58 protein-coding genes (1 of these 58 cut by a window edge) are annotated in these 55,705 nt (G+C 67.4%); 26 read left to right on the top strand and 32 right to left on the bottom strand.

The window, feature by feature from the left end:
- Positions 1–274 carry the final stretch of a DUF475 domain-containing protein gene (locus NM1_RS14375; protein ID WP_068019624.1) on the top strand. The gene continues 854 nt to the left of window position 1, outside the view, so the window shows 274 of its 1,128 coding nt (coding positions 855–1,128); its start codon lies beyond the left edge, outside the window; the stop codon is at positions 272–274.
- Here the strand turns inward: NM1_RS14375 and NM1_RS14370 are convergent.
- Positions 255–767, bottom strand: coding sequence for a mycothiol transferase (locus NM1_RS14370; RefSeq protein ID WP_068019621.1), 513 nt, complete (start codon positions 765–767; stop codon positions 255–257). The two genes, NM1_RS14375 and NM1_RS14370, sit on opposite strands and share 20 nt — an antisense overlap.
- A 168-nt stretch (positions 768–935) precedes the next feature.
- Here NM1_RS14370 and NM1_RS14365 point away from each other — a divergent pair, with 168 nt between their 5' ends.
- Both NM1_RS14365 and lipB read left to right on the top strand, forming a co-directional pair.
- Complete coding sequence (locus tag NM1_RS14365) at positions 936–1,283, top strand: DoxX family protein (RefSeq protein WP_068019619.1); 348 nt, start codon at positions 936–938, stop codon at positions 1,281–1,283.
- Positions 1,284–1,354: 71 nt separating this feature from the next.
- On the top strand, positions 1,355–1,990 hold the full coding sequence (gene lipB, locus NM1_RS14360) for a lipoyl(octanoyl) transferase LipB (RefSeq protein WP_068019616.1): 636 nt from the start codon (positions 1,355–1,357) through the stop codon (positions 1,988–1,990).
- Between the two features lie 14 nt (positions 1,991–2,004).
- On the opposite strand, the gene NM1_RS14355 is transcribed toward lipB, so the two are convergent.
- Positions 2,005–4,575, bottom strand: a complete 2,571-nt coding sequence (locus NM1_RS14355; protein ID WP_068019792.1) for an MFS transporter — start codon at positions 4,573–4,575, stop codon at positions 2,005–2,007.
- A 164-nt stretch (positions 4,576–4,739) separates the two neighbouring features.
- Entirely contained in the window at positions 4,740–5,579 is an 840-nt protein-coding gene (locus tag NM1_RS14350) for a DUF72 domain-containing protein (RefSeq protein WP_068019615.1), read from the bottom strand.
- A gap of 159 nt (positions 5,580–5,738) precedes the next feature.
- Here NM1_RS14350 and NM1_RS14345 point away from each other — a divergent pair, with 159 nt between their 5' ends.
- Positions 5,739–7,781 carry a CocE/NonD family hydrolase gene (locus NM1_RS14345; RefSeq protein ID WP_068019613.1) on the top strand — a complete coding sequence of 681 codons (2,043 nt, stop codon included), beginning with the start codon at positions 5,739–5,741 and terminating at the stop codon, positions 7,779–7,781.
- A gap of 5 nt (positions 7,782–7,786) precedes the next feature.
- Here the strand turns inward: NM1_RS14345 and NM1_RS14340 are convergent, their stop codons facing one another.
- Positions 7,787–9,286 carry a hypothetical protein gene (locus NM1_RS14340; RefSeq protein WP_068019611.1) on the bottom strand — a complete coding sequence of 500 codons (1,500 nt, stop codon included), beginning with the start codon at positions 9,284–9,286 and terminating at the stop codon, positions 7,787–7,789.
- 235 nt (positions 9,287–9,521) lie between these two features.
- Between NM1_RS14340 and NM1_RS14335 the strand changes: the two genes are divergently transcribed.
- The 3 genes from NM1_RS14335 to NM1_RS14325 all read left to right on the top strand — a co-directional run bounded on the left by NM1_RS14335 (position 9,522) and on the right by NM1_RS14325 (position 12,042).
- Positions 9,522–10,031: a hypothetical protein gene (locus tag NM1_RS14335; protein ID WP_068019610.1), complete on the top strand. Its 510-nt coding sequence runs from the start codon at positions 9,522–9,524 to the stop codon at positions 10,029–10,031.
- 93 nt (positions 10,032–10,124) lie between these two features.
- On the top strand, positions 10,125–11,291 hold the full coding sequence (locus NM1_RS14330) for a thiolase family protein (RefSeq protein WP_068019605.1): 1,167 nt from the start codon (positions 10,125–10,127) through the stop codon (positions 11,289–11,291).
- Between the two features lie 4 nt (positions 11,292–11,295).
- A complete protein-coding gene (locus tag NM1_RS14325) occupies positions 11,296–12,042 on the top strand; it encodes an SDR family NAD(P)-dependent oxidoreductase (RefSeq protein WP_068019604.1) in 747 nt (248 codons plus the stop codon).
- Between the two features lie 10 nt (positions 12,043–12,052).
- Here the strand turns inward: NM1_RS14325 and NM1_RS14320 are convergent, their stop codons facing one another.
- The 5 genes from NM1_RS14320 to NM1_RS14300 form a co-directional block, all read right to left on the bottom strand.
- On the bottom strand, positions 12,053–12,994 hold the full coding sequence (locus NM1_RS14320; protein ID WP_068019600.1) for an AraC family transcriptional regulator: 942 nt from the start codon (positions 12,992–12,994) through the stop codon (positions 12,053–12,055).
- 285 nt (positions 12,995–13,279) lie between these two features.
- Complete coding sequence (locus tag NM1_RS14315; protein WP_147289070.1) at positions 13,280–14,317, bottom strand: hypothetical protein; 1,038 nt, start codon at positions 14,315–14,317, stop codon at positions 13,280–13,282.
- A 166-nt stretch (positions 14,318–14,483) separates the two neighbouring features.
- Positions 14,484–14,765: a hypothetical protein gene (locus NM1_RS14310; RefSeq protein ID WP_147289069.1), complete on the bottom strand. Its 282-nt coding sequence runs from the start codon at positions 14,763–14,765 to the stop codon at positions 14,484–14,486.
- Positions 14,766–14,878: 113 nt separating this feature from the next.
- Positions 14,879–16,747 (bottom strand): long-chain-fatty-acid--AMP ligase FadD32, encoded by a 1,869-nt coding sequence (fadD32, locus tag NM1_RS14305; protein ID WP_068019594.1) that lies wholly within the window; start codon positions 16,745–16,747, stop codon positions 14,879–14,881.
- Positions 16,748–16,851: 104 nt separating this feature from the next.
- Positions 16,852–18,093, bottom strand: coding sequence for a KasA/KasB family beta-ketoacyl-ACP synthase (locus tag NM1_RS14300; RefSeq protein WP_068019592.1), 1,242 nt, complete (start codon positions 18,091–18,093; stop codon positions 16,852–16,854).
- A 344-nt stretch (positions 18,094–18,437) separates the two neighbouring features.
- Here NM1_RS14300 and NM1_RS14295 point away from each other — a divergent pair, with 344 nt between their 5' ends.
- Both NM1_RS14295 and NM1_RS42220 read left to right on the top strand, forming a co-directional pair.
- A complete protein-coding gene (locus NM1_RS14295) occupies positions 18,438–19,433 on the top strand; it encodes an acyl-ACP desaturase (protein WP_068019588.1) in 996 nt (331 codons plus the stop codon).
- A 337-nt stretch (positions 19,434–19,770) separates the two neighbouring features.
- Entirely contained in the window at positions 19,771–19,932 is a 162-nt protein-coding gene (locus NM1_RS42220) for a hypothetical protein (protein ID WP_157123912.1), read from the top strand.
- A 263-nt stretch (positions 19,933–20,195) separates the two neighbouring features.
- Here NM1_RS42220 and NM1_RS14290 read toward each other — a convergent pair whose 3' ends face one another.
- Positions 20,196–20,921 carry a VIT1/CCC1 transporter family protein gene (locus NM1_RS14290; RefSeq protein WP_068019587.1) on the bottom strand — a complete coding sequence of 242 codons (726 nt, stop codon included), beginning with the start codon at positions 20,919–20,921 and terminating at the stop codon, positions 20,196–20,198.
- 368 nt (positions 20,922–21,289) lie between these two features.
- The gene (locus tag NM1_RS43955) at positions 21,290–21,883 is read right to left on the bottom strand and encodes a hypothetical protein (RefSeq protein WP_246011551.1); all 594 of its coding nucleotides are present in this window, start codon (positions 21,881–21,883) and stop codon (positions 21,290–21,292) included.
- A gap of 165 nt (positions 21,884–22,048) precedes the next feature.
- Here NM1_RS43955 and NM1_RS43950 point away from each other — a divergent pair, with 165 nt between their 5' ends.
- Together NM1_RS43950 and NM1_RS14280 are read left to right on the top strand one after the other, a co-directional pair.
- On the top strand, positions 22,049–22,558 hold the full coding sequence (locus tag NM1_RS43950; protein ID WP_246011550.1) for an excalibur calcium-binding domain-containing protein: 510 nt from the start codon (positions 22,049–22,051) through the stop codon (positions 22,556–22,558).
- Between the two features lie 54 nt (positions 22,559–22,612).
- Positions 22,613–22,993 carry a nucleotide pyrophosphohydrolase gene (locus NM1_RS14280; protein WP_068019578.1) on the top strand — a complete coding sequence of 127 codons (381 nt, stop codon included), beginning with the start codon at positions 22,613–22,615 and terminating at the stop codon, positions 22,991–22,993.
- A gap of 67 nt (positions 22,994–23,060) precedes the next feature.
- Here the strand turns inward: NM1_RS14280 and NM1_RS14275 are convergent, their stop codons facing one another.
- Positions 23,061–23,960 carry a M48 family metalloprotease gene (locus NM1_RS14275; RefSeq protein ID WP_169814258.1) on the bottom strand — a complete coding sequence of 300 codons (900 nt, stop codon included), beginning with the start codon at positions 23,958–23,960 and terminating at the stop codon, positions 23,061–23,063.
- Between the two features lie 483 nt (positions 23,961–24,443).
- On the opposite strand from NM1_RS14275, the gene NM1_RS14270 reads away from it, so the two are divergent.
- Complete coding sequence (locus NM1_RS14270) at positions 24,444–25,298, top strand: inositol monophosphatase family protein (protein WP_246011549.1); 855 nt, start codon at positions 24,444–24,446, stop codon at positions 25,296–25,298.
- Between the two features lie 48 nt (positions 25,299–25,346).
- On the opposite strand, the gene NM1_RS14265 is transcribed toward NM1_RS14270, so the two are convergent.
- Together NM1_RS14265 and NM1_RS14260 are read right to left on the bottom strand one after the other, a co-directional pair.
- A complete protein-coding gene (locus NM1_RS14265) occupies positions 25,347–25,736 on the bottom strand; it encodes a hypothetical protein (protein WP_147289068.1) in 390 nt (129 codons plus the stop codon).
- Positions 25,737–25,742: 6 nt separating this feature from the next.
- Complete coding sequence (locus NM1_RS14260; RefSeq protein ID WP_068019567.1) at positions 25,743–27,458, bottom strand: AbeC-like domain-containing protein; 1,716 nt, start codon at positions 27,456–27,458, stop codon at positions 25,743–25,745.
- Between the two features lie 469 nt (positions 27,459–27,927).
- Here NM1_RS14260 and NM1_RS14255 point away from each other — a divergent pair, with 469 nt between their 5' ends.
- Positions 27,928–28,428, top strand: coding sequence for a DUF4352 domain-containing protein (locus NM1_RS14255; RefSeq protein ID WP_084519609.1), 501 nt, complete (start codon positions 27,928–27,930; stop codon positions 28,426–28,428).
- A gap of 103 nt (positions 28,429–28,531) precedes the next feature.
- Here NM1_RS14255 and NM1_RS14250 read toward each other — a convergent pair whose 3' ends face one another.
- Genes NM1_RS14250 through NM1_RS14240 form a run of 3 tightly spaced genes read right to left on the bottom strand, consistent with a single transcriptional unit; the run spans position 28,532 to position 30,228 of the window.
- Positions 28,532–29,239, bottom strand: a complete 708-nt coding sequence (locus tag NM1_RS14250; protein ID WP_246011548.1) for an aquaporin — start codon at positions 29,237–29,239, stop codon at positions 28,532–28,534.
- A 3-nt stretch (positions 29,240–29,242) separates the two neighbouring features.
- Positions 29,243–29,749, bottom strand: coding sequence for a DMT family transporter (locus tag NM1_RS14245; RefSeq protein ID WP_068019560.1), 507 nt, complete (start codon positions 29,747–29,749; stop codon positions 29,243–29,245).
- On the bottom strand, positions 29,746–30,228 hold the full coding sequence (locus NM1_RS14240) for a DMT family transporter (RefSeq protein WP_068019559.1): 483 nt from the start codon (positions 30,226–30,228) through the stop codon (positions 29,746–29,748). Before NM1_RS14240 ends, NM1_RS14245 begins: the two co-directional genes overlap by 4 nt.
- Before the next feature lie 213 nt (positions 30,229–30,441).
- Here NM1_RS14240 and NM1_RS14235 point away from each other — a divergent pair, with 213 nt between their 5' ends.
- Together NM1_RS14235 and NM1_RS14230 are read left to right on the top strand one after the other, a co-directional pair.
- On the top strand, positions 30,442–31,359 hold the full coding sequence (locus NM1_RS14235; protein ID WP_068019556.1) for a helix-turn-helix domain-containing protein: 918 nt from the start codon (positions 30,442–30,444) through the stop codon (positions 31,357–31,359).
- A gap of 3 nt (positions 31,360–31,362) precedes the next feature.
- Entirely contained in the window at positions 31,363–31,896 is a 534-nt protein-coding gene (locus tag NM1_RS14230) for a dihydrofolate reductase family protein (protein WP_068019553.1), read from the top strand.
- Between the two features lie 16 nt (positions 31,897–31,912).
- On the opposite strand, the gene NM1_RS43030 is transcribed toward NM1_RS14230, so the two are convergent.
- Positions 31,913–32,218 (bottom strand): YciI family protein, encoded by a 306-nt coding sequence (locus NM1_RS43030; protein WP_068019550.1) that lies wholly within the window; start codon positions 32,216–32,218, stop codon positions 31,913–31,915.
- A 294-nt stretch (positions 32,219–32,512) separates the two neighbouring features.
- Here NM1_RS43030 and NM1_RS14220 point away from each other — a divergent pair, with 294 nt between their 5' ends.
- Positions 32,513–33,478: an alpha/beta hydrolase gene (locus tag NM1_RS14220; RefSeq protein WP_246011547.1), complete on the top strand. Its 966-nt coding sequence runs from the start codon at positions 32,513–32,515 to the stop codon at positions 33,476–33,478.
- A 72-nt stretch (positions 33,479–33,550) separates the two neighbouring features.
- On the opposite strand, the gene NM1_RS14215 is transcribed toward NM1_RS14220, so the two are convergent.
- From NM1_RS14215 to NM1_RS14200, 4 genes are all read right to left on the bottom strand, one after another.
- Positions 33,551–34,372, bottom strand: a complete 822-nt coding sequence (locus NM1_RS14215; protein ID WP_068019548.1) for a YceI family protein — start codon at positions 34,370–34,372, stop codon at positions 33,551–33,553.
- On the bottom strand, positions 34,369–36,981 hold the full coding sequence (locus NM1_RS14210; RefSeq protein WP_068019545.1) for an MFS transporter: 2,613 nt from the start codon (positions 36,979–36,981) through the stop codon (positions 34,369–34,371). The genes NM1_RS14215 and NM1_RS14210 overlap by 4 nt, the downstream gene beginning before the upstream one ends.
- Positions 36,978–37,484, bottom strand: coding sequence for a MarR family winged helix-turn-helix transcriptional regulator (locus tag NM1_RS14205; RefSeq protein WP_068019543.1), 507 nt, complete (start codon positions 37,482–37,484; stop codon positions 36,978–36,980). The genes NM1_RS14210 and NM1_RS14205 overlap by 4 nt, the downstream gene beginning before the upstream one ends.
- Before the next feature lie 368 nt (positions 37,485–37,852).
- Entirely contained in the window at positions 37,853–38,350 is a 498-nt protein-coding gene (locus tag NM1_RS14200; protein WP_068019542.1) for a CGNR zinc finger domain-containing protein, read from the bottom strand.
- Positions 38,351–38,375: 25 nt separating this feature from the next.
- Here NM1_RS14200 and NM1_RS14195 point away from each other — a divergent pair, with 25 nt between their 5' ends.
- From NM1_RS14195 to NM1_RS14185, 3 genes are all read left to right on the top strand, one after another.
- The gene (locus tag NM1_RS14195; protein ID WP_246011546.1) at positions 38,376–38,660 is read left to right on the top strand and encodes a hypothetical protein; all 285 of its coding nucleotides are present in this window, start codon (positions 38,376–38,378) and stop codon (positions 38,658–38,660) included.
- A 43-nt stretch (positions 38,661–38,703) separates the two neighbouring features.
- Complete coding sequence (locus NM1_RS14190) at positions 38,704–39,765, top strand: aminotransferase class V-fold PLP-dependent enzyme (RefSeq protein ID WP_068019539.1); 1,062 nt, start codon at positions 38,704–38,706, stop codon at positions 39,763–39,765.
- Between the two features lie 61 nt (positions 39,766–39,826).
- Positions 39,827–40,207 (top strand): hypothetical protein, encoded by a 381-nt coding sequence (locus tag NM1_RS14185; protein WP_068019536.1) that lies wholly within the window; start codon positions 39,827–39,829, stop codon positions 40,205–40,207.
- A gap of 12 nt (positions 40,208–40,219) precedes the next feature.
- Here NM1_RS14185 and NM1_RS14180 read toward each other — a convergent pair whose 3' ends face one another.
- Entirely contained in the window at positions 40,220–41,104 is an 885-nt protein-coding gene (locus NM1_RS14180; protein WP_068019785.1) for an alpha/beta fold hydrolase, read from the bottom strand.
- Between the two features lie 95 nt (positions 41,105–41,199).
- On the opposite strand from NM1_RS14180, the gene NM1_RS14175 reads away from it, so the two are divergent.
- Positions 41,200–41,796 carry a TetR/AcrR family transcriptional regulator gene (locus tag NM1_RS14175; RefSeq protein ID WP_068019783.1) on the top strand — a complete coding sequence of 199 codons (597 nt, stop codon included), beginning with the start codon at positions 41,200–41,202 and terminating at the stop codon, positions 41,794–41,796.
- Between the two features lie 53 nt (positions 41,797–41,849).
- Positions 41,850–42,215, top strand: a complete 366-nt coding sequence (locus tag NM1_RS14170) for an ACT domain-containing protein (protein WP_068019533.1) — start codon at positions 41,850–41,852, stop codon at positions 42,213–42,215.
- A 17-nt stretch (positions 42,216–42,232) separates the two neighbouring features.
- On the opposite strand, the gene NM1_RS14165 is transcribed toward NM1_RS14170, so the two are convergent.
- The 4 genes from NM1_RS14165 to NM1_RS14150 all read right to left on the bottom strand — a co-directional run bounded on the left by NM1_RS14165 (position 42,233) and on the right by NM1_RS14150 (position 44,510).
- Entirely contained in the window at positions 42,233–42,499 is a 267-nt protein-coding gene (locus NM1_RS14165; protein ID WP_068019531.1) for an Ada metal-binding domain-containing protein, read from the bottom strand.
- A gap of 249 nt (positions 42,500–42,748) precedes the next feature.
- On the bottom strand, positions 42,749–43,468 hold the full coding sequence (locus NM1_RS14160; protein WP_068019528.1) for a 2OG-Fe(II) oxygenase: 720 nt from the start codon (positions 43,466–43,468) through the stop codon (positions 42,749–42,751).
- Complete coding sequence (locus tag NM1_RS14155; protein ID WP_068019524.1) at positions 43,465–43,959, bottom strand: methylated-DNA--[protein]-cysteine S-methyltransferase; 495 nt, start codon at positions 43,957–43,959, stop codon at positions 43,465–43,467. Before NM1_RS14155 ends, NM1_RS14160 begins: the two co-directional genes overlap by 4 nt.
- A 158-nt stretch (positions 43,960–44,117) precedes the next feature.
- Complete coding sequence (locus NM1_RS14150) at positions 44,118–44,510, bottom strand: YybH family protein (RefSeq protein ID WP_068019522.1); 393 nt, start codon at positions 44,508–44,510, stop codon at positions 44,118–44,120.
- A gap of 59 nt (positions 44,511–44,569) precedes the next feature.
- Here NM1_RS14150 and NM1_RS14145 point away from each other — a divergent pair, with 59 nt between their 5' ends.
- Positions 44,570–45,304 carry a short chain dehydrogenase gene (locus NM1_RS14145; RefSeq protein WP_342773736.1) on the top strand — a complete coding sequence of 245 codons (735 nt, stop codon included), beginning with the start codon at positions 44,570–44,572 and terminating at the stop codon, positions 45,302–45,304.
- Position 45,305: 1 nt separating this feature from the next.
- Here NM1_RS14145 and NM1_RS14140 read toward each other — a convergent pair whose 3' ends face one another.
- Complete coding sequence (locus NM1_RS14140; protein ID WP_068019509.1) at positions 45,306–46,766, bottom strand: flavin-containing monooxygenase; 1,461 nt, start codon at positions 46,764–46,766, stop codon at positions 45,306–45,308.
- Here NM1_RS14140 and NM1_RS14135 point away from each other — a divergent pair.
- Positions 46,758–47,861, top strand: coding sequence for an AraC family transcriptional regulator (locus NM1_RS14135; RefSeq protein WP_246011545.1), 1,104 nt, complete (start codon positions 46,758–46,760; stop codon positions 47,859–47,861). The two genes, NM1_RS14140 and NM1_RS14135, sit on opposite strands and share 9 nt — an antisense overlap.
- A 21-nt stretch (positions 47,862–47,882) precedes the next feature.
- On the opposite strand, the gene NM1_RS14130 is transcribed toward NM1_RS14135, so the two are convergent.
- Positions 47,883–48,899: a glycoside hydrolase family 113 protein gene (locus NM1_RS14130; protein ID WP_068019506.1), complete on the bottom strand. Its 1,017-nt coding sequence runs from the start codon at positions 48,897–48,899 to the stop codon at positions 47,883–47,885.
- Positions 48,900–48,990: 91 nt separating this feature from the next.
- On the opposite strand from NM1_RS14130, the gene NM1_RS14125 reads away from it, so the two are divergent.
- The gene (locus NM1_RS14125; protein ID WP_068019503.1) at positions 48,991–49,590 is read left to right on the top strand and encodes a TetR/AcrR family transcriptional regulator; all 600 of its coding nucleotides are present in this window, start codon (positions 48,991–48,993) and stop codon (positions 49,588–49,590) included.
- Between the two features lie 186 nt (positions 49,591–49,776).
- On the opposite strand, the gene NM1_RS14120 is transcribed toward NM1_RS14125, so the two are convergent.
- On the bottom strand, positions 49,777–50,253 hold the full coding sequence (locus tag NM1_RS14120) for a nuclear transport factor 2 family protein (RefSeq protein ID WP_068019501.1): 477 nt from the start codon (positions 50,251–50,253) through the stop codon (positions 49,777–49,779).
- 73 nt (positions 50,254–50,326) lie between these two features.
- The gene (locus tag NM1_RS14115) at positions 50,327–51,097 is read right to left on the bottom strand and encodes an SDR family NAD(P)-dependent oxidoreductase (protein WP_068019499.1); all 771 of its coding nucleotides are present in this window, start codon (positions 51,095–51,097) and stop codon (positions 50,327–50,329) included.
- Between the two features lie 118 nt (positions 51,098–51,215).
- On the opposite strand from NM1_RS14115, the gene NM1_RS14110 reads away from it, so the two are divergent.
- A complete protein-coding gene (locus tag NM1_RS14110; protein ID WP_068019497.1) occupies positions 51,216–51,827 on the top strand; it encodes a TetR/AcrR family transcriptional regulator in 612 nt (203 codons plus the stop codon).
- Between the two features lie 66 nt (positions 51,828–51,893).
- Here the strand turns inward: NM1_RS14110 and NM1_RS14105 are convergent, their stop codons facing one another.
- Positions 51,894–54,464 (bottom strand): ATP-dependent Clp protease ATP-binding subunit, encoded by a 2,571-nt coding sequence (locus NM1_RS14105; protein WP_068019492.1) that lies wholly within the window; start codon positions 54,462–54,464, stop codon positions 51,894–51,896.
- Between the two features lie 489 nt (positions 54,465–54,953).
- On the opposite strand from NM1_RS14105, the gene NM1_RS14100 reads away from it, so the two are divergent.
- Positions 54,954–55,705, top strand: a 752-nt coding sequence (locus tag NM1_RS14100; protein ID WP_174556874.1) for a cbb3-type cytochrome c oxidase subunit I, incomplete at its 3' end; no start/stop codon positions are given.

The following is a 55,705-nucleotide window of genomic DNA, read 5'->3' as shown; positions in this document are numbered from 1 at the left end:
CCGCTCGATCACCGTGTATCTCGTCCGCCAGGGCACCCTGTCGGAGTACCGGTACCTCGAGCACGGCGCGCACTGGGCCATCGGCGCGCTCGCCGTCGTGCTGCTGTACTCGACCGGGCATCACCTCAACGAGGTCGTCACCGGCATGATCGGTGTCACGATCATCGCGGCCGCGTTCATCAGCAGCGTCGTGTACAACCGGCGCCACCGCAGCACCGACGGCGACGCGGAGGAGCACGACGACCTGACGACCGCTAGCGCGTCCGCTCGATGACACCGCGCAGGTAGGCCGCCTGACCCGCGTGCTGCAGGTCGTCGGAGATCACGCTGACCAGCCGCACACCGAGGGTGACCGGCGGATCCCACGCGGAATCGACCACGCGGTCCAGGTCGGCGTCGGTGAGCCCGCGCACGTATCGCAGCGTCTGCTCGTGGACGGCGTCGTAGTAGCCGGTCAGCAACTCGGCCGGGGCCTGGATGCGTGCGACGTCGGACGGGCTGTCGCCGTATCCGGTGGCACGCTTGCCGATCGGTAGCGCGAACCGGTCGTACCAGCCCTGCGCCGTCCACACCTGGTCGGACCCGGCCACGTCGGCGATATGGTCGTCCTGCACTCGGGTCAGGTGCCAGACCAGCCAGGCGATGGAGTTCGCCGCGGGCTCGATGCGGTGGGTCAGCGCCTGATCGTCCAGGCCGTCGACCGCCTCGTGCACCACCTCTCGGATCCGCTCGTATGCGTCTATCAGCACATCGGCACTCGTCGCCATCTACTTCTCCCTTCCCCGCAGAACCCTTTCGCCCGACCGTACTCGCGGGCACCGACAACCCTCCGGGCGCCGGGAGCGCGGCGATGTCACACTCGCGGGCGCTGCGGCGTCAGTCGAGCGAACCGGAACGAACCGGCCGCCGAAACCGCTGAGACAAGAGGCATTCCGATGACCATCGCCTACTACATCGTCACCGTCCTGGCCGCCCTGTGGGTCGCCTTCTCCTCCTACGCGCTGCTCACCAGGAAGCAGTTCGTCGTCGAACCGCTGGAGCACTACGGCGTGCCCCGGTCGTGGTGGACCCCGCTCGGGATCGCCAAGGGCGCCGGCGCGCTCGGGCTTGTCGTCGGATTCGTCCTCCCGGTCATCGGGGTGGCGGCCGCCGTCTGCCTGGTCCTCTACTTCCTCGGCGCCACCGCCACGGCCCTGCGCGCCCGCTCCTACAAGACCGTGGCGGGGCCGCTGGCGTACCTGGTTCCGGTGGTCGCCACGCTGGTCCTGCAGCTGGCGGCGTAGCGAGCAGCATGGACGAAACCCAACCGCCCACGCCCGGCCGACACCCGGCCGGGCGTGGGTATTGTCGGATCATGAGGTCCAGGCCGCTGACGCTGATGCAGGACGAGCTCGTCGAGTACGACAAGGCGATGGAGCGCATGGCCGAGATGGTCGAGCAGCGGCACCGCGACGAGCGTCCCGATACGCTGTGGCTGCTGAGTCATCCGCAGGTGTACACCATCGGCCGCCGGACACCGCTCGAGCATCTGCCCGATCCCGCGCACCACATTCCGGTCGTCGAGACCACGCGGGGCGGCCAGCTCACCTATCACGGTCCCGGCCAGCTCGTCGGGTATCTGATCGTCCGGCTGCAGCCCGGCGAGGGCGTGGTCGACTACATCCGTGAGGTCGAGCACCGCCTGGTCGAGGCCCTCGCCACGCTGGGCGTCCCCGCCGAACGCCGCGACACCCCGACCGGTTCCGAATTGCTCACCGGCGTCTGGACTTCCGCGACCGGGCGCAAGATCGTCTCCATCGGCATGCGCCAGAGCCGCGGCATCACCAGCCACGGCTTCGCCCTCAACGTCGACGGCGACCTCGAGCCCTGGCACTGGGCGGTGGCCTGCGGACTCCCCTCGGTCGACATGACCTCGGTGCGGCGCGAAACCGGTACTGCGACAATGGATCAGGTCCGTCCAGTGGTAGCGAAGGCATTCGAAGCCGACTAATCTACCCGGACCCACTACAACTCGGTCGGCTCCTCATAACCCAGCCGAACATCGTGCGTCAGCTCCCCGCCGTCCACCACGACCCGGCTCGTCGCCGGTGGATAACCCCGCGCGACCACCGTGTACTCCCCCTCCGGCAGGTCGGTGACCACGTACTGGCCGTGGGCGTCGGTGCGGGCGGAGGCAACCGGGTTGCCGTGCCCGTCGAGCACCAGGACCTGCGCGTCCGGCACGGCGTGGCCGTCGGCCCACGCCAGACCGGCCAGCACGCCCGTCGATCCGAGTTCGATGTCGTGACGTAGCAGGCCGCTGTCGGGGACGGTCAAAGTCGTTGCGGCAGGCCGCATGTGGTCGGAGACGGCGACCAGGGTGTAGGTCCCCGGCACCACCCCGTGACAGGCGTAGGCTCCCTCGGCGTCGGTGACCGCCGACCCGACGACCTCCCCGTGCGAGTCTGTCAGCGTGACGGTGACGCCGTGCAGGGGTTCGCCGCGGCCGCCCACCCGCACCACACCGGACACCTCACCGGTCCCGAGCAGCGAGATATCCAGTGCCTGCGGCCATTCCCCGACCGTGACGTTCACCGCCGAGGGCTGGTAACCGGTCGCCGAGACGATGAGCACATAGGCCCCGGGGTTCGGTGCATCGATGCGATAGCCGCCGTCGGGGCCGCCGGTGGCGCGCGAAACCTGGTGCCCGCGTTGATCGATCAGCGTCAGGGCGGCATCGGCGACGGGATGGCCGTCCTCACGGTGGATGCGCCCGTCCAGTGAATGCGCTTCGCCGTCACCGTATTCCGCCGACAGCAGCACCGCGGTGCCGGTCGCCGCCGCCGAATACGCTGCGCCGCCCACGGTTTCGGGCATCCTGACAGGTTCCGGCCGCGCGTGCCGGACGTGACTCCCCCCGGCCGCGAGCACGGGTTCCGGCTCGGTCAGCGCCTGCGCGGACCCCGCCCACAGCTCCGCCTCATCCCAGGCGCCGTCCTCGAGCGGCTCGGCTTCCACCTCCGAAGGATCCTGCAGCGGAATCTCTTTCATGAACATCAGCACCACGCAGGCCAGCAGCGAGACCGCGGCTCCGACGTAGAACACCCCGCTCAGCGAGTCGGTGAAGCCGACCAGGATCGGATCCCTCAGCTCCGGCGGCAGCGCGGCGATACCGGCCGTGTTGCTCTGCAGTTCGGTCATCGCGCCGGTATCGAACCCGGGCGGCAACTGCCCGCCGAAGGCGTCGAGAATCTTGTTCGGCAGCAGGTTGAACAGGATCGTCAGGAACACCGTGACGCCCAGCGTGCCGCCCATCTGCCGGAAGAACGTCGCCGACGCCGTGGACACCCCCATATCCGACCGCGGCCCGGCGGCCTGCGCCGCGATGATCAGCGTCTGCATGCACCCGCCGAGGCCGATACCGATCACCCCGCTGTAGGCCAGCGGCTGCCACAGCGGGCTGTCGAACTGGACCTGCGCGAACAGCGCCGAACCACCCGCGATGACGAACGTGCCCACCACCGGCAGGATCTTGTAGCGGCCGGTGGCCTTGGTGACCGCGCCCGCGATCGAGGAGCCGATCATGATGCCCAGTACCAGCGGCAGCATCAGCAGCCCGGACTTGGTCGGCGAATATTCGCGCACCACCTGCAGATACAGCGGCACCATCGAGATCGCGCCGAACATCGCGATGCCCACGATGAACCCGCCGACGATCGTGATCGAGAAGGTCGAACTCCTGAACAGCCGCAGCGGGATCAGCGCCGCGTCCTTCATCAGGAACTCGATGACGACGAACAGCACCAGCCCGATCCCGCAGAGGCCGTAGCACAGCAGCGCGCGATCCGATTGCCATCCCCAGCCGCGGCCCTGCTCGGCGACGATCAGCAGCGGCACCACGCAGATCGCCAGCGCGATCGTGCCCAGCCAGTCGATGCGGTGGCGCTGCCGCTCGTGCGGCACGTTGAGCACCTTCGCGACCACCAGCAGCGCGACCACCCCGATCGGCACGTTCACCAGGAACACCCAGCGCCAGCCCTCCAGGCCCCACAGGTGGTCGTAGTCGGAGAAGAATCCGCCGAGCACCGGGCCGAGCACCGTCGAGATGCCGAACACCATCATGAAATAGCCCTGGTAGCGCACCTGCTGCCGCGGCGGCACGATATCGCCGATGATGGTGAACGCCAACGACATCAGGCCACCGGCTCCCAGCCCCTGGAAGGCGCGGAACCCGGCCAGCTGATACATCGAGGTGGCGAAGGTGCACGCCGCCGACCCGATCACGAACAGCCCGATCGCGAGGAGGTAGAACGGCTTGCGCCCGTAGATGTCGGCCAGCTTGCCGTACAGCGGCGTGCTGATGGTGGCGGTGATCAGATACGCCGTCGTCGCCCAGGCCTGCTGGTCGAAACCGTTCAGACTGTTGGCGATCCGCACGATCGCCACGGTCACGATGTTCTGATCCAACGCGGCCAGGAATATGCCCAGGAGCATGCCGGACAGAATCGTGAGTATCTGCCGGTGCGACAGTGACGCGCCCGCACCCGCCGCCGGGTCCGGCCGCACCGCCGGTTCCCGGGTGGTCGAAGTCGTCATGTTCAAGCCCTAATTCGGTTCGCAGTGAGCAATGAGTGTTTCGATACTGCGGTCGAGCAGGTGGAGCAGAACGATCGAGACGCGGCCGGGATCCCCTTCTCCCACACCAGCGGACGTGATTAGCACGCACAACTAGTTGCCGGGGCCAACTATACAACTGACTCTCAGAACAAGGTCATCGGCTCGGTCGGCACCGGTTCCGGGAGCGGCTCGACCTCCGGTAGCCGCGCGCGGATCTCGTCATGGAACCGACGAGCCAATACCAGTGATTCGGCGTTGTCGGGCGTATGGATGAAAACGGTCGGCGAGCGGCCCTCGCGCAGCCAGTCGGCGACGATGTCCAGCCAGGGCCGCCAGCCCGCGACGGTGGCGGCGCTGTCGTCGCGCCCGTGGTACCGCACGATCGGGTATTCGGTGAGGGCGCGGGTCCGCCGCGGCAGGCGCGGCTTCTTCGTCCACGCCTCGCGTTCGCCCGGACTGGTCGGTCGGGCCGCGAACAGGGTGCCGGTGTCGAACGGGATCCACTCGGCGCCCGGACGGGCCAGCACGTGCTCCAATTGCGCCGTGGCCCGGTCGTCCTCGAAGAACGCGCGGTGTCGCACCTCCACGGCGTAGCGGTACTCGTCCGGCAGCTGCCGCAGCAGTCCGGCCAGCGCGCCGAGGTCCGCCGGCCCGAACGAGGGCGGCAGCTGCACCCACAGCGCATGGGCGCGCGGCCCGAGCGGCTCGATAGCAGACAGGAATTCGCGCAGCTGCTGCTCGGCGCCCGCCAGCCGGCGTTCGTGGGTAATAGTTTTCGGCAGCTTCACCACGAACCGGAAGCCGGGATCGGTCTGCGCCGCCCAGGATCGGACCGTGTGCGGTGCGGGCGTGGCGTAGAAGGTGGTGTTGCCCTCCACCGCATTGCACCAGTCCGCATAGGACCGCAGCCGTTCCCGCGGATTCGGCTGCCGGTCCGCCCAGGCCGTGTGCGTCCACTGCGCACATCCCACGTGAAGCCGCATGTGCTCGACGCTAACGCACGCACTACCGCAGTGCATTCGACCAACCATCACGCGATCCGGCCGTGCACTCGGACCAAGATTCGCGAAAGGAACATACATACACGGCTGTATGTATAGTCTGGCGCCGGTGCCGCCGTGAGCCGAAACGGAGGGGTTGCAATGATTCTCGACGGACGCGCGCTGTTCCGCGCCGCCACCCGACTGCTGGTGGTGCCCGCCGTCCTGGCGGCGGCATTACCTGCCGCCCCGGCATCGGCCACACCCGGATCCGGTGCGGACCCGGCGCGGTGGACCGCGATTCACGATGGGCCGCAACAGTATCCGGATGTGCACATCGACTGGGACGTGCCGATCACGATGAGCGACGGCACGGTGCTGAAGGCCAATGTCTACCGGCCCGCCGATGCCCGGGGCCCGATCACCACCCCCACACCGGTCGTCCTGAACCTGACGCCCTACACCAAGCTGGGCACGATGATCCTGGACTCGGTGCAGTCCATCCCGGTGCTCTCCGACGCGGTGATCCGCTTCTTCCGCGACCTGGACCTGACCGGCACTCCGCTGGAGGGCATCACCGACATCACCCGGGTCGTCGGCGGCGGCGCGGGGCGCGGAGTGGGCGTGGACCGCAACCTGATTCGCTCCGGGTACACGCAAGTCGTGGTCGACGTCCGCGGAACCGGTTTCTCCCAGGGGGTTTGGGAGCCATGGGGTCCACGCGAGCAGTTGGACACTCCCGAGGTGATCGACTGGGCGGCGCGTCAGCCGTGGTCGAACGGCAGGGTCGGCATGACCGGGGTGTCCTACTCCGGCATCAACCAACTGCAGGGCGCCGCACAGCGGCCGCCCGGTCTCGAGGCGATCTTCCCGATCGTGCCGGGCAACGATCTGATCCGCGACGCCTATGCGCCCGGCGGCGCACCGATCTCGGTGCTCCTGCCGTATTTGTTCGGCGTCAACATGGCCAAGCTGCTGCCGGATGTGATGTCGCTGCTGCAGGGGCGTTTCGACACCAAGTGGCTGTCCGATCGGATCGCCGACCCGATGTCGATGCTCGCCGAGGGGTGGAGCGCGCTGACCGCGCCGACACAGCAGGACCTCGCGACTCACGCGCGGTCCCTCCTGGACCCCGAAAGCCCGCTGCGCCAGGCGTGGTTCGGACATCCGGAGCGAATCACGGTGCCCACCATGGTGGTCGGCGGCTGGCACGACGCCTTCGCCAATGCCGGACCGCGCATCTACAACTCGATTCCGTTGCCGCCCGGGCAGAAACAACTGGTCTACGGCGACAGCATGCATCTGTCGGTCGGATTCGACATGCGTGGCAAGGCGGGCGAACCGCCCCGGGTCGACGTACTCCAGCGCGCCTGGTTCGACCGCTGGCTCAAGGATATCGACAACGGTATCGACGGCTACGGACCGCTCACGCTGTGGCAGCAGGGCGGCGGATGGACCACCAGCGACCAATTCCCCAGGGCGGGAACCGAACACCGGCGCCTGTACCTGTCGGCGGCACCCAGCGGGACGACGAGCACCAGCGTGCACGACGGCAGCCTCACCGCGGAGCCGACCCCGGATGTCACCCGCCTGACCGTGGCTCCCGGCCTGATGAGTCTCTGCTCCCGCGACGGTGGGCAGGGCGGCCTGGTCGACCCCTTCGAGATCTTCGTCGGATGCACCGAGGACGACCGCATCCACGAACGCGACGGGCTCACCTTCACCGGCCCACCCGTGGCCGGGCCCACGCAGATATCCGGACCGATCGCGGTGCATCTGAACACGGTGCACGACACCGCGGACGGGCTCTGGGTCGCGACCGTCAACGACGTTGCGCCCGACGGCCGTTCGACCGTGCTGAGCACCGGTCAGCTCACCTCTTCGCTGCGCGCCCTCGACGAGGAGAAGAGCACGCGATCGGCCAACGGCGACTACAGCGATCCGTTCCCGGTGCTCTCGGTCGATGCCCGGCGCCCGGTCCGGCCCGGCGAGCCGACGCCGCTGGAGATCGGCCTGATCCCGATCGACGCGGTGCTGCGGCCCGGGCATCGGTTGCGCGTCGACGTCTACGCCAGCAACTTTCCCAAGGCGCTGCCGCTCGGGCCCGTACTGCACGACAGCCGCCTGGCACCGCAGCACCTGCAGCTGGACCCCGCCGAACCGAGCTACGTGAACATCCCGCTCGGGGGTGATCCGGGCTGGTGACCCGCTCAGCCCTGCTGGAAGAACAGCACCTGATCGCCGTAGTCGACCAGCGGCCGCGCCTGGCCCGCCTGCCGGATACCGCTGGCGGGCAGGTGGGTGAGCTTGGCGAACATCGGGGTGTTGCCGAAGGCCGAACGCACCTGGGTCTCGGAGGCGTAGTCGGCGCCGTAGTCGGCGAGGGTCGCGAAATCCAGTGGCGCCAGCGGGGTCTCGAGGGGCGGCTGTCCGACGGGACGGCCGAGCGCGGCGTACTGGGTCGCGGCGCCGTCGACATACCAGCACAGCTCGTAGGACATGTTCTCGGTGGTATTGACCGCGATCACCGGCCAGCGCTGCGAAAGAGCGAGCGCCAGTGGGTGTCTGCCGACCGGCGTGAGCTCCCAGTGCCGGCTCATCACCGAAATCCAGCTGCCACCGGCCCGTTCGACCAGCACCACGTCGTCACCGAGCCGTTCGGCCAGGTTCAGCTCGGGATCGGGCATGTGCCAATGGGTTTCGTGCACGCCCTGGAAGACGGTGCTGTCCACGGCCACGGCGCCGTCGGCCTCGTAGGCCGCGATCACCGCCGCGCGCACCTGGGCCAGGGCGTCGGGGGCGGCGCAGCGCACGCTCAGCGCACCGAACGCACTCCCGATCTCCACGGGCTTGGACGGCGGGTCCGCCAGCGCACCCGCGGCCAGCGGCTTCAGCCCGACCAGGCCCAGCTTCCAGTTGATCTCCTCGATCGTGGTCAGGTCGCCGGAGGTCTGGTAGAGGATCTGCTGCTGGGTCAGATATCCCGCGCGCTCGAGCGTCTGACATTCCAGTTTCGTCAGCGCGGCGCGGGTCTTGCTGGTGAAGTCGACGTCGTCGACGCGGGTCTCGCGCAGGCGGGTGGTCATCGCCTGCGTGGTCCAAGCGGAGTAGCGCTCGCGGTACATGGCCAGCGCCTGCTTGCGCGGGCGGCCTATCATCAGCGTGCGCAGCAGCATGTTCAGACTGGCGAGATAGCGACCGGCCTGGTCGGGCTCGGTGGCGAACAGCCCGGCGCGGATGCGCACCGCCTCCGAACTCGCGGCGACCGCCGACTCCGGGTCGAGCCGGCACAGCCACACCCCGCACTTGGACAGCCCGTCGGCGCAGACCCCGGCCGCCATCGGATAGCGCTGCGCCACCCGGTGATACGCGTCGCAGGCCTGGCGAATGGTGGAGGTGGCGAGTTCGCGGTGCCCGATCGTGCGGGCCGCCTGCTCGAACAGCCGCAGCGCCTCCTGCACCTGCCCGGCGAACTGGGCGCTGACGTGCCCCTGGGTCAGCCAGCGCAGCCGGATCAGCACGGCCTCCTGCGCGGGCTCCAGCGCCGCGGGCGCGCGGTCGCGCCCGTCACCCTGCTCCTTGGTGGCCAGAAAAGCCCTGGACAGCTCGCACAGCGAGGCCGCCAGCCGCAGCTCGGCCTCGGCCGATCGCTCCGCAGTGGCGGTCCGTCTGTCGTCGGCCACCTGCTGCTCGATGGTGGTCAACTCCATCGCATTCCCAACTCCCGCGTCACCTTCCACACACGGTCGTGGATCGGCCGCATCGTGCCGTGCCGAGTCTGCCACATATCGTCGTCCGATATGCGCCGACCGTGCGGACAGCGCAGGACAGAAGGGCCGCCTCCGACCGTGCCCCGGAAACCCAGGGCGTCTCGCGAAGTTTCACCGGCGGCCATGTAGTCGATATATAAGTAGTCTCGGAAGACGAAAGATTGTGTGGGGGAACATGTCACTGGTTTCGAGAATCGTCACGAACCGGTATGCCGAAGGCACCGAGGCACCGGCCTCGTCGCCCGGGGTGGAGCAGCGGCAGTGGGCCCGGGCGGTGCAACCGTACGCTCGGACGTCCGGTTCGCCCCCGGCGCAGCGCGGCGACTCCTATCGCGAGCGCCTGCTCAAGTACTTCCCGATGGAGACCAGCGGGCCCTATCTGGCGGCCTCGGCGGCTATCACCGGCATGACCGAGGCACACACACCCGCACGCACGATATGGCTGCTGGTGATCTTCACCGCATTCGGGGTGGGCACGATTCCCCTACTCCTGAAGCAGTATCCGGCCGCGCTGTACCGGAATCGCTGGCTCCCCATCGGGTTCGGGCTCGGGGCGTACGTCATCTGGGTCTACTCGCTGGGCGCGCTGCCGGAGGAGCTGGGCCTGTTCAGCCCGATCGGTGCGGTCGTGCTCCCGATCCTGTACGGGTTCGGTGCGAATTTCAGCCCATCTCCGCCGAGGTGATCGCAGGTGGTCGTGGCCCCGGCCCTTCGATCGAGCGAGAATCCGTGTTAACTTAATCGGGTATCTCGTATTACTGATCTGATCGGAGTGGCTATGACCTCGGCAGTCGTCGTCGACGTGGTCCGGACCCCGTCCGGCAAGGGCAAGGCCGGTGGCGGCCTGTCGCAGGTGCATCCGGCAACGCTGCTGGCCGGGGTGCTGGCCGAGCTGGTGTCGCGCAACGATCTGGACCCGGCGCTGGTCGACGACGTGGTCACCGGCTGCGTCACCCAGAGCGGGGAGCAGGCGTTCAACATCGGCCGCACCGCGGTGCTGGCCGCCGGATTCCCGGAGTCGGTGCCCGCGACCACCGTCGACCGGCAGTGCGGATCCAGCCAGCAGGCAGCGCATTTCGCCGCCCAGGGCGTGATCGCCGGTGCCTACGACATCGCGATCGCCTGCGGCGTGGAGTCGATGAGCCGGGTGCCGATGTTCTCCAATGCCCAAGGCGCGGACGCCAATCGGGGCCCGATCGCGCACCGGTACCCCGATGGCCTTGTCCAGCAGGGCATTGCGGCCGAGGTCATCTCGGCGCGCTGGAAGCTGGATCGAAACACGTTGGACGAGTTCGCTGCTCGCTCGCATCGGCTGGCCGCCGAGACCGCGGCGGCGGGCGGTTTCGCGAAAGAGCTTGTGGCAGCGGGAGAATTGACCGCCGACGAGACCATCCGATCGTCCACCACCGTCGAGAAGCTGGCCGGGCTGCGGCCCGCCTTCGCCGACGCCGAGTTCGAGGCCCGCTTCCCGGAGATCGAATGGTCCATCACCCCGGGCAATTCGTCGCCGCTGACCGACGGCGCCTCCGCGGCGTTGATCATGAGCGAGGAGAAGGCGAACCTGCTCGGGCTGCGGCCGCGGGCACGGTTCCATTCGTTCGCGGTGACCGGTGACGATCCGCTGCTGATGCTCACCGCCGTCATCCCCGCGACTCGGAAGGTGTTGGCGCGCGGTGGATTGTCGATCGACGACATCGATGCCTACGAGGTGAACGAGGCCTTCGCACCGGTGCCGCTGGTGTGGGCGCACGAACTCGGCGCCGACCCGGCCAGGCTGAACCCGCGCGGCGGCGCCATCGCCCTGGGCCATCCGCTGGGCGCCTCCGGCACCCGCATCCTCGCCACGCTGGTCAACCACCTCGAGCAGTCGGGCGGTCGCTACGGCCTGATGACCATGTGCGAGGCGGGCGGGCTGGCCAACGCCACCGTCATCGAGCGGCTCTGAGCGCATGAGCGACAGCAAACGCAGCGCCCTGGTCACCGGCGGCTCGCGCGGGATCGGCGCGGAGATCGCGCGGCGACTCGCCGGTGAGGGATACGCGGTGACCATCGCCGCCCGCACCGCCGAGACCCTCGAGCAGACCGCGCAGCGGCTGCGGGCGGAGACCGGCGCGGAGGTCCATCCGGTGGCGGCTAACATGGCCGACCCCGGTCAGGTCACCGCGCTGGTCGACGCGCACGCCGATCGGTGCGGCGGAATGGATCTGCTGGTGCTCAGCGCCGGCACCGGCACCGCGAGCCCCGTCGCGGACATGACGCCCAAGGCCCGCGAGCGCATGCTCGACGTCAACTTCCGCGCCCCGCTCACCCTCATCCAGGCGGCGCTGCCGCTGCTGCGCGCCAGCGCCGCCGCCGATCCGCAGCGCGGCGCGAAAATCGTTGCGATCTCCTCGATTACGGGCGTAGCGGGCGAACCGGGCCTCTCGGCCTACGGCGCCACCAAGGCGGCGCTGATCTCGCTGTGCGAGACCGTCTCGCTCGAGGAATCGGCCCGCGGCGTCAGCGCCACCGCCCTGTCCCCCGGTTACGTCGACACCGATATGAGCGCCTGGAAACACGGCGAACTCGACCCGTCGGCGATGCTGCCGACCGCCGACATAGCCGAACTGGTGCTTGCCATTTCGCGCCTGTCGGCCCGGGCGGTGGTGCCCAACATCGTGGTCTCCCGCGCCGGGGATCAGCTCTGGCGCGCCTGAGCCCGCATCCCTAGGCGCTGGCGCCGAACAGCTTTTCGCGCGTTTGTGCCGGGGTCTGCCCGTAGTGTTCCCGGTAGGCTTCCCGGAATCTGCGCGTGCTGGGGAACCCTTCCTCGAAGGCAATTCTGTCCATGTCGACGGGCAGCGTTGTGGACAAGCGCCGATGCGCTCGTTCGATGCGGACCGTGCGCAGCATCGCGCCGGGCGCGGGATACCCGGCACCCCGCAGCACTTTGTAGAGTGTCCGCCCGCCGATGCCCAACATCGCGGCGATGGCTTCCGGCGTCACGCCGGGGTCGTGCGCGTGCTCCTCGATGAGAAGTCGTGCGCGTTCGGCGTCCAATGCCCGCCTGCCTGATGTGATGGCCGGGGTCGGATTGAGCGCCCCGTCGAGCAGCGTGAGCGCACTGGAGAATGCGACGCTGAAATCTGCTGCCGTCCAGCCCTCGGCCTCGACGAGTAGTCGAACCTGGGCCTCCAGCGCGCGCACCAGGGGCCGCTTTTCGTCCAGTGCGAGCGGGGCAGCCGCGGCGCGGGCGTGATCGATCGCTCGCTCGGGGACGGTCATGATCAGCGCCCTGATGGTCTCGTCGTGCGTCATGAACAGCGGTCGGTCCCAATGAAAGAAGCCGATCCTTCCGGGTTGAAATATCTCCCGGTAATCACCCTGTTCGAACTTGAAACGCCCCTGCAAGGGGACCAGGACCCGATAGCTGTGTTCACCGTCGGCCCGCACATTGCGGAGCGAGCGCCGGTAATCGAGTGCGGCGGACTCGAATTCGACGATCTGGAACTGGCCGACGTTCTGAGCGAACGCGCCCGAGTGGAATTGTTCGGCGCGGAAAGACAACCCGACCGACCCCTGCCTGCGCATGAGGTAGTCGTCCCACGACGCGGTCGGGTCGTCATCATCGGTCGAGAACGTCTCGTTCCGGTATTCCGCATCGGTCACACCGACGCCCCCTTTCACACACCCGGGCCGCACAGCCATGAAACCGGCCACGAGATTACTCGCAGCGGGCGGCGGGCGGAAAATGACCGGGAATGGGCAAGAAAACGGTCGAGACCCGGCGGCGGCGCGACATAGTCTGCGAGACACCACCAGGAGCTGGCGGAACCTTCATCGTCGCGGGCGGTCCGCATCGATGACGACGGGGATGCGAGGGTCATCAGGAGGGGAGGTCCTCGCACCCCGATCTAAAGTCGAAACATCAATCAGAGCTTGCCGTTTCGCTCGCTACTCGACGGCCGCCTCCAGCGGCTTCGCCCGCTCGAACCAGGCCGCGACCTCCTGCTCGCTCAGCACGTCCTCGACATCGAGGGAGGCGGGCATGCGCGGGGAGAACCGGCCGGCCGGGAAGTGGTGCGGGAACGGCCGCGGGTCGAGGACCAGCACGCGGTGCCCGTCGACCACGGGGATGTCGGACGGGTTGCCCTCGTACCAGACCCGGCTCCCGTCCAGCGCATGGAACAGGAAGATCCCCTCGGACGGGACCATCCCCTCCGTATCCAGGCACGCGGCCACCGCCTCGGCCGAGGGCGGGTCGCCGGGGATGTGACCGGCGCCGATGAGTGCGTTGCCGAGCAGGGTGTCGAGCTGGAAGTTGTCACCGATACCCGTCGTGCGCACCCGGTAGCCGGTCGCCGATTCGCGGTGCAGGACGACGAGCGGTTCGTCGTCCAGGACCACCAGCAGGTAGGCGAGGCATTTGTCCCACCTGTCGGCAGTCTCGTGGAGGGCGTCGAGCTGCTCGATCAGGTAGTCGCGCTGCTCCTGGTTGAGGGCTCCGCGAACCTGCGGATGCTGCAGCACCGCCACTCCTGCCCGCATCCAGTTGTCGAGCTCCCACCACGACAGCGTGATCTCCGGCCCGAAGACCTCGAACAGTTCCCGGATGACCTCGCCGTCGGGGTCGGGCAGTTCGTCGCCCAGCGCCTCGGCCAGGGTCTCCCGCCAGGTTTCGGCGAATATCTTTGCGTTGCTGAGGTTTTCGGCGACATTGCGGACGACGGCGAAGCCGCACGCGACGGCGTCCGCCCCCTGCTCCACACACGCGCCGATCAGGACGGCGATATTCGACCGGCCACCGAGCGGCACGTCGTCGAGGAGGTCGGCGAGCCGCGGGCCGCCCTGCGCCAGTTCGTCACGGGTCGCATCGCCGTAGGCGCTGGACAAGCCGGCGTGCGCCTCCTCCATGGCCGAGATGTCCTCGTCCTGCACGGCGCGTTCGAATTCGGTCAGAGCGTCCAGAAATTGCATAGTCCCCGGGGTCACGCGGACGCACGCTACCCACGCGCCATCCGGCCGTCCACCGCGCGCCACCCAGCAAGGGGAAGATCGAGACTCACTCCCGGGGCGTAGGGGCCCAGGCCACGGCGCAGCGAGCCCGGAACTCGAGAATCGGACTGCGCAGCGCGGCCGACTCTCGAAGTACGGCAAACTATCTCGTGGCTCGGCGGCGGGCCGGACGCCGCAGCATACCGATCCCGTACGCCCGGCTCCGGGAACTGTCGGGGACGATATGCCCGGCGGTTACCAGAATGTCGTAGGCCGCCTTCTTGTTCGGGCAGCAGTCGGTGGCACATCCGGCGTGTACCTGCATAACCCGGTGTGCGAGTTCCACCGACAGCGGGCCGACCGGCACCGAATGTGCGGTCACCGCAATGATTTCGACGATCGTGCGCTCCATGGCAAGGCCCTTCGCGTGCACCAGACGATCCACGATGTAGCTCCACGGTAGCCCACCACGACCGCCGCCACGCCGGACATACACAGGACAATCCGGTGCCCGGACACCATTTGCTGGGCAGACCGTCCAGTCTGCTCAGTCGCCTCCTATTCCTCTACCGCGTCCGGGAATGCCTGCTGCCGCCGCCCGCCGCGCAGCGTCCCCTCCAGATATGCCGCCTTGCAGGCCCGGCGGGCGATCTTCCCGCTGGATGTGCGCGGAATCGATCCGGCGGGCACCAGCAGCAGATCCCGCACCGTCACGCCGTGCCGCTTGGCGATGGCCGCGCGGACGGTCTCGGCGATCGGCTCGGGCTCGATCTTCGCCGCGCCGCTGCCCCTTTCGGCCACGATCACCAAATGCTCTGAGCCGGAAGCGCCTTCGTCGGCCCGCTCCGGTATTTCGTTGGCGCCCACCGAGAACGCCGCGACGAATCCGGGACGCAGGGCGGTCGACGACTCCTGCGCCGACATCTCCAGATCCTGCGGGTAGTGGTTGCGGCCGTCGACGATCACCAGGTCCTTCACCCGCCCGGTGATGTACAGCTCGTCGTCGTAGTAGACCCCGAAATCACCGGTGCGCATCCACTTCGCCTCCGGCGCAGTGCCTTCCGCATGGCTGGCGGCCTGGCGGGCGGTGAGCCGGTTCTGGAAGGTCGCCTCGGTCTCCTCCGCGCGCCCCCAGTACCCGATGCCCATGTTCTCCCCGTGCAGCCAGATCTCGCCGACTTCGCCGTCGGGGCGCTCGGCGCCGGTCTCCGGATCCACGATCACCGCCCACTGCGAGCGCGCCACATAGCCGCACGACACCTGGGCCACCGCGTCTTCGGCGTTCTCGTCCACCTCGACCATGCGCCCGGCATTGAGTTCGCCGCGGTCGACGTAGACCACCTTCGCCTCGTCGTCGCGCCGGGTGGCCGAGACGAACAGCGTCGCCTCCGCCATCCCGTAGCAGGGCTTGATCGCGGTTTTCGGCAGTCCGTACGGCGTGAACGCGTCGTTGAACTTCTGCATCGACGTGACCGACACCGGCTCGCTGCCGTTGATCAGCCCGATCACGTTCGACAGGTCGAGGGTCTCCCCCGCCTTCGGCCGACCCCGCACCGCCGCGTGCTCGAACGCGAAATTCGGTGCGGCGGCATAGGTTCCGGCACCGTCGGAGTGCGCGGCAAGCTCCTTGATCCACCGATACGGCCGGCGCACGAACGCGCTCGGCGACATGATGGTGATGAACTTGCCGCCGATCGCGGGCAGGATCACGCACAGCAGCCCCATGTCGTGGAACAGCGGCAGCCACGTCACCCCGCGCGTGTCCCACTCGATACCGAGCGCGTCGATCATCTGCAGCAGGTTGGTGCCGACGGCGCGGTGGGTGATCTCCACGCCCGCCGGCGTCCGGGTGGACCCGGACGTGTACTGCAGATAGGCCACGCTATCGATATTGATGTCGGGCTCTTTCCAGCCCGCGCCGACACTGTCGGGGATCGCGTCGACGGCGATCACACGGGGCCGCTGCGCCGCCGGGAGCGCGCGGAAGAACTCCCGCACACCGGCCGCCGCCGAACTCGCCGTGAGAATCGCCGTGGGCTGACAGTCCCCGAGCACCGCGTGCAGGCGGTCGGTGTGCCCCGGTTCGTCCGGATCGAACAGCGGCACAGCGATATTGCCCGCGTACACGGCGGCGAACATGCCGACCACATAGTCCAGGCCCTGGGGTGCCAGGATCGCCACCCGATCGTGCGGACGGGTCACCTGTTGCAACCGCGCCGCCACCGCACGCAACCGAACACCGAACTGGCGCCAGGTGAGTTCGTGATACTCACCGTCGCGCTCGCGCGAGTAGTCGATATAGCGGTAGGCGAGCTCGTCCCCGTTCGCCGCGCTGTGCTTGTCGACGAAATCGATCAGGGTCGCATCACCCAGGATCTTGATGTTGCCTTGCTCGTCCAGATAGTCATCGAAGGTCTCGCCGATCATTCCCTATCCTTTTCACGCACGAACCAGAGGCCGTGCCATGACACCGAACACACAGAGATCGACACCGAAGCACGAAGGTTAGCAGGCGCCTCGGCCACGGTAGCTCAGTATCGTCCGAAAGCCAGCGACACGTTGTGCCCGCCGAAGCCGAAGGAGTTCTTCACCGCGTAGTCGATACGGCCCGAGCGGGCCTGACCGCTGACGACGTCGAGGTCGACCTCGGGGTCGAGCTTTTCCAGGTTGAGCGTCGGCGGCACGACACTGTCGCGGATGGACAGCACCGTGAGCACCGACTCCAGCGCACCGACCGCGCCGATCGAGTGCCCCAGCGCGGATTTCGGGGCATAGACGGACGCGTGATTGCCCACCGCCGCGTTGATCGCCTTCGCCTCGGCGGTGTCGCCGATCGGCGTGGCGGTCGCGTGCGCATTCACATGTGTCACATCGCTTTTCGACAAACCCCCGGTCTCTATCGCGCGCGCCATGGCCCGCGCCGCGCCCTTGCCCTCCAGATCGGGCGCCACGAGGTGGAACGCGTCGGAGGTGACACCGGCGCCCATCAGCCGGGCGTGGATGGTGGCGCCGCGGGCCTTGGCGTGTTCCTCGGTCTCGATCACCATCATCGCGCCCGCCTCGCCGAAGACGAACCCGTCGCGGTCGACGTCGAACGGGCGGGAGGCGCGCTTGGGATCGTCGTTGCGGGTGCTCATCGCGCGCATCATGGTGAACGCGGCGATCGGCACGGCCTGAATGGATCCCTCCACACCGCCGGTCACGACCATGTCGGCATCGCCCATCACGATCATCTTCCAGGCGTTCGCGATCGCCTCCGATCCGGACGAACACGCCGAAACCGGCGTCGAAACACCGGCTTGCGCACCGAGTTCCACGCCGACGACCGCGGCGGCCCCGTTCGGCATGATCATCTGCATGGCCAGCGGCGACACCCGGCGGTAGCCGGCGTTGTTCATCTTCTTGGTGAAGTCGATGAGGATTTCCGCGCCACCGAGGCCCGTACCGATCGACACGCCGAGCCGCTCCCGGTCGACCTCCGGGCTCCCGGCATTGCGCCACGCCTCGCGGCCCAGCACCAGCGCCATCTGCTCGACGTAGGACAGCCGACGCGTCTCGTCGCGGGCGAGGTTCTCGCCCGGCTTGACCTTCAGGTGCCCGCCGATGCGCACCGGCAGCTCGAACTGGTCGATGAATTCGTCCTCGAGGACGTCGATACCGCTCTCCCCGTTGAGTAGTCCCTTCCAGGTCGAATCGACATCGCCGGCGATCGAGGTGGTGGCGGCCAGGCTGGTGACGACGACGTCGGGATACCTGCGACTGGAACTCGTCATTCTCGGCTCACTTTCGGTGACAACACTGCGGTCGGGGGCACGGCGGTGGAGCAACGCTGTGGCGAATACAAGCGGAAATGACAGCACGGCGCGGAACGGCCGGTACACCAACCGGTTCCGCCCCGCCGGCCGAGCCACCATACATCTCTTCAGCAGGAGTTCGATCCTCTTTAATGCGACGCGCCCTCCTGCCTCGAGTGCCCGGCCGAGGCGGGTCTAGATTATCGAGGCGAAGCCGACCGGAAGGGCCGCGTGACACGCAGCAATCCGGTCGCTACTGAACTGTACCGGTTTCTCTCCGCAGCGTCTCACCCGCCGATCCACTTCGAAGGAAGGGCATCATCGTGGCCAGGAACCTGACCCAGCTCGAACTGCTGCTCGAGCTCGAGCCGGTCGCCGAGCAGAACGTCGATCGGCACCTCTCGATGGCCAAGACCTGGCATCCGCACGACTATGTGCCGTGGGACGACGGGCGGAATTTCGCGGCGATGGGCGGGCTGGATTGGGAGCCCGGCCAGTCGCAGCTGAACGAGGTCGCACGGGCGGCGATGATCACCAATCTGCTCACCGAGGACAACCTGCCCTCGTACCACCGCGAAATCTCCGAGAACTTCTCGCAGGACGGCGCCTGGGGCACCTGGGTGGGCCGCTGGACCGCGGAGGAGAACCGGCACGGAATCGTCATCCGCGACTATCTCGTCGTGACCCGCAGCGTGGACCCGGTGGCGCTGGAGAACGCCCGGATGGTGCACATGACCAACGGCTACAACGCGATGAAACTGGTCCGTGAGGCGGGCGGCACCGCCGAACACCTGGCGGACACCGGATTGCTGCACTCGGTCGCCTATGTGACCTTCCAGGAGTTGGCCACCCGCGTTTCACACCGCAATACCGGCCGCGTCTGTAACGATCCCGTGGCCGACCGCATGCTGCAGCGGATCGCGCTGGACGAGAACCTGCACATGATCTTCTACCGCAACCTGTGCGGCGCCGCCCTGGACCTGGTCCCGGATCAGGCGCTCGAGGCGATCAGCGGCATCGTGCGGCACTTCCAGATGCCCGGCGCCGGAATGCCCGACTGGCGGCGCAACGGCGTGCTGATGGCCAAGCACGGCATCTACGATCTGCGCCAGCACCTGGAGGAAGTGTTGATGCCCGTGTTGCGGAAGTGGAATGTGTTCGAACGCAACGACTTCACCGCCCGGGGCGACCGAATCCGCAACGAGCTCGGGGAGTTCCTGGAGAAGCTGCAGGGGGACTGCGTGCGGTTCGAGGAGCAGCGCGACCGGGCACTGGCGCGGGAAGCGAAGAAGCGGGAGTTGGTGGGAGCCAAGGGGTGAGCGTAAACGTGTGCGCTCACAACCGGACTCACCTCCTCCGCTCTTGATCCGCAGCGCCCCCTCCCGGCGTTCGCTGAACCCTCGTCCGGATCGACCGTGCCCCTGGAATTTCCGCCGCTCGAGGCCCGTTTTTCCTGCTCCTGGGCGCACTTCCGAAGCGGTAGCGCGAGGGTGAATTACACGCTCGAGTTAGCTGGCGCGCGCGGCTGTCCGGGCCAGTTGGACCGGCGCACCGGCGTAAGCCACTGCCCCTCCTAGCATTTCGAAACGGTCTCAGCCGCAAATAGCGCCGCAGAACACATTGCCAGGAAATAGCCGTTCGGTGCACACTTGTCGTATGACTGCTTTACCCCGCGCTACTCATCCCACGGCCGGTGATTCCGTGGCTCTGATCGGCGCACCCAAGGACACTGTGCACTTCGAGTTCCGCGTCGCCGATCCCCAGCGCCAGCTGAAGGTTCGAGAGGCCCTCGAGCGCATCCAGCTCGAAAGCCACTGAACTCACCCCGGTCGGCACCCGCATCTCGTCGCTGAGCAGACTCGGTTCCCGGACAGGCTACGGGCCACCGGGATCCGGGTCGGTGGCGGGCTGACATACCCGCTCTCCTGATCTACTACCGGCCCGGCGCATAAGCGTTCGGGCCGGATCCTTTTCTCAGGAGTCTCTGTCCGGGGTCTCAGGATCCTGTGCCGATCTGGCCCACCCCCGCCATCCCGGCATGCTCACGGCCGGGATCTATTCCCCCGCAACGCCCCGCCCGCCTACACGGCGATCCCCACCAGATGCCCGATCGCGTAAGTGGTAGCCATAGCAAGCGCCCCGCCCAGCAGCACCCGAAGCGTCGCCCGCGTGGCCGGTGCATCCCCGAGTTTCGCGCCCACCGCGCCCGTAATCGCCAGTGCCACCAGCACGGCCGCCACGGTCACCGGCACGCGGACGCTCGGCGGCGTCAAGATCGCCAGCAGCGGCAGCATCGCCCCCAGCGTGAACGACAGCGCCGACGAGAACGCCGCATGCCACGGATTGGTCAGCTCCGCCGGGTCGATCCCCAATTCGGCCTCGGCATGCGCGGTGAAGGCGTCCTTTTCGGTCAGCTCCACCGCGACCTTCCACGCCGTCTCCTCCGACAACCCCTTCGCCTCATAGATCGCCGCCAGCTCGGCCAACTCCTCCTCCGGCATCTCGGCCAACTCCCGCCGCTCCACAGCCAGCACCGCCCGCTCGCTGTCCCGCTGCGTACTCACCGACACGTACTCCCCCAGCGCCATAGACACCGCGCCCGCCGCCAGCCCCGCCACACCGGCAGTCAGAATCGCCGCGGAACTCGTCGTCGCCGCGGCCACCCCGACCACGATCCCCGCCACCGACACAATCCCGTCATTGGCCCCCAGCACCCCGGCCCGCAACCAATTCAACCGCGAAGCCAACCCGGCCCCGTGCGGCTCCGGGTGTTCCTCCAGCGCAACACTGCCCACATCACTCTGCACATAGCCACGCTAGCGATTTCTCACCCGCGCGACCAGCAATGCAAGGCTGCCCGAAGTGAGGTAATGCATTGCACACCAAGGGTTTCCATACCTCAGTCCACAGCACTCGAGCTGTGGCGTATCCCACAGCGGGGGCCGAGATATGCCGCCGCCCACTCCATTCCGACGAACCAAGCTCCGGTCGCATCACCACATGCCGGTACGCCCACCGCCAGTCCGAGACCCGTAACCAAGCGAGCACCAAGACTTCCCGCACCCCTGGCTTGTTCCCGCACCCGCTACAACGCTTGTAGAGGGTGCGTGAACGGGCAGGGGGTGCGAGAAGCTGGAACCCACTGCGCGGGCTGGCGCTGTATCTCTCGCAATAGTCAGCCGCGAGCCCGGGCCGCGGCCACGAAGTCCGAGTGCGCTCTGACATGTACGTCCGCCGTATCGCCGATCGGCTCGAAATAGATCACCGTCTTGGCCCGGATGTACGCCAGCATCGCCACCACCGTCGCAAACGGAAACCATCCGGGAAAGATCGCAATCACCAGGCCGGTCAGCCGATATCCCAACTGTATCGACACGAACAGCAGGAACAGCAACCCGACGCCCGCCATCAGAATGAGATTCCCAAGCCCCCGAAACAACTCGGAATTCCGCACACACCGCCGACAGATCGGCCACTCCCCCTCCACCACCACCTTCGGCGCCGCCGCCCCGGTGATCCCCCTGAGCATCCACCACACCTGCTTCCGCGCAGTCTCCTGCACCCACCCGTAATCCGTTCGGCGGAACTGGATATCCCGGCTACGCCTCTCGACCGCGGGCAATCCGTGCACGCCACAAACGTCCGGCAGCTCGCCGTCGAGCTGAAGCACGAATCCCCCGTCCCCGCATTCCGTGCCCTCGAAATCCTCCCGAAGGCGCACCGGCAGCGAAACCACGTCATCACGCGCGATACGGGACGGTTCAGTCATCAAGATCCTTGGATTACAGCTCACCGGGCGCGCCGAGCTTACCGACAGTCCGAGTCCGACACCATCGGATGCTCTCCGGGCCGAGTCACCATCGGGAGTACTTCCCGCTGCCGTCGCCCGGGTCCTGCTGTTGCGCCACGTCCAACCGCCCTGTACCAACAGCGGGTGCGTTCGATCCACCCTCGACGAAATTCCCCCCGGCCAGTGGCGCCCCTCCAAGCCCCCGGCAAGAAGCTCCCATTGTCCTACCCGCGCGCGGCCCTGATACTCGCCACCATCGGAATCGGCCTGCTCACCGCCTGCAGCAACACCGTCAGCCCCCAGGCCCTCCCCGCAAGCGACGCGATCTCTGCCGCCCCCACATCCGCCGCGCCCACACCCACCACCGAAGCACCCCCAACCGCCGACGCACCGGTAAGTACCAACGCAGAGGCGGTAGGCCCGCCCCCACCGCCTCCCCCTGCCCCGGTCGCACCCCCTGCCCCACCTGCCCCGCAGACCACCGCACCGCCCGCCCCCAAACCACCCGCACCGGCCCCCACATCCGCCCCGAACGTCTACTACAAGTCCTGCAAGGAAGCCAAGGCCGCGGGTGCAACCCCACTCCACAAGGGCCAGCCGGGGTACCGAGTAGGACTGGACGGCGATAACGATGGGGTTGCGTGCGAGAAGTAAGCCGAACTCGATCGACAACGAACAGCGGCGCTTGCACCTGCTACAACGAAAGCCATGGAAATCGACCGACTCCAGGCCCTGATTGCGGATTTCGCAGCCCAACGAGAGTGGCAGAAGTTCCACACACCGAAGAACCTCGTAATGGCGCTGACCGGCGAGGTAGGCGAGCTTTCCGAACTATTTCAGTGGCTGACCGCCGAGGAGAGCATGGTGATCCATACTCCCGAGCGTCGCGCACGAGTAGCAGATGAGATCGCCGACGTGTTCATCTACCTGCTGCGGCTCGCAGATGTGTTGGACATAGATCTGGTCGCGGCAACGGAGTCGAAGCTGCAAACGAATGCGCAGCGCTATCCCGCCGAGGCAGTCCGCGGCCGCGCGGTGAAGTACTCGGACCTCGATAGCAGCCACGGATCTCCCAACGACGGGTCATGAAGCCACAGGGGGGCCCAGCATATTCTCGGAGTCGCGCACACCGGCCCGCCATCGCCGAATCGCCCGATCAAAGCCCCGGATCGAGTTGGTCTTCGGCCTGTTCCTCCGTCTCGCCCATCCGGGATTCGATGGCCGCCATGCGGGCCGAGATCGGTGGGTGGGAGGCGAGGGAGTGCAGCATCGGGTGGTAGTCCAGGAGGACGGAGTCTTCTTGGAACATCCACTGCCACATGACATCCCGGAGGGCGACGCCGTAGCCGAGGTCGACTGCGACCGCGTCGGCTTCGGATTCGCCGCGGCGGGACATTGCTGCTTCCGCGAATGGTTCGATGGCGATCAGCACGCCCAGGCCGATGGTGGCTGGCAATCCGACAACGAATGTCAGTCCGAAAACTACTGCGCCGAAGAAGGTCACCATCAGGATCAGCTCGGTGAGTTCGCGTAGCCGGCATGCGAAATCCGGTGCGCTGTCGCGGAGTTGGTCCGACAACCATCCGATAAGCGGCATCACCGTGGCGTATACCGACCAGCGCAGTGCGCGGGCGGACAATTCACGCGGAAGCGAGTACCAGGCGGCGAGCATGCGCGCGCCCTGCCTGCCCGACAGGTGGTGGCCGAGTTCGTGGGCGAGTACTGCGGCCAGCTGTCGAGGTTCGAGCCGGGCGAGCGCCCACCCGGTGATCCCGACGACGCGGCCCGGGGCCGCAAAGGCATTCAGCTCCTCGGCATCCTGCACCCACAGTGAATAGGAGGAGCCGTCCACCCCGGCGGCCTCGGTCACCTCGGTCCACGCGTCCGCGAGCTTGGTCTCCTCGGTGAGGTCCGGGCGACGGCCACGTAGGCCGAGCCGCGACACGGCGCTCTCGTCGAACGGCAGGGTGACGACCACACCGGTCAGCAGCCAGATCGCCACCAGGATCGCTGCGGGCCACGGGCCGAAAAATACGCCGGGAGCGCCTATGATCACGCCGCTCAACGCAATCGTGGGTAACGAGACCAACAGTGTCGTCAGCCCGGCGACCAACCGTCGGCGACCATCGACCGCTACACCGCGCGGGCGGTACCGGACAACCTTCATCTTCGGCGGCGGCACATGCGGCTTCTCGGCAGGTGCGGTGGTCAGTGGCGTCGGTCGCGAGGGCGGGCGGCGCTGCTGTTTCGACTTTCGGCGGCGGGACGATGGGGCCTGCCTCCGTCGCCTGCCCCTGGACCGGCCGCTCCCCCGAGCTGCCATCGGCAATTCTCATCGTTCGCTGTGGTGCTGGAATTCCAAAGTACACAACGGAAGTCGCCGTGGCATGACCTCGAGTTCCGGGGCCCGGCCCCCGAATTTGTTGCCGTCCCGGTGCCGCGCATCCGTGGTAATACACCTTGCGATCAGTTTCGCCGCATTCCCTCGAATGCTCGCGGACCGTGTCCACGGATTACCCTGCGCCGCAGCCTGCCGCGTATGTCCGATACGTTTGCCAAGATCTTCGGAAACGCCTGTTCGACTGAAGAAGGAGGTGTCTACCGGATGACGAGCGACCTCACCGACCTGCTCGCTGTCGCGCGGGCCGCGGTGGCGGAGGGGAGCGAACTGCTCGCCACGGCGGAGCGTGGGGCTGTGCATGTGAAGTCGGATCGGGATTTCGTTACCGATCTCGATCGGCGGATCGAGGATCACGTCCGGGAGTTCCTGGGGCGGGAGACACCTGAGTGCGGCTTTCTTGGTGAGGAGTCTGAGGATCAGCCTGCGGACCCCACGGTCGGGCGGGTGTGGACCCTGGATCCCATCGACGGGACCTCGAATTTCATTCACGGACTTCCGCTCTGTGCTGTGTCGCTCGCACTGCTGCGTGACGGTGTCCCGGTGATCGGCGTAATTGCCGCGCCATTCCTCGACCTCGAGTACTTCGCTGCCACTGATAGCGGTGCCTTCTGTAATGATCGCCCTATCCACGCCAGTAAGAACGAAAAGCTCAGCACGGCAGTGGTTTCTATCGGTGACTACGCCACCGGCGCCGACGCGGAGGCCAAAAACCAACGCCGCCTTGCCATTACTGCTCAGCTGGCGGCTGATGTCGAGCGCGTGCGAATGTTCGGCTCCGCCGCGCTGGACCTCGTATGGGTGGCCGACGGTCGAACCGATGGATGCATAAGCCTGTCCAACAAGCCTTGGGATACCGCCGGCGGAGTCGCCATTGCGCGCGAAAGCGGCGCTGTGGTGGTCGATCTCACCGGAGCACCGCATGGCTTCCACTCCACGAGCACGATAGCGATCGCCCCAGCACTCGCCATCGAACTGTTAGGGCTGGTCACCTGAACGAAGCACGACAGCGATCGCACCGGCCGCACCTCGACCCGGGATCGGCTACCCCGCCAGCCCCCGCACCTCCCCCATCAGCTGCACGATCCGGGTGATCGTGTCCAGATCTCGCAGTCCCTCCGGGATCCTCCGATACAACCGCTCCCAACGGCTACCGGCACGCTCTATGTCAGGCTCGTCCTTGTCCAGTGCCTCGATGACATCGTCCACATCTCCGGGCTCGGCATCTGCTCCCGAGCTCTCCGCGAGTTCGGTCCGCAGTCGACCGAGCTCAGTCAGAAGTTCCTGCAGCGCAACGACAATCCGTTCCTGATCGGCGCCGCCCACGTTCACGGGCCCCTGCACCGATCCGGTGTTCCCCGAACCCCCGATGTTCCCGGCGACCACATTCCCGCCGCTGATGGAAACCCCTGCATCCGTTCGCTTCTCAGGCATCACACCTCACTTCTGCACCGCTGCGGTACCTGCCCGCACGACTCCGACATTTCCGGCCCCGCCCACGTTCCCCGCAATCACGTTGCAGTTGTTCAGAACTGTGGAGTTGTCGATCTGCTGCACGATGCTGTCGAACGCATCCGTGCCCACGCCCTTGGACCGCAGGAACCGGTGAACCGCGTCGAACACCCTGCGCTCCATGATCTTCAGGTAGCGGTCGGCGTCGGATTCCTCGAGAAAGTTGGTGAGGCTGTCGCCCGCGGCGAGTTCACGGAGACTCGCGGCGGAGCCGAAGATTCGGCTCGCTTCGACGGGAGTGCGCCAGCGGCGGCCGACGCCGCGGAGGTCGCGGCCCCAGCGTGCCAGGTCGGCGATGCGGGCGGGAACGGTAATAGGCAGGAGTGTCAACTCGCACAGCGCCTTCCAGAAAGCCCGCAGTTCCTGTGCTCGTGGCCGATCGTCGATGGTGCGGAAGCGCTCGGCTACAGGGGGTAGCACGTGACCGATCCATTCCAGGTACAGCGTCCGGTGGTCGCAGCCCACGTGCAGGTACCCGGCGACGGCCAGTTGGCGTTCCCATGCCTCCAGCCGGTAGCAGCGGAAATACCGCAGCCATTCCGGCGAGCTGTCGATCAGCCCGACCCAATCCTTCACCGACAGAGTCGGATTCCTGCCGGAGTTGAGTTGCTCCAACAGCGGGGCGGCGGCCGGGTAGTGAACCATGTGACCGGCCGACAGCGTTGCCCAGTGCACGGTCTCGAGGGAGCTGAACCGAAATCCCGGGCTAAGTGTCGGATTCGCCGACAGGGTCTGCATGTCGGTGGAGATGTAGTCCTGAAGCTCAGCGGGCGTGAACAGCGGCTCGGAATCCTCTTGTGCCGCACCATCTCCCGCGTGCAGTTCGAGAGGGATCGCCCAGGTTTGCACCCGTACACCCGCGCCGACAAACGGGTTCTGCCCGCGGTACACCACGACCTCACTCGACCCGGCCGCCTGGGTTCGCCGCGAATCATCGGCGGCTATCCGCTCCAACCGCTCAGCGAAGGGGCCACACGCCCACGCCACGAACTTCCGCGGCGGGATCTTCGGATCGTAGACGCCGTAGGTGAACCAGGCGCCCGCCGTGCGTATGCGCAGCAGACCGTAGACCACCAGAACCGTAAACATGATGAACGCCAACAGAATCGGACCGATCGGAAACCCTACGGAACCGGTTTCACCCAACTCGCCTTCATCGAACTGTGCACGCGTCGACGAGTCGCCCAACGCGTACGCGAGGAGCACGATCGGCGCCGCGACGATGAGCGACAGCACGGCGTCGACGAGCACCCACAGCGCGGCCGTCACCCACCATCGCTGCCATGGGCGGGCCAGACGCACGAGCTGCCCGTAGGTCGATCTGCTCAGCCGATCGGTCAACAATCCGCTGAGCCGCCAGGCCAGCCCGGCCACCGTCCAGCCCACCACGAAGATCAGACTCACGGCCGCCGTAATGAGCAGCAGCAGAAGGAGAATCGCGCTCGCAATACGACGGCGAGCCTGCGCCCCGACCGCCTCCCGCAGCACCGCCGCAGCCCGTACTCCGGGCGATGGCGGTGTCGCCCGCTTCGGCTCCGCCAGATACTCCTCCACGAGAACGTCCGCGAGCTCATCATCGAGATGCACCGCGGCCGACAACTGCCGCGTCGCCTCATCCGCAGGATCGATCACCGGAATGGCCATAGCACTCCCCCGCACGCGTATCGAACCCTGATCCGCACCTGCCACCCCCCGATTCCGAGGCGAAACTGCTGGCCGCGAAAGCGTAGCAAGGTCGACTGCCGCCCGGGGGCGGTTCGGCTGGCGCCGGAGTTCTCACAACCCACCGCCGATCAAGGACGGCAAGGGTCCAACGTCACAAGACCGATCGGACGCCTGCCACGCAAATCGGTTCTGGAAGCCACCATCTTGCCCCGATCGGCAATTTCGCAGTAACCCATGCGTGCAGGATGGTCGATCTACCGAGTACTCGCAGTGCCTATTCGGGGAGTGGCAGTGCGGGAACACACTCATCGGACCGATACGAACAGGAGGGGTGGTTTCGATGTCGAATATGCCACCTCAAAATCTCCCGCCCGCACCCTATGGTTCGCAGCCGTATGGACCGTACCCACCTCGACCTCCCGCGCCGAAGCGACGCAAGTGGCCGTGGGTGTTGGGCGGCATCTTCGCGTTCTTCGTGCTTCTGTTCGGCGGTTGCAGCCTATTGATCATGGGCGCGGCCAATGAAGTCGCCGATCAACAGGAAGTCCGCACGAGTGCCCAGCCCGCCGGACAGGAGGTTCGTGATGGCAAGTTCGGCTTCGTCATCACCACCGTCCAGCCGCCGGTCGCATCCGTGGGAGACAACGAGTACCTGAAGAAGGATGCACAGGGCGAATACGTCCTCGTGCACGTCGATGTCACCAACACGGTCGACGTACCGCAAACCTACTTCGGTGAGAACCAGAAACTGGTCGACAGCCAAGGCCGTCTGTACACGAACGACACCATGGCCGAATTGAACCTGAACAAGGGCGTGGCTACCGAGATCAATCCGGGCAACAAGATCTCGGTCGTACTCGCCTTCGACGTGCCCAAAGGAACAGTCCCGGCCGCCGTCGAGTTCCATGATTCGATGTTCTCGGGCGGCGTCCGCGTCGCCATCCCATAGCAACCGCTCGCCGAGCGCGTATCTCCCGCAGATGCGCGCTGCAGGCGCCGGGAACCGCAGTCCCAGTCGACTCGTTGCGAGCGGTGCGTGAGATTCCTGCAGGCTACCCACCCCGCTCGAACACCGTAACCAACCCGAGTCCGATTGCCGCACCGACGAATTGCGCCAGGATGAAACCGGGCACCGATCCCGCGGCTATACCGGTGTAGGTGTCGGACAAGCTGCGGGCGATGGTGACTGCGGGGTTGGCGAAGGAGGTGGAGCTGGTGAACCATTGGGCCGCACCGATGTAGGCACCGACCACCACGGCGGCGGTTCCGAAACGACGGCTACAGAGTGGAGCGGAGACCACCAGTATCAATCCGGCCGTCGCCACCATTTCACCGACGAACAGCCCTGCGGCCGAGCGAATCTCGGACGCCTGCTGGACCGCGGGCATTCCGAACATGACGTTGGCCACGACGGCGCCCGCGACTCCCCCGACGATCTGAGCATTCAGATAACCCACCAGTTCGACCGCCGAGAGCCCGGTATCCGCCCGCCGACCACGGACCCAATCGACCACCGACACAACCGGATTGAGGTGCGCGCCCGAGACCGGCCCGAACACCATGATCAGCACGGACAACCCGAGCGCCGTCGCCGCCGAGTTCGCGAACAACCGCGCCCCCGGGTCCTGAGAGAGTCGCTGCGCCGCGATCCCGGAGCCGACGATGGCGGTCACCAGCATCGCGGTGCCGACGAGCTCCGCCAGCATCCGCTGGGCGACACCGGTTTTCCCGACGGCAGGCATGACAGCGGGAGATGCCACGGCTCAGTACTTCGCCATCAGATAGATACCGACAATGATCATGGCGCATGCGACCAACCGCCGTCCGGTCACCCGATGGCGCGGGAACCCCATCACGCCGAAGTGATCGATCGCCAGTGCCGCGAACATCTGCCCGGCGATGATCAGCGCGTTGAAGGTGCTCACGCCGACGTCGGAGGCGACGGCGATCATCGCGAGAATCGCTGCGCCGCCGAGCAATCCGCCGAACGGTGCCCACCTCGGCAAGGTCCGGACATCGGCTCGCGTCGGCCACGGCCACTGCTTGGTGACCATGCGCGCCACCAGCATGAACACCAGGAATCCGGTGAAGGCCACCGCGTAGGAGATCACGCCGCACAGCCATACGTTCTTCAGGGAGAGCTTCAGCGAGTTCTGGCAACCGGCCTCCACCGACCGCAGCGCGCCGCCGACCAGGATGAAGACGACGACGAGCGTCAAGGCATTGCGCGACAGGGGCTTTCGCGGAGGCTCGAGGGTTGTCGTGGTCATGACCGTGCCTCCCGGGTATCGGACATCAGGTAGATCGCCATGGTGATGAGCCCGCACGCGACGAAGCGGGGAACGGTGGCGCTGTGCTGTTCGAACCCCATGAGCCCGAAGTGGTCCATGACCAGCGCGACCACCATCTCACCGACGATCACGAGCGCGCTGAAGGTCGCCACACCCACATAGCGTGCGACCGCGATCATGCCGAGCACGGCCGCGCCGCCGATCAATCCACCGAAGGGCGCCCACCACGGCATGGCGCGGACGTCGTCGAGCGTCGGCCACGGCGACTTGGTCGACAGCGCCAGAAAGATCGAAAAACCGGTCAGCGCAACAGCATACGAGATCACCGCGCACAACCACATGTTCTTCATGTGGTTCATCAGGGTGTTCTGACAGCCGGCCTCGACCGACCGCAGGCCTCCCCCGACGAGTATGAACAGGTAGACCAACCCGATCGCGATCGGAATCGTATTCACCATGGGACCGCCCGCTCTTGTCGCAGCTGCGAAACAACCGCGGCCGCAGCCCGATTCGACCGGCAACAGGCACTCGGGGCGACCATTCGGTAAGTGACCTAAGTAATGTACCGTTAGTCAGCGGCATGATCAACCCCGCTGGTCACGGGGAGACACGCCGGCGAGTGCGCAAGAACGGTCAAGCGGCGACCGGACCACACAGGCCACACTGAACCCGTGACCACCGGACGTGACCGCCTCCGCGAACTCCTCGACGTCGTGCTCGACGACGACAACGCCACCCTGGGCGCGATGGCCGAGGACGCCTACGCCTCCCCGTACCACTTCGCCCGCCAGTTCTCCCGCGGAACCGGCGAATCCCCGGTCGCACTGCGCCGGCGGGTGCTGCTGGAGCGGGCGGCGTGGCAACTGGGCACCGGCGCCTCGGTGACCGATGTGGCGTTCGCGGCGGGATACGACTCGGTGGAGGGGTTCAGCAGGGCGTTCAGCCGCGCCTACGGCCATCCGCCCAGCGCGACCCGCACCGAGAAGAAACAGCGCTGGCTGCCCGCGGTGAACGGCATCCACTTTCATCCGCCGATGTCGTTGTGGGTGGCCAGCGAACCGAAAGGCCGACACGACATGGACCCGACATCGCTACTGCTGCACCACGATCTCGACGACACTCGCGAATTGCTCAAGCTGGCAACGAGTCTCAACGACGAGCAGTACCGTCGCAAGCGCGGCGACCACACGACCCTCAGCTGGGACGGCCCGGACGACTCCATCGCAACGGTGCTGGACCTGCTGATCTGGTCCAAGGAGGTGTGGCTGGCCGCGATCGACGGCGCCGACGAGCCCGCCCGGCAACCCGACGACCTGCCGACCCTGATGCGCCGCCTCGACGAGATAGCGCCGCACTGGCTGGATACGGTCCGGGAGATCGACCGCCGCGGCGGCTGGGGCGACACCCTCATCGACGCACTGTGCGATCCGCCGGAGAGCTTCGTGATCGGCAGTGTCATCGCGCACATCCTCACCTTCTCCGCGCACCGGCGGCTGCTCGCCCGGCAGTGGCTACGCTCCGAAATCACCGATGATGCAACGGAAATCGATCAGGGCGATCCGATCCTCTGGCTACAGAAGCGAGGCTGAACCATGACCCGTACCGTCTACTACACCGCGACCAGCCTCGACGGATTCATCGCCACCCCGGACCATTCGCTGGACTGGCTGCTGTCCCGCAAGGCGGACGAGGACGGCCCGATGGGTTACAACGCCTTCATCGCCGATATCGGCGCAATCTGCATGGGCGCCAGCACTTATCAGTGGGTTCTCGACAACGGCCATGCGGAGCCGTGGCCGTACGAGGTGCCGTCGTGGGTCTTCACCCACCGCACCTTCCCGCCGCGCACCGACGCCGATATCCGCTTCACCCAGGATCCGGTCCCGACCGTCTACAAGGAGATGGCGGAGGCCGCGGGCGACAAGAACCTCTGGGTGGTCGGCGGCGGCGATCTCGCCGGGCAGTTCGCCGACCACGGCCTGCTCGACGAGGTGTCCGTCTCCATCGCCCCGGTCACCCTGGGCGCGGGCGCGCCCCTGCTCCCCCGCGCCCTCGAACTGAAACTCACCGAACTCGCCCCCAACGGCGAATTCGCCTGCGCTCGCTACGAGGTGGTCCGCGGCTGAGGTGGAGCGCCCGGCATCACAGCGCGTCCAGCGAAACCGATTCGTAGACCTGGATTTCCGCATTCGCCAGGCCCGGGCACTTCGCGACCATGGCCGCCGCAGCATCGAGATCGTCGGCCCGCAGCATGGTGTAGCCGGTCAGGCGGCCGCCGTCGCTCGCGGATCCGTCGGCCGCGACGGTCTTGCCGTGGGTGAAGACATCACCCGGGTCGATCACCGCCTCGCCCAGTTCTTCGAACCACTGCTCCCAGGCCGCCCGCACGGCGGCCGGATCCTCATCCTGGCCTGGCAGGCCGGTATACGCCACCACATATTTCCCCATATGGAATCTCGCCTCACTGTCGGATTCAGCTGCTCGGACGATCCGCAATCCACGCGACCCTAGCGCGTGCCACCGACAGTCCCGGCGCAAGCTCACGACCCGGGCATAGACCAAGGCAGCGCCCGAGCACCCGGGGCGGCACCGCGGCCCCAGAATCGCGAGAGTTGCTTCCGAGGCCCCTGAAACTGGGGGCTCTTGCCAGCCAATTCCCCTGTCCCACAGCATTATCCGTCTCAATTGGGACATTCCACAACTACTCCCGAACAACCCTGTTCGTGGACTACTATCCGCCAAATGATCAATAGATCGTTACGAATAAACTCACCGATACCCACCCTTGCGAAGATCGTGCTGGCGGTCCTCACCGTCATCGCCTCCCTGATCGTCCCGTTCCTGTCGGCACCGCAGGCCCACGCGGCGGGGACGGTGGTGTGGGAAAGGCAGATCAGCGACCGCATTTTCGACTTCGGCGTCTCCTCCCCCAACATCGATGCCCCCATCAAGGTGGTGCGGCTGCTCGTCCCGCCGGGCTGGTCGAAGAACGCCAACCAGACCTGGCCGACCGTCTGGGTGCTGCACGGCGGCTTCGACGACCACAAGTCGTGGACGGAGAAGGGCAACCTCGAACAGCTCACCGCGAACAGCAACGCCATCTTCGTGATGCCCGAAACCAGCTGGTGCAGCGCGTATTCCAACTGGTACAACGGCGGCAGGTACGGCGCGCCCGCGTGGGAGACCTATGTGACCGAAGACCTGCGCACCATCATGGAGACCACCTACAAGGCCAACACCACCCGCGCCATCGCGGGCAACTCGATGGGCGGGCTGGGCTCGATGAAGCTCGCGGCCGCACATCAGGGCATGTACCGGTCGGCGGCGTCGTTCAGCGGGAATGTCGACCCGCTGCACGCCTCGGGCGCGCCCGGCGACCCCGATAAGCCGGGCCAGGGTTGTGCCGCGGACTGGAAGCGCGTGTGGGGCGACTACAACGTGCCCGCGGAACGCAAGATCTGGGAGGCCAACGACCCGTACGTGCAGGCGCCCAAACTCACCGGCATCCCGCTGTTCGTCTCCTACGGCAAGGGTGACGGGGTGGAACAGGCTGTGTACGAACAGAATTACCGCTTCGCCGATCACCTGCAGCAGCTGGGTGCCTCGGTCGACGAGAAGTACGAACCCGGCCAGGGCCACAACTGGGATGCCTGGACGGCTCAGATGCAGAACGCTCTCCCGATGCTGCTGCAATCGGTCGGCGGCTGACGCCTGGAGGACAAGGGCCGCAGCCGTGACCCGAGGTAGTCGGGTCACGGCCGCGGTCGACGGAGTCTCGGCCTACATCTGCGGCAGCCGATCCCCCTGTACCAGTTCCATGTCGAGATCGATCTTCACGGTGGTGCCGACGGCCGCGACTCCCGCCCGGACCACGGCGTTGTAGTCGATGGCGAAATCGTCACGGCGAAGCAGGGTTTCGGCGTGGAAGGCCGCCCGCACGCCACCCCACGGGTCCGGCCCGTAGCCGCCGTAGGTGAGCGTGAGGTCGACCGGGCGGCGCTGCCCGTGCAGCTCCAATTCCCCGGCCATCACCCAGGTTTCGGCACCGGTGCGCCGCAGCCCGGTGCTGGTGAAGCCGATGATCGGGAACCGCTCGACGTCCAGGAACTCCGCCGAGCGCAGATGTTCGTCGCGCATCCCGACGCCGGTGTCGATGCTGGCGGCCTTGATCTCGGCGTAACCCGTTGTCAGCTCGAAGTTCTCGGCCACATCCAACCGGCCACCGACATCGGCGAAGCGGGACTTGATACTCGCGATGCCGAGGTGCCGCGCGGTGGCGACGACCGTCGAATGCACCGGATCGATGGTCCACGGCCCGGCCGGAGGCATCTCGACCGCGCTCGACTCCGGTTCCAGCCGAATCTCACCGAGCGTGCCGCTGCCCGCCGACGAGACCCGGGCGACCTGGGCGACCGGCTTGTGCCCGGGCGCGGTGACGACCGCGGTGTGCATCCCGGGCGGCAGCGCCTCGGTCGCCGCGGCCCCCGTCTCGTCGGCCGTGGCGCGAGCGAGTTGGCGACCCTCCAGGCTGGTCACCGTCAGCACCGCCGCGGGCACGGGCCAGCCGTCCGCATTGCGAATCTGCGCCGTCAGCCCGCTCATGACTGCTCCACCTGCTCGTCGACGTCGTAACCGAGCCGCATGTCGTGGTCGGTCTCGCCACCGGCGACGCTCACCCGGCCGGTCACCGGCGGGTAACCGCGGGCGACGATGGTGTAGTCGCCCTCGGGCAGATCCTGGAGCACGTAGCGGCCGTCCTCGTCGGTGCGGACGGTCCCGACCGTCGTCCCGGCCTGATCGAGCACCGTGACCTGGGCATCGGGCACCGGGCGGCCGTCGGCTCGGACCGATCCGCTCAAGACCGCCATCGAGGCGAGCTCGACGTCGAAACGCAGCTGGCCGCTGTCGGGCACGGTCAGCGTGGTCGCCGTCGGCCGCATGTGCGCGGCGACCGCGACGAGCGTGTAGGTCCCCGCCACCACGCCGTGGCAGACGTAGGCGCCGTCGCCCGCGGTCACCGCCGAGCCGACCACCTCACCGCGCAGATCGGTCACGGTGACCGTCGCGCCGGCCACCGGCTCCCCGCGTCCGGCCGAGCGCACCAGTCCGGACAGCTCGCCGGAGCCCTGCAGGGTCAGATCGACCTGTTGCGAACCGCTGCCGACGGTGACGTTCACGGCCGTCGGCTGATACCCGCTCGCGGACACGATCAGCACGTAGCTCCCCGGCGTGGGCGGCTCGATGGTGAAGGTGCCGCCACCGTCCCCGGCCGCTCGCGAAACCTGGTGTCCGCGTTGATCGATCAGGGTCAGTGCCGCACCCGGCACCGGGCTCCCGTCCTCGCGACGAATGCGCCCACCGATCGCGCGGCCGCCCGTCGAGGCGACCACCGGGCTCGCCGTCATCGCCGACACCCGCTGTGCCGCATGGCCGTTGACTGCCGCATGTCTGCCTCCTGTCGATGCGAGGACCGGTTCGGGCTCGGAGATCACCTGTGCGGCGCCCTCCCAGACCTGGTCCTCGGCCCACTTTTCCTCCGCTTGCGTCGAGGCCGGCACGGCCCGGTGCGACGCGATCCGGGTCGATTCGGTCGTATCCGCCACCGCGGCGTCCGGCTCCGGCTGCGCCTGGGGAGGCGGACCATCCTGCAGCGGAATTTCTTTCATGAACATCAGCACGATGCAGGCCACCAGCGCCACGCCCGCGGCGGCGAAGAACACGCCGTGCATCGAGTTCGTGAAGCCGATCAGGATCGGCTCCCGCACCTGATCCGGCAGCGCCGCGATACCCGCGGTGTCGGACTGCATCTGAGTGAGCTTGTCGGTGTCGAATCCGGCCGGGAGATGCCCGCCGAACGCGTCGACGATCTTGTTCGGCAGCAGGTTGAACAGGATCGTCAGGAACACCGCGACACCCAGCGTGCCGCCCACCTGCCGGAAGAACGTCGCCGACGCCGTCGACACACCCATATCCGTACGCGGACCGGCGTTCTGGGCCGCGATGATCAGCGTCTGCATGCAGCAGCCCAGGCCGAGGCCGATGATGCCGCCGAAGACCAGCGGCTGCCACAGCACGCTGTCGAAGTGCACCTGCGCGTACAGCAGCGCGCCGATGGTGATGACGAAGGTGCCGATGACGGGCAGGATCTTGTAGTGCCCGGTCCGCTTGGTGACCTGACCGGCGATCAGCGATCCGATCATGATCCCCGCCACCAGCGGCAACATCAGCAGACCCGCCTCGGTCGGCGAATATCCGCGCACCACTTGGAAATACAGCGGCACCATGGAGATCGCGCCGAACATCGCGATGCCGACGATGAAGCCGCCGATGATGGTCACGGTGAAGGTCGAATTCTTGAACAGCCGCAGCGGAATCAGCGCCGAGTCCTTCATCAGGTATTCGACGACGATGAACAGCACCAGGCCGACGGCGCCGATGCCGTAGCAGACCAGTGCCTTGGTCGAGTCCCAGCCCCAGCTGCGGCCCTGTTCGGCCACGATCAGCAAGGGCACCACGCAGATCGCGAGCGCCACCGCTCCGAACCAGTCGACGCGGAGCTTCTGCCGCTGGTGCGGGACGTTGAGCACCTTGGCGACCACCGCGAGCGCGAAGACGCCGATCGGCACGTTCACCAGGAACACCCAGCGCCAGCCCTCCAGGCCCCACAGGTGGTCGTAGTCGGAGAACAGGCCGCCCAGCACCGGCCCCAGCACGGTCGACGTGCCGAACACCATCATGAAGTAGCCCTGATACTTCACGCGCTCACGCGGCGGCACGATGTCACCGATGATGGTGAACGCCAACGACATCAGGCCGCCGGCCCCCAGCCCCTGAAACGCCCGGAAGCCCGCCAGCATGTACATCGAGGTCGCGAACGTACACGCCGCCGACCCGATGACGAACAACGCGATAGCGGTGAGGTAGAACGGCTTTCGGCCGTAGATGTCGGCCAGCTTGCCGTACAGCGGGGTGCTGATCGTGGCGGTGATGAGGTAAGCCGTTGTGGCCCAGGCCTGCTGGTCGAAACCGTTCAGACTGTTGGCGATCCGCACGATCGCCACGCTCACGATGTTCTGGTCCAGCGCGGCCAGGAACATGCCGAGCAGCAGGCCGGACAGAATGGTCATGATCTGCCGGTGCGACAGTCTCTGACCGGCACCCGCATCCAGGTCCGGCTGCGCCGCCGGGGCCTGGGTGGTCGTAGTCGTCATTTATCCGCTCTATTCGAATCGGCTGGGACAGTGGTCTTTTCGATACCCGCGACGAGGCGCTCTACCAGATCGGTCAGCGTCGCCCGGTCGTGCTCGGGCCAGTCGGCGATCAGCTCGGCGATCCAGCGGTTGCGGACCCGGCGGTTCTCCTCGAACACCCGCACCCCCTCCGCGGTGGGCACCAGCACGCAGGCGCGGCCGTCGACCGGATCGGCACGCCGTTCCACCAGACCGTGCGAGACCAGGCTGCGCGTCTGCCGGCTGATGGTGGAGGTCTCGGCGTGCAGCATCTCGGCGAGCTTCCCGGTCCGCTGCGGGCCGTCGTGGACCAGGCAGAACAGCACCGCGTAGGCCAAGCGCTCCAGCCCGTCCGGACCGTGCTTGGCCAGCTGTGATTTAGTTCTGCCGATCGCCCGCATGAGCCGGACCAGCTGGGCGCCGAGTTGGTCGGCGACGTCGAGTTCGGCTGTCGTAGCACCGCGATCACGGGCAGCAACGACCATGATCAGATTTCCTTTTCCCCGCAGCGCATTTGTTAGCACTTACAACTAGTTGCTGAGGCCAACTATACAGACCGGAGGTGGTTCCTCCGCAACCAAATTTTGCGCCGTCCGCTTTGTCCGAAATGGGCGCCAACCAGTGCGGATCACCCAGGTCGGACCGTGCATCCCGCATCCGAGCAACCCCCGCCAGCACGCAGCTGTGGGCAGGAACACACCGCAGGTCGACCATTCCCGCACCCCACGCATGTTCACGCACAGCTTCCATCGGGCCACACGTAGTGCGGGAACGTGGAGGGGGTGCGGGAACCATGGCTCTACCACACAACCTCAATCGACCTCGAGGTCAAGTGCGGCCGAACCGCGAGCATTCAGGCGGTGCGGCGTCGATGCTCCGCCACGTGCACTCGCGTGGAGCACTTCGTCGAGCAGAAGCGGCGGCGTCCGTTGCGGGAGGTGTCGATGAAGACGACGCGGCAGCCCTCGCGGGCGCAACGCCCGATGCGACCGGCGTCCTCACAGAACAGCGTGGCGAGCCCGGCGGCGGTGTATGCCTTCACGCGCTCGTCCATCGGATCGCACTCCCCGGCGTAGTGCAGATGGGGTGCGCGGCCGTCGTGGGTGGAAATGTATGGGCGGCTGGTGGTTTCGGCGAGCAGGGCGTTGAGGCGGTCGACCGTCGGATCCGTGAACACCTCGTCGAGGCGGGCGATCCAGCGACGCAACCCGGCGGCCTGGCGCGCGTTCAGTGTGGTGACGGGGCGGTAACCGAACTCGTCGAGCAGGCGGACGAGATCCGCGCCCTCGTCCGCGTTGACGAGCAGGGCGGCGAGTTCGGCCGCCGCGCCTCCGTAAGGGTTGAACTGCACTAGGTTATTACACCACGCTGAGAGCATGAGTGAGTGCAGCAAGCGGAAAGACAGGCACCGCATCATCGACGGCCGGGGCGGCGCCGAGCGGCGACGGGGCTCGGCGCGCAACACCACCTGCCCCTCCTGCGCCTGGCCGTCACCGGCCCTGATCTCGTCACACGGCTCGGTGCGCTACCTGCGATGCGTGTGCGGGCGCTGGCTGGTCGTCGAGGGAGGCGCAGTGGTCGCGGCGGCGGGGTCCAGTCAGTTCGTCGAACCGACGACCGGACCGGCCGATGCGGCGACATTCCGGGCCAGTGGAAGCTGAGTGGATCTTGCCCACCGCTCCGGACGCTTCGCATGATGAGGCGATGACCGCTCACATCTCGGCAGCGGATCTGCTGCCCGCCACCGTCGTGGACGCCTTCGCGCCGACCGTCACCTTCCTCAACGCCGCCAACTACGGACTGATGCCGAAGGTCGTCGCGGAGGCCATGGCCGAAGCCGAAACCCAGCGCATGAACGGCACTTTCAGCTCCCCGTCGCTCGACGCGGTGGTGCACGAGTGCCGCGCGTCCTTCGGCAGGCTGACGGGGTTCACCCCCGGCCAGGTCGCCGTCGGTTCCCAAGTGTCGCAGTTGGTCTCGATCGTGGCGGGCGGCCTGCCCGCGGGCGCGTCGGTGGTGTTGCCGGAGGGTGACTTCACCTCCGTGCTCTGGCCGTTCCTGGCCCGCGGCGACCTGCGGGTGCGCACGGTGCCGCTGACCGGCCTCGCCGAGGCGGTGCGGCCGGATGACGATCTGGTAGCCGCGTCGGTGGTGCAATCGGCCGACGGCCGCGTGGCCGACACCGACGCCGTGGTCGCGGCGGCCCGAAACCACGGCGCCCGAGTGCTTTTCGATCTCAGCCAGGCGGTCGGCTGGTACCCGGTGCACGATCTCGGCGCCGACTGGGTCGTGAGCGTCGGCTACAAGTGGCTGCTCGGCCCGAAGGGCACCGCATTCCTCGCCGGTACCGACGAGGCGCTGGCGCAGCTGCGTCCGCTCGCGGCCGGGTGGTATGCCGGATTCGATCCGTGGCAGACCTGCTACGACACGTCACTGCGATTGGCAAGCGACGCCAGGCGATTCGATCTTTCCCCGGTATGGGAATCCACGATGGCGCAGCAGCGTGCGCTGGAGCTGGTGTCGTCCATAGGCATTGACGCGATCCATCGGCACAACCTCGCGTTGGCCGACAGGTTGCGGACCGGACTGGGCCTGCCGCAGGGTAACTCGGCAATCGTCTCGATCGAGGTCGCGCCGGAGAAATTGCAACAGCTCAAAGAGGCGGACGTTATCGGCTCCGTGCGTGCCGGTCGCCTGCGGCTCAGTTGCCACCTCTACAACACCGAGGCCGATATCGACCGCGCCTTAACAGTGTTGGGAAGTTAGCGGCACGGTTGCTCGCAGATCCGCTTACAATCTCCGGGACCGACTCGAAAGGGACCCGCAGATGCAAGCGGTCATCACGGAAGTCGCCGTAGAAGGCAAGCGGCTCATCGACGAGGCGTGGCTCGGGAGGATCAGTCGCGACCAGGCCGTGCACCGGTTCGTGCAGGTCGGCGACGGCATGGTGGAGTTCGATACCGCCGCCGACATCGTCGACGACGGCCTGGCCTGGCTCGATGCCCACTCCACCCGGCTCCGGCTGGTGGGCTGGTGCTCGGTGCTGGAACTGCCGGTCTTCGGCGGCCTCGCGCTGATCGGCGTGGTCACCGGCGACTACGTGGCTGCCGGGATCGCGGTGACCCTGCTGGCTGCCCTGCAGTACCTCCACCGCCGCTTCGCACCGCACTCCGCCCCCGTCCTCCGCCGCGCCCGCGCTCGGCGCTGAAAGTCGGACGGCTCAGTCAACCGACACCGACTCGTGCTTCCGGATGAAATCCATAATGCGCTGAAGGACTTGCCCTCGGATCTCGTCCAGCACCGCATGCCCTCGGTCCGGATAGATCTCGATCTCGTTGTGCGCCAGATTCGTCCGGATCCTTCGGACACTCGACTCCGGTTCGGAGACGACCGAGTTCGCACCGAAGATGGCCAGGGTCGGGACCGTAATAGACTGCAATTCTTCATCTTCGAGTGGACGCGCCCACCCGACACCCATCCGGTAGGCCTTGTAGGCGATGTTGACATAGGCCTCTTCGTCCGGCGACATCTCGATTCCCGGAGTCAGCCAGTCGCGCATCTTCCGCATGTTCGCCTCGGTCGGCCGCAACCCGATCCGCAGGATCTTCAGCAACACGCGCCAGCTGGGTTTGACCAGCACGCCACCGGGCTCGATGAGTGTCAGGCTCGCCAGCCGCGAGGGGGCGTGGAGCGCGGCAAGCGCGGCGTGCCAGGCGCCGTGCGAGTAGCCGACGACATGCGCGCGCCCGACCCCGAGACTCGCCAGCACCTCGTCGAGCCATGTGGCGAAGTCGGCTTCCTCGGACAACGGGGCGGTCTGCACGCTCAAACCCCCGGTACCGATGGTGTCCGGCGCGTACACGACCCGATCGCGCGCCAACTCCTCGATCGAGGCGTACCAGTAGGACCCGGTGCCGCCCACCGGGTGCAGCAGGACGATCGGGGCCCCTTCGCCTGAGCCCGACTCCCGGACGTGCGTGGATCCGAAGGATGTCTCTATGTGGTGCTCGGTCGACGGCAGTGGCCACAATGCCGAGAGCTTCTCGTATGCCTGCATGTACTGCGCGCGAGCCGCGTCGTTCTTGAACCGCCCGATCTTCGCCATGATCCCTCCCGATCCCGCTTTGGTGGTATGAACGTACCACATAAATGGTATGCGCGTACCATCAAAATCCGGCCTCAGGGAAACAGGAGGATGTGGTGCCGCGGTTGGTCGATCACGAGCAGCGACGCCGGGAGATCACCGGCGCGATGCGGCGCGTCATCGCGCGGGGTGGGCTGGAGGCGGCCACCTTTCAGTCGGTGGCCGCCGAGGCCGGGATCTCCGTGCGGCTGGTGCAGTACTACTTCGGCAACAAGAAGGAGCTGATCCGGGCGACGTTCCGGGCGGTGATCGACGACGCCGCAAGGCAATTCATGCGGCGGGTGGAGGAACTGGGCGCGAACGCGGGACCGCGGGACATGCTCCGCACGATCCTGCTGGGGCTGCTGCCGCTGGACAAGGGGCGGCGGGAGAACACGATCGTCCTCGCGGCATTCCATGCCGCCTCACTGACGGGGTCCGAGGTATCCAACGATCAAATACTCGGCCCCCCAAACCTTTTGGTCACGGTGATCTCCGATCAGCTCCGGAAGGCGGGGGCCGCCGCCGATACGGTGGAACGCGATGCCGAGCTCATCGCCGTCAGCATCTCCGGGCTCACGCAGGGCCTGGTATCGGACATGCCGGTCGATCCGGAGACCTTCGTCGATCACCTGCTCGACCGGACCCTGGGCAGCGGCGATCGCTCCCGATGAAGCGAGGGTCGGCGCCGGACCACTCTGTCGCACCCGCTGAATACCATGGCGCCATGACCACTGCCCAGCGTCTGCACATCGTCCCGTCCCGGTTCGCGGTGGAACACCTGCCCAACGCGACCTTTCCCGAGGACGACGAGTGGATCGCGCTGGTGCGGGCCCCCGAGGGGCTGACCATGGTCCGGGAGGCGCCGCCGTGGGAGCAGGGCGAGGTGTGGATCGGCTTCTACGCCGGAGCCACCGCACACGGGCTCGACACCCCGGGCATGCTGGCCGCGCTGGTGACCCCGCTGGCCGACGCGGGAGTGCCGGTGTTCGTGGCCTCGACCTACCACGCCGACCTGGTTCTGGTGCCCGAGCTGCGGCGTGAAGATGCTGCGACGGCACTGAAGGAGGCGGGTCACAGCATCACCGAGTAGGCGCGGCGGCAGTCGGATCATTTCCGAGGCGCGGAGCGGCGCTGCTTCCATGCGAGGTACTTGCCCCGCAGGCAGGCTGCGCACGGGCGGTAACCCGCGGAGATCGCCGTCTGCTCGTCGGCGAAAAAGACCCGGTTGGCGACGTAGCGCCCACGGGGAAGGGCGCGCAACGCCGCCGGGCAGTCGAGACGGCCGTAGATCCGCAGGCGGCGATGCCCGCCCAGGGTTCCGGGAACCGGACTGCTGTAGGGCTTTCCATCCGAACCGGTCAGCGTGTAGGTCATGAGCGTCCGTCCGGGTGGTCATAGGTTCGCAAGCGGCGACAGCCACCCAGAGATCCGGGAACTGCACTGCTATAGGACTTTTCATCCGAGCCGATGAGCGTGTAGGTCATGCGATTCGTCCTATCGCCGAGCCCGGTGGTCAGCGATGCGTGAACCAAGGACACGACTCATCGAAACTGTGAGGCATCTAGGACCGATACGGAGTTCGAATGTATTGCAGCGCAGAATCTTACGCGGCAGCAGTCCGGCTCAGGCGTCGTGGAACACCAGGCCGAGCGTGCGCCGCTGACCGGAGCGGACGACGCTCACCCCGTGTCGCATGGGCGCCGCGGACCAGCCCCGGGCACCACGTACCGGGCGTTCGCGGGTCGTGAATATCAGCCCGTGCCCCTGCGGCAATGTCACTGCGGCGCCGCGGGATTGGGCGCGCGGACGCTGCTCCACCATGAGGAACTCACCTCCGGTGAAGTCGACGCCCGGAACATCCAGCCCCACGACGACCTGCAGCGGAAATATCATGTCGCCGAACAGATCCCGGTGCAGGGCGTTCCAGTCGCCGGGGCCGTAGCGCAGCAGGATCTGCGACGACTTGGACTGCCCCGCCTGATGGCACTGGGCGATCCAGTCGTCGAGCCGCTGCGGCCACGACCCCGGGCGGTCGAGGCGTTCGGCCCAATCCCGCGCTATGGGTAGCAGTTTCGGGTAGAACGCGGCCCGCAGTTCGCGCACGGTCTCGGGCAGGTCGTGCGCGAAGTAGCGGTATTCCCCGGAGCCGAAGCGGTGCCGCGCCATGTCGATCGTGCTGCGGAACAGGTCCGCCCGGTCGTACAGCTCGGCCACGTCGCGGCATTCGTCGGCGGTCAGCAGCGGACCGGTGAGCGCGTGCCCGTGCTCGTCGAGTTCGGCGGCCAGCGCCGCCCAATCCTGATCGGCGACACGGTCGGCGCGCACCCGAGCGGCCGCCGTCACGCGGCCACCCGCGCCTGCTCCAGCTCGAGCAGCCGCTGCTTGCGGTCCACTCCCCCGGCGTACCCGGTGAGCGACCCGTCGGCGCCGATCACGCGATGGCACGGCCGCACGATCAGCAGCGGATTCGCCCCGATCGCGGTGCCGACCGCACGCACCGCCGCCCGCGACGCCCCGATCCGGGAGGCGATCTCCCCGTAGGTCACGGTGCTGCCGTACGGGATCTGCTCCAGTTCCTTCCACACCCGGCGCTGGAAATCGCTTCCCGCACCGCCGAATTCGAGATCGAACCCGGTTCGCTCGCCGTCGAAGTAGTCGCGCAGCTGTGCCACCACCGTCTCGAAGGCGGCCGGATCGGCGATCCAATCGCTCTGTACCGCAACGCTTTTACCGCCCTCGATGGACAGCGCGGTGAGCACCACGCCGTCGCCCGCCGGTTCCCCGGCCAGCAGCAGCTCGCCGAGCGGGCTGTCGATCGTCGTGTAGACGGTCATCGAAGTTCCTTTCGCCTGTCTCGTTCTGTTGCACTACCCAATCTGCCGCAGCAACAGAAGCGATACCGGCGGAAATCAGACACGTCGTTCTATCGCCGGTCACAGGCGTTTTTACTGGTCAGACGCATCTCCCGGCACAGAGCCGGATCACCCGTCAGCTATCGACTGTCGACCTCGTGCCCGTCGGACTGACCGGGCGCGAAGGGCCATTCCTCGAACCAGACGCAGCGCCCCTCGGCGTCGAACCGCAACACCCACAGGTCGCGCCAGCGGGGCGGATCGTCGCGAGCGTATTCGACCTCCACCCGCACGACCGCGGTGTCCCCGTCCACCGCGACGACCCGATACTCCATGGTGAAAGGTTCGTCCGGCCCGTCGCGGCCCTGCTCCCAGAATTCCGCCAGCGCCGCCGCATCGGTGATCGGCCGCGCCCACGGCGAAACCAGGTACCCGGCGTCGGGCGCGAACAGCTCGGCGAGCTGGTCGGTCCCTCGCGTCCGCCAGGCCCGCTCGTACCCGTCCACCCACGTCTCGACAGCCGTACGGTCCATAACCCCGAAGGTATAACGAACGACACGCGATGCGTTGACGGAACGGTCCGCGCGCCGCCGTGTCGGCTCCATCGCAGAGGTTGCGGCAACGCGGCGTCCGCCGTTCGCCGCGGGAGAACAGACTCCGGAATACCGCGGTGACGCCTCGCCGTTACTCCCCACTGCAAACAACCTCGCTAGCAAGGAGATCCATGCGGATCATCGTCATCGGCGCCACCGGGACCATCGGTTCGGCGGTCGCCGCCCAGCTGGAGCGGGACCACGAAGTCGTTCGCGCATCCCGGCGCGGGCCGATTTCGGTGGATATGGACGACCCGGCCTCCATCGAGAAGCTGTTCGCCACGGTACCCGACGTAGACGCCGTAATCTGTTGCGCCGCAAGCGGAAAGCTCACTGATCTGGACTCCGACGACGACTTCTACCGCGGCATCCAGGGCAAGCTTTTCGGCCAGGTCGAGCTGGCCCGCACGGCCCTGCGGCACCTCCGCGACGGCGGTTCGGTCACCCTCACCTCGGGTGTCTTCGAGCGCGCGCAAAAGGGGATGTCGTTCGGCGCACTGGTCAATGCGGGGCTCGAGGCCTTCGTCGGGGCCGCCGCCACCGAGATGTCGCGCGGAATCCGGCTCAACACCGTCAGCCCGGGCTGGGTCGCCGAGACCCTGGAGTCCATGGGTCTCGACGGCGCCGACGGAACCCCGGCACGCAACGTGGCCGCCGCCTATGTCGAGGCGGTGCAGGGCACCCGACAGGGTCAGACCCTGCGGCCCAGCCGGGCGGGCGTGCTGGTCGTGTAGGTCAGACGCGCTGCAGCTCCGGCGCCCGGCGCACCGGCTTCAGCGTCTTGTCCAGGCTGGTTCGCATGGTCGTGGCCGAGTCGAGCAGGTAGTTCTGGCGAACCTTCCACGGATGCCGGTGGCCCTGCCGGGGGAAGTCGCCGATCGAACGCTGGATGTAGCCCGAGGCGAGGTCCAGCAGCGGAGTCTCGTCCAGATGTCCCTGCGGCTCCGGCACCACCGCCCGGTAGCCGCGACGGTCCATGTGCGCCAGCACTTTACAGACCAGCCGCGAGGTGAGGTCGGCGCGCAGCGTCCAGGACGCGTTGGTGTACCCGATGCACACGGCGAAGTTGGGCACGCCGGTGAGCATGGCCCCCTGCCAGACGAACTGGTCGGCGAGATTCACCGGCTCGCCGTCGACCGTCAGCGAAAGTCCGCCGAACGCCAGCAGTTTCAGGCCCGTCGCCGAGATCACGACATCCGCCTCGAGCACCCGGCCCGACTTCAGCCGGATCCCCTCGGGCACAAAGGTTTCGATGTGATCGGTGACCACCTCCGCCTTGCCCTTCTTCATCGCCTTGAAGAAGTCGGCGTCGGGTACGGCGCACAGCCGCTGATCCCACGGGTTGTAGCTGGGCGTGAAGTGCTCGGCGACCAGCTCCCGGTCCTTCAGGATGCGGGTCGACAGGTCGGTGAGCAGCTTGCGCGCCGCCTCCGGCCGGCGCCGGCAATACTGGTAGAAGCCCACGTTGAACAGGATGTTCTTGGTGCGGATCAGCCGGTGCGCCAGCTTCGGCGGCAGTAGTTCGCGGATCCGGTCGGCCTGCTTGTCGCGGCCGGGCACCGCCGAGATCCAGGTCGGCGAGCGCTGCAGCATGGTGATCAGCTCGGCCTGGTCGGCCATGGCGGGCACCAGCGTGACGGCCGTTGCCCCGCTGCCGATCACGACCACCCGCTTACCGGCGTAGTCCAGATCCTCGGGCCAGAACTGCGGGTGCACCAGCTGCCCCGCGAACGTTTCGACGCCGGGGAATTGCGGTGCGTGCCCCTGCTCGTAGTTGTAATAGCCTGCGCAGCAGTACAGGAACCCACAGGTCAGGCTGCGCTGTTCGCCGCCCTGCTCGAGGGTGAGCGTCCACCGCGCCTCCTCGCTGGACCACGAGGCCGCAATCACCTTGGTGCCGTAACGGATTCGCTTCTCGATCCCGTTCTCGGCCGCGGTCTCCCGGATGTAGCGCAGGATCGACGGCCCGTCGGCGATCGACTTGGCATCGCGCCACGGCTTGAACGGGTAGCCGAGGGTGAACATATCGGAGTCGGAGCGCACGCCGGGGTACCGGAACAGGTCCCAGGTGCCGCCCATCGACTCGCGCGCCTCGAGGATCGCGTAGCTGCGGCCGGGATGTTCGGACTGCAGCCGATAGGCGGCGCCGATCCCGGACAGGCCCGCACCCACGATCACGACATCGAGATGTTCCATGCCTCCAGTGTGCTGGGCGCGGGCCCCGGCTTCTTGACTTCGCGCGACAACTATTTGATTCTGAACGACATGTCGGTGATCCGGTCCGCGGGCCTGCGCGGCTTCCGCGCCACGGTGGCCGAGCTGGGCGGCGATGCCGAGGAGTTCGCCGCCGCGGCCGGGCTGCCGATCGCCGCGCTCGACGCCGACGATCTACTGGTGCCCGACCAGGCGATGGCCATGGTGCTGGAACTCGCGGCCGACCGGCTGAGCTGCCCCGATCTCGGGCTGCGCATCGCCACCCGCCAGGACCTCGGCATGCTCGGCCCGCTCGCGCTGGCCATCCGCAGCTCCCCCACCCTGGCCGACGCGCTGGAATGCACCTCCCGCTACCTGTTCGTGCACGCCCGGTCGCTGCGACTCACGCTGGAGCCCGACCCGTACGGGGATCGCGGCGTGACGGCGCTGCACTACGGCGTGCAGCCCGGCCTGCCGATCACGATCCAGGGCACCGATCTCGGGCTGGGATTCCTGCACCGGGCGGTGCGGCGGTTGGTGGACGGGCCGTACGGGCTGCGCAGCATCGAACTGCCGTACCGCCCTCCGGCGGCGCGGTCGGTGTACGAGGAATTCTTCGGCGCCCCGGTGCGATTCGACCGCCCGGCCGCGATGTTGCGGGTGCCCAGCAGCCTGACCGCGCGGGCGGTGGCGGGCAGCGACGAGACGCTGCGCCGGTTGGCGCTGGCGTTCCTCGCCGAGCAGTCCGCCGACTCCGGAGCCAGCTACGAGCCGAAGGTGCGGGCCGCGGTACGGCAGCTGCTCGGCACGACGGCGCCCGAGATAACTTCTGTCGCAAGGCTTCTCACCGTTCATCCGCGCACGCTCCAGCGTCGGCTGGCGGCCGAGAATACCTCCTTCGCAGCCATCCTCGACGATGTGCGCCGCACCGAGGCCCGCCGCTATCTCACCACCACCGACCTGCCCATGAGCCAAATCGCCTCTCTCCTGGGGTTTTCCGAACAAGCCACGTTCACCCGAACCTGTCACCGATGGTTCCGCACCACCCCCACCGCCCTCCGGCGCAAACACCAAGCGGCGAACGGGAATTCACGGTGACGCCGGACCTCGTTCCGGTGATCATGCGCCTAACCGACCGTACCCCGCGAGCACCGCGAAGGACTCCTTCGGCTCCCATGCGTTCCCTCCACCGTCAGCCACCCGGACCAGTCCGGCACTCGCCAGATCGAGATCCGCACGCGGGCCGGTGCGGTGGGGCAGGTCGAAGCGCGCGAAGCAGTACCAGAACGCGATGTCGACCCCCTCGGCGTCGAATATGTCGAGCAGTTCGGCGAGGTGGGCGGCCTGTCCCTCCTCGTCACGCTCGTAGTCGCCGTCCAGCCGCACCGGCCGGGCCGTCTGCGGATCCCATTCGACGATGTCGACGCCACGCGGCCCGCGGTCGGGTGCGCCGCGATAGGTGCTGCACCCGAACTCGGTGAGCGCCACCGGCTTCCCCATCGACGCCCCCTGAGCCACGAAGCCCCGGATGCTGTCGCGGTATCGGTCCCCCATCTCGATCGACCGGTACCCGGCATCGGTGGCGAGGATGTCGAACAGGGTCCAGTCGACACCCTCGAAAGGCAGGCCGGCATAGGTCACCCGGCCGCCGAAACGCTCTCGCACGACATCCACCGCGCGGGCCAGAAAAGTGTTGAGGCGCACCGGAATCGTCGCCAGCGAGGCCCTTCCGCCCGGCTCGGCCAAGGCCGCGGCCCGCTCCTCGAACGTGGCCCCGGGCAGATAGCCGGGGAGGAACAGGCTCAGCTCGGAGCCGACGGCCAGCACCACCGTGGCGCCCCGATTCCGCAGCCGTTCCGCGTGCCCGGCACAGTCGGCGAGCAGGTCGAGCAGTTGCTCCCCGGTGATGTTGTTGACGAACGGGCACAACCACACCTCGAGCCCCGCCTCGGCCGCCAGCGATGCCGCCGCTGTCAGCCGCTCGGCGTACCCCCCGGTGATGCGCACGGCGGTGCACCGCAGGTCGTGCCGGATGGCGCGCATATCGCGCCGCACGGACTCGGCGTCGAACGGTTCGTGCGTGCTGCTGCCGCGGTTGACGAAGCCGGTGTTGTAGCAGACGCCAGTTCCTCGCATGATGATCTCTCCTCACTACGGTACGTTGCGTACCCTAATATCGACCATAGCCCGAGTCAGCAGGACGCAGCAAGGTACGATCCGTACCGATATGAATGAACCCCGGCAGACCCGACGCCGCGGCGCGGCCCTCGAACAGGCGATTCTGCGCGCCGCCGTGGACGAGCTGCTCGAATCCGGCTACGCCGGTATGACCATGGACAGCGTCGCCCGGCGCGCGGGCACCAACAAGAACGCCATCTATCGCCGCTGGCCCCACCGCGCGGCGCTGGGCGTCGCCGCCTACCGCCAGCTCGCCTCCGCGGAAATGCGGCTACCCGACACGGGAACCCTGCGCGAGGACGCCCTGGAGCTGCTCCGCCGCGCCAATTCGCATTTCACTTCCCCGCTCGGCGAGGTCCTGCGCGGGCTGCTCGCCCACGCCGCCGACGATCCGGAACTGCTGGCCCAGATCCGTGAGCAGTCCGGCGAGTCCGGCCCCCGCCCGTGGCTCGCCATTCTCGACCGCGCCGTCGCCCGCGGCGAGGTATCCGCCGACGCACGTCATCAGAGGGTGGCCACGGTCCCGATCGACCTGTTACGCAACGAATTCGCCACCCACGGCAATCCGAGCGCCCCCGACGAGGTCCTCATCGACATCATCGACAAGATCTACCTACCCCTACTCCGAGGCTACGGCGCACGTCCGTGACAAACGCCCGGCCCCCACGCCTCGCCCGGCCACCCACCAACGGCACCAACAACATTCGGCACCCGGGCGATCCAACATAGCCCCGTTCGCGCACCCCCCGCACGTCCACGCACCCCGTACAACCTGCTGCAGCGAGTGCGAGAACAGCCACGGGGTGCGTGAACTCGCTGGCGCAGGCCGGGGTGGTCACGTGGCGGCGGGGGCCCAGCGGTTGGCGGTGAGCTGGAATCCCGGGAGGGCAGACAGCGACATCGTCGACTCGTAGATGCGCTCGTAGCCGGTGTGCGTGATCCGCCACTGCCCGTTGTCTTTTCTGTACCGATCTCGGTAGTACGCGGCGCCGCGGATCTGGACACCGTGGTCCGGCACGATCACCGTATCCTCCAGACACCAACTGCCGGTGGCGGTTTCGCCCTCGACCTCGATGACGGGATGGGTGCACACGTGCACGGTGATGATATTGCTGCTCAGCGCCGTACGCATGAACTCCACGATCGCGGCGCCGCTCGTGAACTGCAGTGGCCGCCCGCCCGACGGGGAGCCGTAGTCGCCGGTGGCGTCCTCGGCCAGCGTCTCGGCGAACTCGTCCCACTGCTTGAGGTCCAGCGACCGCAGATAGCGATACTTCAGCGCACGAATCTCCTCCAGCGCAACCAGATCCATCCGCGGCCACCTCCTTGCGTCACCCCGCGACCACAATAGAACAGGTTCTCATTTTTCGTGCGGATTTCGATTGTCACATGTGTGTGCCGCCGTCGATGCGGACCTCGGTACCGGTGATGAACGCGCCGTCCTCCGAGGCCAGCATGGCCACCACACCGGCGACCGTATCGGGCGACGCGAAGCCCTGGCCGATGGCGGGCATCAGCTTCATGAACAGGCTCATATCGGCGTCGTCGGGGATGCCGGGGCCGCGGCCGTCGGTCATATCGCTGGAGATCGAGCCGGGCGCCACCGCGACCGCGCGCAGGCCCTGCTTGGAATACTCCGAGGCCAGCGCATGGGTCATGGACATGATGCCGCCCTTGGAGGCCGCGTAGGCCGACATGTACGGGTGGGCGAAGAACGTCGACGTCGACGCGAAGTTCACGATCACCCCGCGGCCCGACTCGAGCAGTGCGGGCAGCGATTCGCGAATCATCAGGAAGGTGCCGGTGAGGTTCGTGGTGATGATCCGGTTCCAGTCGGCGAGGGGCATCTCGTGGGTGTGGGCGGACCGCAGGATCCCGGCGGCGTTCACCAGCGCGTCCAGACCGCCCAGGGTTTCGACGGCCTTGGCGACGCCCGCCTGTACGGACGCCTCGTCGGAGATGTCGATGCGGAGCGTGGTGAGCCGGTCGGCGGTGCCGCGCTCGGCGGCCTGCTTCGCGGTCTCGGCCAGCCCGGCGTCGTTGACATCGGCGCCGACGACGGTGCCGCCCTCGGACAGGATGCGATGCACGGTGGCCCGGCCGATACCCGACCCGGCACCGGTGATCAGGACGCGGCGATCGGCAAAACGCTCCATGACGAAACTCTCCTAACCTGGGAAAACTCTTCTACTTGGCACGTTACGCCTAATTGGCACGTCGTGCCACCATGGCATTGTGTGCGTACCATTGACCGGGAAAGGAGGCCGCCCGAGCATGGCCGCATCGAAACCGTCCCTCGCCGCACGCCGCAAGACCGAGACCCGGCTGGAGATCGCGCACACCGCGGCGCGGTTGTTCGCCGAGCAGGGGACGGCGGCCGTCACCGCCGAGCAGATCGCCGCCGAGGCTGGGGTCGGCCTGCGCACGTTCTATCGGTATTGCCGTACCAAAGAGGATGCCGTGGAACCGATGCTGTCGACGGGTGCGTCCCGCTGGCTGGACGCCCTCGCCGCCGGGCCCCGCCGCCTGCCGACCCGCGCCGAACTCGAGCACGCCGCGGTGCGGGCCCTGACCCCCGACGCCGAGATCGGCGAGGAACTCGACATCATGCGCGGCCTGCTGCGCGCGATGGCAGGCGACCCGGCCCTCCACACCGTGTGGCAACGGGTCAATTCGTCCGGCGAACAAGCCCTGCTCACCACCCTCACCGACCTGTCCCCGGACAGCGACCCCCTACGCCTGCGCCTGCTCGCCGCGGCCGCCGCCACCGCCATCCGCATCGCCCTCGAACAGTGGGCCACCACCGACGCCCCCGCCACCGGCGCGGGCTCCCCCGCCGACCTGGTAGCCACCTGCATGCACGACCTCACCGGCAACATCCGCTGATGCACCGACTCCCCTATTCCCGGCATGCACCGACCCCCCTAATTCCCGGCATGCTTTTGGCCGGGATCAGCTGCCCGTGGTGGCCTTCTTCCCGCCCTTCTTGGCGTCCGATTTGCCTGTGGGGGTTTTCTTTTCGGACTTCGCGGGCTTCTTGCCGTTGGATGAGACAGCGGCGATGGATTGTTCCCGGCCGTCCTTGTCGGCGACGGCGCCGACCAGCAGGCCGGAATCGTCGGCGTCGACGCTGACGGTGTCGCCGGGGTTCAGGCCGCCGCCGAGGACCAGTGTGGAGACGCGGTTCTCGAGTTCCTTCTGGACCGTGCGCTTGAGTGGGCGGGCGCCGAACTCGGGCTGATAACCGTTGTCCGCCAGCCAGTCTCGTGCCGCATCGGAGACGTCCAGCTCCATGTCCTGGGCGCGCAGCCGGCGCCGCGGGCCGTCGAGGACCAGATCGACGATGTGCCGCAACTGATCCCGGTCCAGGCGGTGGAAGATGATGGTCTCGTCGATGCGGTTCAGGAATTCCGGCCGGAAGTGCTGCTGCAGTCGCTCCATCAGCTTCGGCTCGATCGAATCCACGTCGCCCGCAGGCGCTTTCAGGATCAGGTCGGAGCCGATATTGCTGGTCATGATCACGATGGTGTTCTTGAAATCGACGGTGCGTCCCTTGGAGTCGGTGACGCGGCCGTCGTCGAGCAGCTGCAACAGCACGTTGAACACGTCCGGGTGCGCCTTCTCCACCTCGTCGAACAGGATCACCGAATACGGCTGGCGCCGCACCTTGTCGGTGAGCTGGGCGGCGTCGTCGTAGCCGACGTATCCGGGCGGGGCGCCGACCAGCCGCGACACCGTGTGCTTCTCCTGGAACTCGCTCATATCGAACCGGATCATCCGGTCCTCGTCCCCGAACACCGCCTCCGCCAACGCCTTTGCCAGCTCGGTCTTGCCGACGCCGGTGGGCCCGAGGAACAGGAACGAGCCGATCGGCCGGTTCGGATCCTTCATCCCGGCGCGGGCGCGGCGCACCGCCTCGGCGACGGCGACGATCGCCTCCTCCTGCCCGACCACCCGCTTGTGCAGCACGTCCTCCAGCTGCAGCAGCCGCTCGCGCTCCTCGACGGTGAGTTCGGAGACCGGGATTCCGGTCTGCTTGGACACCACCTCGGCGACGTCGTCGAGGGTGACGCGCGGCAGGTCGTCCTCGTCGTTCTCGATGTGGTCGACGCGTTCCTCGGCGGCGGTGATCTGTTCCTTCAGCGAGTCGGCGCGGGCATAGTCCTCGGCGGCGACGGCGGCGTCCTTCTCCCGCTTCAGCCGCGCCAGCTCCTCCTCGGCGTCGCGCAGATCCGGTCCGGGCATGCGGGTGCGCAACCGGACCCGGGCCCCGGCCTGATCGACCAGGTCGATGGCCTTGTCGGGCATGAAACGGTCGGTGATGTAGCGGTCGGACAGCTCGGCCGCGGCGACCAGCGCCTCGTCGTCGTAGCGGACCTGGTGGTGCTCCTCGTAGACGTCGGCGAGCCCGCGCAGGATCTCGATGGTGTCGGCGACGGACGGCTCGGGCACCATGACCGGCTGGAACCGGCGCTCCAGCGCGGCGTCCTTCTCGATGTGCTTGCGGTATTCGTCGATGGTGGTGGCGCCGATGGCGTGCAGTTCGCCGCGGGCCAGGGCCGGTTTGAGCAGGTTGCCCGCGTCCATCGAGCCCTCGCCGCCGGAACCGGCGCCGACGATGGTGTGCAGCTCGTCGATGAACAGGACGAGCTCGTCGGAGTGCTCGCGCACCTCGTCGAGGATCTTGGTCAGCCGCTCCTCGAATTCGCCGCGGTACTTGCTGCCCGCCACCAGCGAGCCCACGTCCAGCGCGATGACGCGACGGTCGGCGAGGGTGCTGGGGACGTCGCCGTTCACGATCCGCTGCGCCAGGCCCTCGACGATGGCGGTCTTGCCGACGCCCGGATCGCCGATGAGCACCGGATTGTTCTTGCGCCGCCGCGACAGGATCTCCACGGTCTGCTCGATCTCCTCGGCGCGGCCCACCACCGGGTCGACCTTGCCCGCGCGGGCCTCCGCGGTGAGATCGCGGCCGTACTCGTCCAGCGTCGGGGTGTCACTGGGCTGCTTCTGCCCCTCGACCTGTGGCAGCTTCGCGCCCGACAGCGCCTGCGCGGCCGGGCTGTCGCTGTTCGAGGCGATGCCGAGCAGGATGTGTTCCGGGCCGATATAGCTGGACCCGGCCTCGGCGGCGCTGCGCTGGGCGTTGCGCAGGGCCAGCTTGGCCGCGGGGCTCAGCACCACGCCGCCGCCGGTCGTGGTCGCCGTCGCCTGCCCACTCCCGGCCGCGCTGCGCATTTGCGCGCCGACCTGGTCGGGGTCGAGATCGAGCTGGGATATGACGCTGCGGGACGGCTCCACCCGGGTGGCCGCGTACAGCAGATGCTCGGCGGTGATCTCGGCGTTCCCCCAGTCCTGCGCGGCGTCGCGGGCCTCGGCGACCAGGGATTTGGCGTTGTCGCTCAGCAGCCGCCCCAGATCGATTCGCTGCACCGGCGGTTGCGAGGTCAAACCCGACGAACCGAAGAAGCGGTTGTAGATGTCGTCGAACGAGCCGAACGAACCGGGCCAAGCTGCGGTCATGTCCACACCTCGTCGTCTGTCTGCGCCGCGCCCGCGGCGCGCTGCCAGGGCATGGACGGCGCTGCGCCGAGCGTCAACACCGTCGCGGGTAGTGCTCAGCCAGATGACCGGCGAATCGTCGGCTACGTCGCGTCATCGGCGACTCGACGGCCGCTCGACGCGCCGCCGAGGTGATACCGACCGTTCCGAAACGGTCGGATTCCACCGTACTCCATCCCGCAAGCCGCCCGAGGCCGCCGCGAACAGCCCCGCGTCACAATTCGGGCAAATACACAGCGACCATCCGGACAACGCACACCGGCCAATCAACCTGCTCGAGTGCCACAACGGGAGTTCGCATACCCACCAACCAACTCACCCCAGTGCCACAACGAGAGATCGCATACCCACCAACCAACCCACCCCAGTGCCACAACAAGAGATCGCATACCCACCAATCGATCTTGCTTCGGTGCAACACTCGAAAGGGGTTGGCCTCGAGGAGGATCTGTGACCGAGCGAAGCGTGGGAACGGTCGAGGCCGTCAGGCCGTTTCCCCGGCGGGTCGCCCCGAAGGGTTCCTACATCTGGAACGTGGTGACGACCACCGATCCCAAGCTGCTCGGGATCATGTACATCGTCACCTCGATCTCGTTCTTCCTCATCGGCGGCCTGATGGCGCTGCTGATGCGCGGCGAACTGGCCAGACCGGGACTGCAGTTCCTGTCGACCGAGCAGTTCAACCAGCTGTTCACCATGCACGGCACGATCATGCTGCTGTTCTATGCGACCCCGATCGTGTTCGGCTTCGCCAACTGCGTGCTACCGCTGCAGATCGGCGCGCCGGATGTGGCATTCCCGCGATTGAACGCGCTGAGCTACTGGCTGTACCTGTTCGGCGCCTCGATCGCGACCGCCGGTTTCATCACCCCGGGCGGCGCGGCCGATTTCGGGTGGACCGCATACACATCGCTCAGCCTGAGCACCTACGCCCCGGGAGTGGGCGCGGACCTGTGGATCATGGGTGTGGCGGTGTCGGGTCTCGGCACCATTCTCGGCGGCGTCAATATGATCACCACCGTGGTCTGCCTGCGCTGCCCCGGCATGACCATGTTCCGGATGCCGATCTTCACCTGGAACATCCTGGTCACCAGTGTCCTTGCGCTGCTAGCCTTTCCGATCCTCACCGCGGCGCTGATGGCGCTCGCGGTGGACCGGCACCTGGGCGGCCACATCTACGATCCGTCCAACGGCGGAGCCAT

Origin of the sequence: Nocardia mexicana NBRC 108244, from assembly GCF_001613165.1 — a bacterium.
GTDB classification, from domain to species: Bacteria; Actinomycetota; Actinomycetes; order Mycobacteriales; family Mycobacteriaceae; genus Nocardia; species Nocardia mexicana.
Note: the sequence above shows the minus strand (reverse complement) of the source record. Positions and strands in the feature narration are given on the sequence as shown.

Bases quoted from the DNA above. Each gene is read 5' to 3' on its own strand.
- NM1_RS14370 (WP_068019621.1), bottom strand. From the start codon at position 767: ATGGCGACGAGTGCCGATGTGCTGATAGACGCATACGAGCGGATCCGA.
- NM1_RS14365 (WP_068019619.1), top strand. From the start codon at position 936: ATGACCATCGCCTACTACATCGTCACCGTCCTGGCCGCCCTGTGGGTC.
- lipB (WP_068019616.1), top strand. From the start codon at position 1,355: ATGAGGTCCAGGCCGCTGACGCTGATGCAGGACGAGCTCGTCGAGTAC.
- NM1_RS14355 (WP_068019792.1), bottom strand. From the start codon at position 4,575: ATGACGACTTCGACCACCCGGGAACCGGCGGTGCGGCCGGACCCGGCG.
- NM1_RS14350 (WP_068019615.1), bottom strand. From the start codon at position 5,579: ATGCGGCTTCACGTGGGATGTGCGCAGTGGACGCACACGGCCTGGGCG.
- NM1_RS14345 (WP_068019613.1), top strand. From the start codon at position 5,739: ATGATTCTCGACGGACGCGCGCTGTTCCGCGCCGCCACCCGACTGCTG.
- NM1_RS14340 (WP_068019611.1), bottom strand. From the start codon at position 9,286: ATGGAGTTGACCACCATCGAGCAGCAGGTGGCCGACGACAGACGGACC.
- NM1_RS14335 (WP_068019610.1), top strand. From the start codon at position 9,522: ATGTCACTGGTTTCGAGAATCGTCACGAACCGGTATGCCGAAGGCACC.
- NM1_RS14330 (WP_068019605.1), top strand. From the start codon at position 10,125: ATGACCTCGGCAGTCGTCGTCGACGTGGTCCGGACCCCGTCCGGCAAG.
- NM1_RS14325 (WP_068019604.1), top strand. From the start codon at position 11,296: ATGAGCGACAGCAAACGCAGCGCCCTGGTCACCGGCGGCTCGCGCGGG.
- fadD32 (WP_068019594.1), bottom strand. From the start codon at position 16,747: ATGATCGGCGAGACCTTCGATGACTATCTGGACGAGCAAGGCAACATC.
- NM1_RS14300 (WP_068019592.1), bottom strand. From the start codon at position 18,093: ATGACGAGTTCCAGTCGCAGGTATCCCGACGTCGTCGTCACCAGCCTG.
- NM1_RS42220 (WP_157123912.1), top strand. From the start codon at position 19,771: ATGACTGCTTTACCCCGCGCTACTCATCCCACGGCCGGTGATTCCGTG.
- NM1_RS43955 (WP_246011551.1), bottom strand. From the start codon at position 21,883: ATGACTGAACCGTCCCGTATCGCGCGTGATGACGTGGTTTCGCTGCCG.
- NM1_RS14280 (WP_068019578.1), top strand. From the start codon at position 22,613: ATGGAAATCGACCGACTCCAGGCCCTGATTGCGGATTTCGCAGCCCAA.
- NM1_RS14270 (WP_246011549.1), top strand. From the start codon at position 24,444: ATGTCCGATACGTTTGCCAAGATCTTCGGAAACGCCTGTTCGACTGAA.
- NM1_RS14265 (WP_147289068.1), bottom strand. From the start codon at position 25,736: ATGCCTGAGAAGCGAACGGATGCAGGGGTTTCCATCAGCGGCGGGAAT.
- NM1_RS14260 (WP_068019567.1), bottom strand. From the start codon at position 27,458: ATGGCCATTCCGGTGATCGATCCTGCGGATGAGGCGACGCGGCAGTTG.
- NM1_RS14245 (WP_068019560.1), bottom strand. From the start codon at position 29,749: ATGACCACGACAACCCTCGAGCCTCCGCGAAAGCCCCTGTCGCGCAAT.
- NM1_RS14240 (WP_068019559.1), bottom strand. From the start codon at position 30,228: ATGGTGAATACGATTCCGATCGCGATCGGGTTGGTCTACCTGTTCATA.
- NM1_RS14230 (WP_068019553.1), top strand. From the start codon at position 31,363: ATGACCCGTACCGTCTACTACACCGCGACCAGCCTCGACGGATTCATC.
- NM1_RS43030 (WP_068019550.1), bottom strand. From the start codon at position 32,218: ATGGGGAAATATGTGGTGGCGTATACCGGCCTGCCAGGCCAGGATGAG.
- NM1_RS14220 (WP_246011547.1), top strand. From the start codon at position 32,513: ATGATCAATAGATCGTTACGAATAAACTCACCGATACCCACCCTTGCG.
- NM1_RS14215 (WP_068019548.1), bottom strand. From the start codon at position 34,372: ATGAGCGGGCTGACGGCGCAGATTCGCAATGCGGACGGCTGGCCCGTG.
- NM1_RS14210 (WP_068019545.1), bottom strand. From the start codon at position 36,981: ATGACGACTACGACCACCCAGGCCCCGGCGGCGCAGCCGGACCTGGAT.
- NM1_RS14205 (WP_068019543.1), bottom strand. From the start codon at position 37,484: ATGGTCGTTGCTGCCCGTGATCGCGGTGCTACGACAGCCGAACTCGAC.
- NM1_RS14195 (WP_246011546.1), top strand. From the start codon at position 38,376: ATGAGTGAGTGCAGCAAGCGGAAAGACAGGCACCGCATCATCGACGGC.
- NM1_RS14190 (WP_068019539.1), top strand. From the start codon at position 38,704: ATGACCGCTCACATCTCGGCAGCGGATCTGCTGCCCGCCACCGTCGTG.
- NM1_RS14185 (WP_068019536.1), top strand. From the start codon at position 39,827: ATGCAAGCGGTCATCACGGAAGTCGCCGTAGAAGGCAAGCGGCTCATC.
- NM1_RS14180 (WP_068019785.1), bottom strand. From the start codon at position 41,104: ATGGCGAAGATCGGGCGGTTCAAGAACGACGCGGCTCGCGCGCAGTAC.
- NM1_RS14170 (WP_068019533.1), top strand. From the start codon at position 41,850: ATGACCACTGCCCAGCGTCTGCACATCGTCCCGTCCCGGTTCGCGGTG.
- NM1_RS14165 (WP_068019531.1), bottom strand. From the start codon at position 42,499: ATGACCTACACGCTGACCGGTTCGGATGGAAAGCCCTACAGCAGTCCG.
- NM1_RS14155 (WP_068019524.1), bottom strand. From the start codon at position 43,959: ATGACCGTCTACACGACGATCGACAGCCCGCTCGGCGAGCTGCTGCTG.
- NM1_RS14150 (WP_068019522.1), bottom strand. From the start codon at position 44,510: ATGGACCGTACGGCTGTCGAGACGTGGGTGGACGGGTACGAGCGGGCC.
- NM1_RS14135 (WP_246011545.1), top strand. From the start codon at position 46,758: ATGTTCCATGCCTCCAGTGTGCTGGGCGCGGGCCCCGGCTTCTTGACT.
- NM1_RS14140 (WP_068019509.1), bottom strand. From the start codon at position 46,766: ATGGAACATCTCGATGTCGTGATCGTGGGTGCGGGCCTGTCCGGGATC.
- NM1_RS14130 (WP_068019506.1), bottom strand. From the start codon at position 48,899: ATGCGAGGAACTGGCGTCTGCTACAACACCGGCTTCGTCAACCGCGGC.
- NM1_RS14125 (WP_068019503.1), top strand. From the start codon at position 48,991: ATGAATGAACCCCGGCAGACCCGACGCCGCGGCGCGGCCCTCGAACAG.
- NM1_RS14120 (WP_068019501.1), bottom strand. From the start codon at position 50,253: ATGGATCTGGTTGCGCTGGAGGAGATTCGTGCGCTGAAGTATCGCTAT.
- NM1_RS14115 (WP_068019499.1), bottom strand. From the start codon at position 51,097: ATGGAGCGTTTTGCCGATCGCCGCGTCCTGATCACCGGTGCCGGGTCG.
- NM1_RS14110 (WP_068019497.1), top strand. From the start codon at position 51,216: ATGGCCGCATCGAAACCGTCCCTCGCCGCACGCCGCAAGACCGAGACC.
- NM1_RS14105 (WP_068019492.1), bottom strand. From the start codon at position 54,464: ATGACCGCAGCTTGGCCCGGTTCGTTCGGCTCGTTCGACGACATCTAC.